The organism is Bacillus sp. FSL K6-1005, from assembly GCF_038000225.1.
In the GTDB taxonomy this organism is placed as follows: domain Bacteria; phylum Bacillota; class Bacilli; order Bacillales; family Bacillaceae; genus Bacillus; species Bacillus mojavensis.
Window position 1 is genome coordinate 2767544 of the sequence record NZ_JBBOBP010000001.1, and the last position, 57671, is coordinate 2825214.

At 45.7% G+C, this 57671-nt stretch carries 30 protein-coding genes (2 of these 30 running past the window's edge); 3 read left to right on the forward strand and 27 right to left on the reverse strand.

From position 1 onward, the window contains the following. The 18 genes from NST16_RS14510 to NST16_RS14595 form a co-directional block, all read right to left on the reverse strand. Positions 1 to 3010, reverse strand: the 5' portion of a protein-coding gene (locus tag NST16_RS14510) for an HAD-IIIC family phosphatase (RefSeq protein ID WP_340887276.1). The gene continues 3410 nt to the left of window position 1, outside the view; only the first 3010 of its 6420 coding nucleotides appear in the window; the start codon lies at positions 3008 to 3010; its stop codon lies off the left edge, out of view. Then, positions 3011 to 10573, reverse strand: a complete 7563-nt coding sequence (locus NST16_RS14515) for a beta-ketoacyl synthase N-terminal-like domain-containing protein (protein ID WP_340887278.1) — start codon at positions 10571 to 10573, stop codon at positions 3011 to 3013. It lies immediately after the preceding gene. 17 nt (positions 10574 to 10590) lie between these two features. Continuing rightward, positions 10591 to 15114: a type I polyketide synthase gene (locus NST16_RS14520; protein ID WP_340887279.1), complete on the reverse strand. Its 4524-nt coding sequence runs from the start codon at positions 15112 to 15114 to the stop codon at positions 10591 to 10593. Then, on the reverse strand, positions 15107 to 17779 hold the full coding sequence (locus NST16_RS14525; RefSeq protein WP_340887280.1) for a non-ribosomal peptide synthetase: 2673 nt from the start codon (positions 17777 to 17779) through the stop codon (positions 15107 to 15109). Before NST16_RS14525 ends, NST16_RS14520 begins: the two co-directional genes overlap by 8 nt. 20 nt (positions 17780 to 17799) lie before the next feature. Next, complete coding sequence (locus NST16_RS14530; protein WP_340887282.1) at positions 17800 to 26898, reverse strand: non-ribosomal peptide synthetase/type I polyketide synthase; 9099 nt, start codon at positions 26896 to 26898, stop codon at positions 17800 to 17802. A 19-nt stretch (positions 26899 to 26917) separates the two neighbouring features. Beyond that, positions 26918 to 28060 (reverse strand): acyl-CoA dehydrogenase family protein, encoded by a 1143-nt coding sequence (locus tag NST16_RS14535; RefSeq protein WP_340887283.1) that lies wholly within the window; start codon positions 28058 to 28060, stop codon positions 26918 to 26920. Next, positions 28047 to 28316 carry an acyl carrier protein gene (locus tag NST16_RS14540; RefSeq protein ID WP_229148756.1) on the reverse strand — a complete coding sequence of 90 codons (270 nt, stop codon included), beginning with the start codon at positions 28314 to 28316 and terminating at the stop codon, positions 28047 to 28049. Before NST16_RS14540 ends, NST16_RS14535 begins: the two co-directional genes overlap by 14 nt. Before the next feature lie 25 nt (positions 28317 to 28341). Then, positions 28342 to 29403, reverse strand: a complete 1062-nt coding sequence (locus tag NST16_RS14545) for an HAD-IIIC family phosphatase (RefSeq protein WP_340887285.1) — start codon at positions 29401 to 29403, stop codon at positions 28342 to 28344. 14 nt (positions 29404 to 29417) lie between these two features. Further along, positions 29418 to 30272, reverse strand: coding sequence for a 3-hydroxyacyl-CoA dehydrogenase family protein (locus NST16_RS14550; protein ID WP_229148753.1), 855 nt, complete (start codon positions 30270 to 30272; stop codon positions 29418 to 29420). A 1-nt stretch (position 30273) separates the two neighbouring features. Continuing rightward, the gene (locus NST16_RS14555) at positions 30274 to 30975 is read right to left on the reverse strand and encodes a thioesterase II family protein (RefSeq protein ID WP_340887287.1); all 702 of its coding nucleotides are present in this window, start codon (positions 30973 to 30975) and stop codon (positions 30274 to 30276) included. Further along, on the reverse strand, positions 30972 to 31955 hold the full coding sequence (locus NST16_RS14560) for a C39 family peptidase (protein ID WP_340887288.1): 984 nt from the start codon (positions 31953 to 31955) through the stop codon (positions 30972 to 30974). Before NST16_RS14560 ends, NST16_RS14555 begins: the two co-directional genes overlap by 4 nt. Beyond that, positions 31945 to 33450 (reverse strand): serine hydrolase domain-containing protein, encoded by a 1506-nt coding sequence (locus tag NST16_RS14565; RefSeq protein ID WP_340887289.1) that lies wholly within the window; start codon positions 33448 to 33450, stop codon positions 31945 to 31947. Before NST16_RS14565 ends, NST16_RS14560 begins: the two co-directional genes overlap by 11 nt. Further along, positions 33447 to 37937 carry an amino acid adenylation domain-containing protein gene (locus NST16_RS14570; RefSeq protein WP_340887291.1) on the reverse strand — a complete coding sequence of 1497 codons (4491 nt, stop codon included), beginning with the start codon at positions 37935 to 37937 and terminating at the stop codon, positions 33447 to 33449. The genes NST16_RS14565 and NST16_RS14570 overlap by 4 nt, the downstream gene beginning before the upstream one ends. A gap of 84 nt (positions 37938 to 38021) precedes the next feature. After that, positions 38022 to 39215, reverse strand: coding sequence for an MFS transporter (locus tag NST16_RS14575; protein ID WP_229148745.1), 1194 nt, complete (start codon positions 39213 to 39215; stop codon positions 38022 to 38024). Positions 39216 to 39340: 125 nt separating this feature from the next. After that, the gene (locus tag NST16_RS14580) at positions 39341 to 40531 is read right to left on the reverse strand and encodes a CamS family sex pheromone protein (RefSeq protein WP_229148743.1); all 1191 of its coding nucleotides are present in this window, start codon (positions 40529 to 40531) and stop codon (positions 39341 to 39343) included. Between the two features lie 15 nt (positions 40532 to 40546). Continuing rightward, positions 40547 to 42553, reverse strand: a complete 2007-nt coding sequence (ligA, locus tag NST16_RS14585; RefSeq protein ID WP_010333262.1) for an NAD-dependent DNA ligase LigA — start codon at positions 42551 to 42553, stop codon at positions 40547 to 40549. Positions 42554 to 42576: 23 nt separating this feature from the next. After that, a complete protein-coding gene (pcrA, locus tag NST16_RS14590; protein WP_326196880.1) occupies positions 42577 to 44796 on the reverse strand; it encodes a DNA helicase PcrA in 2220 nt (739 codons plus the stop codon). Positions 44797 to 44855: 59 nt separating this feature from the next. Further along, complete coding sequence (locus tag NST16_RS14595) at positions 44856 to 45542, reverse strand: heptaprenylglyceryl phosphate synthase (protein ID WP_268505806.1); 687 nt, start codon at positions 45540 to 45542, stop codon at positions 44856 to 44858. Positions 45543 to 45780: 238 nt separating this feature from the next. Between NST16_RS14595 and NST16_RS14600 the strand changes: the two genes are divergently transcribed. Then, a complete protein-coding gene (locus NST16_RS14600; protein ID WP_168747105.1) occupies positions 45781 to 47358 on the forward strand; it encodes an FMN-binding glutamate synthase family protein in 1578 nt (525 codons plus the stop codon). A gap of 36 nt (positions 47359 to 47394) precedes the next feature. On the opposite strand, the gene NST16_RS14605 is transcribed toward NST16_RS14600, so the two are convergent. The 3 genes from NST16_RS14605 to NST16_RS14615 are packed head-to-tail and all read right to left on the reverse strand — an operon-like array spanning position 47395 to position 50476. Continuing rightward, complete coding sequence (locus NST16_RS14605; RefSeq protein WP_003219429.1) at positions 47395 to 47709, reverse strand: YerC/YecD family TrpR-related protein; 315 nt, start codon at positions 47707 to 47709, stop codon at positions 47395 to 47397. A 2-nt stretch (positions 47710 to 47711) separates the two neighbouring features. Next, positions 47712 to 48707 (reverse strand): DUF3048 domain-containing protein, encoded by a 996-nt coding sequence (locus NST16_RS14610; protein WP_229148738.1) that lies wholly within the window; start codon positions 48705 to 48707, stop codon positions 47712 to 47714. A 26-nt stretch (positions 48708 to 48733) separates the two neighbouring features. Next, positions 48734 to 50476 (reverse strand): adenine deaminase, encoded by a 1743-nt coding sequence (locus NST16_RS14615; RefSeq protein ID WP_340887292.1) that lies wholly within the window; start codon positions 50474 to 50476, stop codon positions 48734 to 48736. Between the two features lie 127 nt (positions 50477 to 50603). On the opposite strand from NST16_RS14615, the gene NST16_RS14620 reads away from it, so the two are divergent. Next, complete coding sequence (locus tag NST16_RS14620; protein ID WP_029441181.1) at positions 50604 to 50837, forward strand: YgaP family membrane protein; 234 nt, start codon at positions 50604 to 50606, stop codon at positions 50835 to 50837. Between the two features lie 13 nt (positions 50838 to 50850). On the opposite strand, the gene NST16_RS14625 is transcribed toward NST16_RS14620, so the two are convergent. Further along, on the reverse strand, positions 50851 to 52125 hold the full coding sequence (locus NST16_RS14625) for an APC family permease (protein WP_340888376.1): 1275 nt from the start codon (positions 52123 to 52125) through the stop codon (positions 50851 to 50853). Between the two features lie 144 nt (positions 52126 to 52269). On the opposite strand from NST16_RS14625, the gene NST16_RS14630 reads away from it, so the two are divergent. Next, positions 52270 to 52692 (forward strand): Lrp/AsnC family transcriptional regulator, encoded by a 423-nt coding sequence (locus NST16_RS14630; protein WP_024120450.1) that lies wholly within the window; start codon positions 52270 to 52272, stop codon positions 52690 to 52692. A gap of 39 nt (positions 52693 to 52731) precedes the next feature. Here the strand turns inward: NST16_RS14630 and purD are convergent, their stop codons facing one another. The 5 genes from purD to purF all read right to left on the reverse strand — a co-directional run. After that, complete coding sequence (purD, locus tag NST16_RS14635) at positions 52732 to 54000, reverse strand: phosphoribosylamine--glycine ligase (protein WP_095714335.1); 1269 nt, start codon at positions 53998 to 54000, stop codon at positions 52732 to 52734. 15 nt (positions 54001 to 54015) lie between these two features. Then, on the reverse strand, positions 54016 to 55554 hold the full coding sequence (gene purH, locus NST16_RS14640) for a bifunctional phosphoribosylaminoimidazolecarboxamide formyltransferase/IMP cyclohydrolase (RefSeq protein ID WP_326332216.1): 1539 nt from the start codon (positions 55552 to 55554) through the stop codon (positions 54016 to 54018). Continuing rightward, positions 55551 to 56138 (reverse strand): phosphoribosylglycinamide formyltransferase, encoded by a 588-nt coding sequence (gene purN, locus NST16_RS14645; protein ID WP_326330285.1) that lies wholly within the window; start codon positions 56136 to 56138, stop codon positions 55551 to 55553. The genes purH and purN overlap by 4 nt, the downstream gene beginning before the upstream one ends. Beyond that, a complete protein-coding gene (gene purM / locus NST16_RS14650; protein WP_340887294.1) occupies positions 56135 to 57175 on the reverse strand; it encodes a phosphoribosylformylglycinamidine cyclo-ligase in 1041 nt (346 codons plus the stop codon). The genes purN and purM overlap by 4 nt, the downstream gene beginning before the upstream one ends. Positions 57176 to 57275: 100 nt before the next feature. Further along, a protein-coding gene (gene purF, locus NST16_RS14655) for an amidophosphoribosyltransferase (protein WP_010333249.1) crosses the window boundary here: on the reverse strand, positions 57276 to 57671 show its 3' end. Its footprint extends 1035 nt past the window's final position; 396 of the gene's 1431 nt are visible here — the last part of the coding sequence; the start codon falls outside the window, past its right edge; its stop codon occupies positions 57276 to 57278.

The following is a 57671-nucleotide window of genomic DNA, read 5'->3' on the forward strand; positions in this document are numbered from 1 at the left end:
CCGCAGGCTGAATAGCTGTATATTGATTTCGGTCAGAGCGCTCGATAAGCGCGGCAAGCGTACGGATTGTCGGATGCTGAAACACGTCGCTTAACGTAAGGTCCGCCCCAAATTCCTTGTGTATGCGGGAAATGAGACCGGTGGCATTTAATGAATGCCCGCCTGTTTCAAAAAAGTGAGCATCCAAGGTGACACGTTGGACTCCAAGTATGTCCTTCCACATGACGGCCAAAGCCGCTTCTGTCTCAGTAAATGGAACATCAGATCCAGTATCATCAGTCTGTCCGTCATTTGTTTGCTCTGGCACCAAAAGCTGAAAGTCTTCCGCTGAGCGTGCTCCCGGCTGTTCTTTTACCCGATCAATCCAGTAGCGCTCTCTTTCAAAAGGATACGTCGGAAGCGGAATAAGGCGGCATTGTTCCTGATCATAAAAAGCTTTCCAATCGATTGGAACCCCGTGCAGCCACACATCTCCCAGCCTGCTCAGCAAATAACGGTAATCGGTGGCTGACTCCTTCGGATGCCTCAACAGCTGGATTGCGATTTGCGACTGATCCTCCGCCTGATACAGCTTGCTGACAAACGAACGTAAAGCATTTCCTGGACCGACCTCTATAAAAATCGGATTCAATTCTTCTTTTAAACGTTTTGCGCAGTCCATAAATCTGACGGTCCCCCGCAAATGATGAGCCCAATATGTCGGGTCTCCGGCTTCTTCGTCTGTGATCCAGTCCCCTGTTACATTTGAGACAAACGGAATCTTTTGATTTTTAAATTGATAGGCTGAGAGTTTATGTTTCATGTCCTCTAAAACCGATTCCATCATATGTGAATGGAAAGCATGAGATGTATGGAGCTTTCTGCAGCTGTGCCCCTCGGCGCTCAACTTCCTTTCCAATGCCTCAATCGCGTCTGATTCCCCTGATACAACACATGAATCCGGTGCATTCACAGCAGCGATTGAAACCGTTCCGTCTGTATACCGTTTGATCTCAGCTTCGCTTATAGAAACGCTGAGCATGGAACCGGACGGCAGTTTTTGCAGTGCAGCTCCTCGAAAACTCACGATTTCAAGAGCATCTTCCAAAGAGAGCACACCTGAAATTGCTGCAGCTGTATACTCCCCAATACTGTGTCCTGCCATTGCTTTTGGCTTAATTCCCCAGTGGATCAGCATTTTTGCAAGTGAATATTCGATACAGAATAGAAGAGGCTGCGTATATTCAGTTTGATTAATCAATCCTGCATCATGCTGATTATCATTTGAGAAAAGCACCGTGCGCGGATCTGTATCCATGTGACTTTTTAATATGTCAAAACAGTCATCGAGCTCTGCCCTGAAAACCGGTACGGTATCGTAGAGCCCTTTAGCCATATCAACATACTGCGCTCCCTGTCCTGGGAAAAGAAAGACGACAGGCCGGCTTGCAGTTTGGGAGCTTCCGGTTTTAACAGACTCATGGCGGTTTTCATGAATAGCTTGAAGAAGCTCAGACACATCCGAGGCCACAATAGCTCTTTTATAAGGGAACGAATGTCTCCCCGTTTTAAGCGTGTATGCTGCATCAGCCAGATTGACCTGCTGATTTTTCATAAAATAGTCTGATAGCCGATCTGTCATGTTATCTAACGCTGCCGGCGTTTTGGCTGACAGCACGAAGAGTTCCGCATCATGTCTTTGACCTGTCCCGTGCTCTGCCGGCGCTTCTTCCAATATAACATGGGCGTTTGTTCCCCCTATGCCGAATGAGCTAACACCCGCCCTGCGCGGGAATGCATTTTCTTCCCAAGGGGTGAGTTCCGTATTGACGACAAATGGTGATTGTGCAAAATCGATTTTGGCGTTTGGTTTTTCAAAATTCAGAGTCGGCGGGATCACCTTATGCTTTAAGCTGAGTACAGCCTTCATAAATCCAGCCACACCTGACGCATCATTTAAATGACCGATGTTGGACTTGACAGACCCTATTCTGCAGTAACCGCGGCGGTCTGTTTGATAGGCTTGCTTTAAAGCCTCAATCTCTATGGGATCACCAAGTGTCGTGCCCGTGCCGTGAGCCTCAACATACGTAATGGTTTCAGGATCAACCTCGGCTATGTGCAAGGCTGTTTTGATGGCTGTTACCTGACCTTTTGTGCTTGGCGCCGTATATCCCACCTTACGGCTGCCGTCATTATTGACCGCCGTTCCTTTTATCACAGCGTAAATATGGTCTCCGTCTGCTTCCGCATCCTCAAGCGTTTTTAAAATTACAGCTCCGGCCCCATCTCCAAAAACTGTACCTGCCGCCTCATTGTCAAAGACGCGGCAATGTCCGTCTGGAGAATGAATCATGCCTTCTTGATAGAGATATCCAGATTTTTGCGGAAGGCGAATGGAGACACCACCTGCGACCGCCATATGGCAGTCACCATTTAATAAAGCCTGAACGGCAAGGTGAATAGAGACCATCGAGGTCGAGCAAGCGGTTTGCACCATCATGCTCGGCCCTTTTAGATTGAGCTTATAGGAAATAAGTGTCGCCATGTAATCCCTCATATTCAAAACAGCTGTTTCAAGCGTCTTCGAGTCTTCTCCCGATTTAGCACCCTGAAGAGCCCTCAGAACCCATTCTGCATTGAGGCCGGCTCCGGTATAAAGACCGATCTGTCCTTTATAAGTGAAAGGATCATAACCGGCATCTTCCAACGCAGTCCACACGCATTCATGAAAGATGCGAAACTGCGGATCCATCATGGCCGCTTCCTTCGGCGTATAGTCAAAGAAGCCGGCGTCAAACAAGTCTACGTCCTCCACAATTCCTTTTGCTTTTACAAATCGCGAATCATTCAGCAGCTCTTCATCGACGCCCTCTTCTTTCAGTTCCTCATCAGTGAAAAAAGAAATTGTCTCTTTCGCATTTATCAAATTGCTCCAAAACTCCTGCATGTTTTTCGCTCCCGGAAATCGTCCTGCCATTCCGATAACAGCAATTTCAGCTCCGTGATTCGAATTGTTAGAATTACTCATCTATTCGCCGCCTCTCAATCTTTTATCTCGCTGATTGCGCATCCGCGTTTTTCTCCGTCCGCTGGATACAGCCGCCAATTCCTCTTTCTCCTCATCACTTTCTTCTTGATCAGGACTAATAAATTGCGCTAAAGCAGCCACAGATGGGTATGTGAATAAAGTCACCACCGCCTCATTTGTTCCCAGTTCTTTATTTAGACGGTTTGTCACTTGTACAATATCTAAAGAGCTGGCCCCAAGATCAAAAAAGTTATCATGTATGCCGACCTGCTCCAAACCCATAAAATCCTGCCAGATGCCGCAAATGATCTGTTCTGTTTTGTTGCGCGGGGCGACATATGGATTATTCAATTCAGGTCTGGTGTTTACGGCGGCTGCCTTTTTCTTCTCACCCGCTCTGCTTTCTGTATTCATGGATACCCATTGCCTGATTCTGTGATCCAAATCACCTGTTGAGACCAATAAATGGCGATTACGGACATCAGACAGCACATATTGAAAAAGCTCGCCCCCTTCTTCGGGCAAAATCGCAAGATCAGCAATTGATTCTCCAATTGTAGATTCAAGCTGTCCCCAAAAGTTCCAGGCATCCCAATTGACGCATATCCAAGGAGTCTCGCTGCGCTGATTCATCTTCACGGAAAAGGCATCCATATAAATATTCGCTGCGGAGTAAGCGGAAAAACCGAGACCGCCGAGTAAAGCACTGATCGATGAAAACAAGAAGCAGAAATCTATTTTTTCGTTTTTCAATAACGATTCAAGCACTTCCAGGCCTCTTACTTTAGACTTGAATTGATCTTCTCCGCCTTCAATTGCTGCAGGTATATCCTTAATGGCCCGGAATGATGAACTGCCCGGGAGACCAGCGGCGTGAAAGACGCCGTTCAGCTGCCCGAATTCAGCATGGATTTCTCTCATAACAGACTGCATATCTAACAGGCTTCCTGCATCCGCCTGAAAGGCTGTCACCTTTGCGCCCAGCCGTTCCAATTCTTTTATTTTTCCGATTTTCACCGCTATCGGATCATCTTCCTGATGTTCTTTGCACCAGCTTTCCCACTGGCTTCGCGGCGGAAGTTCGCTTCTTCCTGTCAGAACCAGACGGACATTCCCTTCTTGCGCAAGCATCTTAGATAAAACAAAACCGATTCCGCCAAGTCCTCCAGTGATAAGATATACGCCACTCGGGCGGATCATCTCTGGCAAGCCGGATGTTTTATTTAACTGAATAGGCTGATACGTCTGCACCCATCTGCGGCGGCTTCGATATGCGATAATCTGATCTAGATCCGGGGCTTCGGCTTCCTCCATGATCTGGTCAATCAGCTCCTCTTCTTTCCATGTCAAAATGTCCGGTAAAGGAGGGATATCGATGTTCCAGCACTTCATATGGTTGTATTCTTGCGGTATAACTTTCACCGGCCCTAAAATCGGGGACTTTTCTGCATCGATTTGTTCTTCTCCCGTCACCTCATGAATGCCGCTTGTCAGCACAAACATGTCACATTGATTCATTTGTTTTTGATTGGCTGCTGCCTGTGCAGTAAAAATCAAACTGTAATAGCCGCTTTCACTGTAAACACTGAATGATTGCTGAGCTTCTCCTTGTTCAGAAACGCTCCATAGATGCATTATGCGGTTTGGAAGAAGTCCGTCTGAAGCAAGTGACGAAAACAAACGCTCATAATGCGTGCTGTCGGCCGGATTAATGACATATAATCTGCTGTTCACCTTTTCAAATTGCCGGCCCCTTGTAACAACTGCCGCTTCATGCTCATGACGGCGTATCGTTTGCACCAGCCGGTCTCCAAAGGCTGTTCCTTCATGAAAGACAAGCGTTTTCCCGCTTTCAGCTGGCTGCTCTTGCTTTCGACTGTTTACGGACTGAATCTTTCTTTCCCATGATGGAAGGTAGAACCATTGATCCATCGTCTTCTTTCGATTTGGCTCATCAGCTGCGGCGAAAGCAGCCGTATTATCAGCCGCATCTATCCAATAGCGTTTTTTCTCAAAAGGATAAGGCGGCAGTGATATGAGACGCTTAGACTTATCACCGCAATACTGGTTCCAGTCAATCTCATATCCGCATACCCAAATCCGGCCTAATTTCTTCAAGAAATAAGCATGGTCATTAGCCGTTTCTTGAGCATGCCGGACTGTATGAACGATGTCATGCCGGCTTGTTCGCTTCTTATGCCTTTTGGCAAATGTACTGAGTGTGCTGCCGGGACCGACTTCGATCAACAGCACGTTTTCATCACTTAGAATTTGCTCTAATCCTTCTTGGAAACGCACTGTGCCTCTCAAGTGCTGAGACCAATAAGTCGGATCTGCTGCTTGTTCCGGCAGTATCCATGTTCCTGTTACGTTGGAGACAAAAGGAATACTTGGGGGATGAATATCCATTTGCTTTACAAGCGCTTCAAATTCCGCAAGAATCGGCTCCATCATATAGGAATGAAAAGCATGAGAAGTATGCAGCTGCCGCCCGGCAATGCCCTTCTCTTCAAGGAGAACCGCTAACGCCTCAATCTCCTCACTTTTTCCGGATACTACGCATAAATCATGAGCATTGACAGCCGCAAGCGATAGACCGTTGGCAAGCAGCGGCTGCAGCTCATCCTCGGATAGCTGGACACTCATCATCGCCCCGGACTCCAATTTCTGCATCAATCGTCCCCGCTCCATGACCAGCATTAAGGCTGTGTCTAACGAAAACACGCCTGACAGGCACGCTGCGGTATACTCGCCAATACTGTGCCCGATCATATAATCCGGTGAAATGCCTGCGCTTTGCAGCAGCTTTGCGAGCGCGTATTCAAAGATAAACAGCAACGGCTGCACAACAGCAGTATCCGTCAGTCGCACCCCGTCTTTTGAATCTGGAAAGACGGTCGCCTTCAAATCCATCTGATGTGTTTTTTCAGCCAAGGCAAAGCAGCGGTTTGCTTCTTTCTGAAACACTGGTTCTGCTTCATATAAATCTTTCATCATATCAATATACTGAGAGCCTTGGCCTGAAAACATAAAGGCAGCCGGGCGCCCGCTGTTTCTTTGAAAGCCTGTGAGTTCTGCGCCGCTATCCCATTCCGCTGATTTTGACAGCACGACAGATTTCCTGTATGGAAATTGTTTTCTGCCGGTTTGTAAGGTATATGCCACATCCTCTAACGGAACGTCCGGATGCGTCTGGAGAAATTCCTTCAAACGATGGGTCATCCGGTCTAAAGCTGTGTCAGTTTTAGCTGACAAAACAAGCAGATGTCTTTGTCTTTCAGAAGAAGCTTCTTTGCCTGACAGCGGCTCTTCTTCCAGTACGACATGTGCGTTTGTCCCGCCGATTCCGAAGGAGCTGACACCAGCCCGCCTAGGATAACTGGATTCCTTCCAGTATTTTGCCTCAGTATTGACATAAAACGGCGTCCGGTCAAATTGAATATGCGGATTAGGCGATTTATAGTTCAAACTTGGCAGAATTGTTTTATGTTTTAGCGATAAGACGGCCTTAAAGAGGCCGGCAATACCTGCAGCACTGTTTAAATGCCCGACATTGCTTTTAACTGACCCGATTGGAACTGTCATCGTTTTATCACTTTTAAAGACCTGGCTCAGCGCTTCTATTTCGATTGGGTCGCCCATTTTTGTACCGGTTCCGTGAGCTTCGATATACCCCACTGTTTCCGGATCGACACCGGCATTCTCGTACGCATTCTTTAATACTTCTGCCTGACCTTCTACACTCGGAGCGGTAAAACCGACTTTTCGGCTTCCATCATTATTCATCCCTACCCCTTTTATGACCGCGTGAATGGTATGCCCCTCTTTAACAGCGTCCTCATACCTTTTTAAAACAATGATTCCGGCACCATCACCAAAGACTGTACCGCCTGCATCATGATCAAAAGGTCGGCAATGCCCGTCCGGTGACTGAATCATACCGTCCTGATACACATACCCTGATCGCAAAGGCGTGCTGACGGTTACGCCTCCCGCAAGCGCCGCGTCACATGCCCCGCTTTGCAGCGCCTGACATGCCGCTCCGATATTCACTAAAGAAGTGGAGCAGGCTGTCTGCATCGTGATGCTTGGTCCGTGCAGGTTTAATTTATAAGCAAGCTGGGTACTGAAGAATTCTCTGTCATTTAACAGCATGGAACTGAACTGCTCGGCCCCATCCAGCTTCCCTGCAAAACGGGTAATCCATTCAAGATTCGGACTCGTCCCGGCATACACGCCAATTTTACCTGTTGTTCGTTCCGGATCGCAGCCCGCATCCTCTAACGCTTCCCATGCACATTCATGCAAAAGCCTGAATTGCGGGTCCATCAGTTCTGCTTCTCTTGAGGAATATTGGAAAAAGTCAGCATCAAACATATCGGAATCCTCGATGATACCCTTCGCTTTTACATAACCGGGATGCTGCAAGAGCTGATCATCAACGCCTGACGCTTTTAATTCTTCAACCGTAAAGAAACTGACAGATTCTTTGGCGTTTACGAGATTATTCCAAAACTCATCCAAATTGCCGGCTCCCGGAAAACGTCCTGCCATGCCGATGATCGCAATATCAGATCCCCGGCCGTTCGGAAGGCTTTGCGGCACCTTTTGATGCTGCGTCTTTTGCGGCTGCCCGGTCATCGTTTGAACCTGTTGATGAAGATGCTTCGCCAAGCTGCGAACTGTGGCAAATTGATAAAGCATAACCGGATCTACTTTCCATTTCAGGTAATCCGTGAATTTTGCCGCCAATTGAGAGATATCAAGTGACGTAGCCCCTAGCTCAAAAAACGGCATCTCATCGTCCAGTTCATGGTATCCAAAATGCTTTATGACAATTTCACTGATTGCCTTTTCAACAGCTGATAACGTCAAGACCGATAATTCGGGATGCAGATCCGCCTGTTGCTGAGGCGCACCTTCCTCCCTATCCTGTGCTAAGCTGTCAGGCAGCGGGAAATGCTGCTTTGTAAAAGGGTAAGTCGGCAGTGCTAATCTTTTATTATACTGAGGTTCATGCAGGGCGCTGAAATCAATCTCGGCGCCAAGACTCCACAACGCTCCGTATATATGTAACTTTAAAACGTCTGTGTATCCTCGCGTGCCAAGTTCACCCGTCAAGCCAACTGATCGGCGCTCTGTAAATACTGATGCACCCTGAGTCAAACGTAGATCTATGCAAACAGCAGGTTCCTCCCGCAAGCAAGACGAGATGTGTTCAAAGAATCGAATCGGCTTGCAAATTTGGCCGGCCCAATAGCTGGCATCTGCTGCTTCGTCATTTGTAAGAACTTTTCCAGTGACGGATGAAACGACTGGAATGTCTGGTGATCTTATTTCCATCGTACCAAGGAAGCGCATGAATTCTTCCGCTGCGTCAGCCAGCAGATCCGATTGATACGCGGTATTTCCATCAAATAACTCAGCAGCTATTCCTTCTTGTTCAAGCCGTGCCTTCAGCTGATACACGTCCTCTGGCAAACCGGAGACAGCACAATACCGCTCATCAATCAGTGCAAGAGATAATGATTTTTCTAAGTATTGAATGATATCCGATTCTGATAGACTGACACCGAGCATTTTTCCTGCTGGGGACACGCTGATTAACTCTCCACGTTTATATGCAGCAATGGCACCTTCTTCAAAGGAAAACATCCCTGCCGCACAGGCCGCCGTAAACTCTCCGAATCCCCGCCCGATAAAGCGTTCTGGCGTAATGCCGATGTGCTGTAAAAAACGGGCTGCGGCGAATTCCATGATGAACGACAACGCATGGACCAATCCCAGCTCTTTCTCTTCTCGGTATGTTTTTGGGGCAGAAATGCACGCTTTTAAGAAGCTGAGGACATCCTGCTGAAAAATGTTTTGCACCTGTTCAAGACAAGCATCAACTTCTTTTTTGAACAGGTTCTCTGTGCAGTACAGGTGCGCATATCGGCCAAAGCCCTCTTGAACGTCTCCCGCAAATACAAACATGGTACTGCTTGGAACAGCTGTCGATTCGCTGATTCGTTTCTCACACCGATGATCAGAAAGCTGATCAAGCAAATCCTTTTGATGTGAAGCAACAAATGAGATTCTGTACTGAAATTGTTTTCTGCCAAGCTGTAATGTACGAGCTATGGCTGGCAACGGCGCTTCGGGATTCCGGCGAAGAAAATCAGCCATTTGATCCATAGAGCGGTCAAGCTCTTGCCTTGTTCTCGCAGAAAGAACAACAAGCTCAGGACTGCCGGCTGGCATTTCATCAGTAAGAAATGGAGGCTCTTCAAGGACAACGTGCGCATTAGCCCCGCCGATTCCAAAGGCGCTCACTCCGGCTCTTCTCGGTCCTTGCAGAGATTCCCACTCGGTCAGTTCTGTATTGACGAAAAACGGCGTGTTCTCAAACTTGATGCGCGGGTTCGATTTTTGATAGTGAAAAGCGGGCGGTAACTTTTTATAATGAAGCATCATAACGGTTTTGATAAATCCTGCTATCCCAGATGCGGCGTCCAGATGCCCGATGTTCGCTTTAACAGAACCAATGCGGCAATATGCTTTTTTATCTGTATTGAAAGCACGGATAAGCGCCTCTATTTCGATCGGATCTCCGACTGGCGTTCCTGTCCCGTGGGCCTCAACATAACCAATGGTTTCCGGGTCCGTTTCCGCCATTTCCATAGCTGTGGCAATGACATTTGCCTGGCCTTCCATACTTGGAGCCGTATACCCGGCTTTATTATTTCCATCATTATTAATTGCAGAGCCCTTGATAACCGCATAAATCACATCGCCGTCAGCTTGGGCATCTTTCAATCGCTTTAATACAACCACTCCGGCTCCTTCACCAAAAATGGTTCCGTTCGCCTTTTCATCAAATGGTCGGCAATGACCGTCTGATGAATAGATCATTCCTTCCTGATAAAGGTACCCAGATATATGCGGCAGGCTCAGGGTCACACCTCCAGCTAATGCAAGGTCACATTCTCCTCCAATCAAGCCCTGGCATGCCATATGAATCGCGACAAGAGAAGTCGAGCAAGCGGTTTGAACGGATACACTCGGACCTTTCAAATTAAGTTTATAAGCGATTCGTGACGCGAACGACGAATCATTTAAGTGCATGATTTGAAAAGCGTCTTCATTCTTATGAAGAGAAGACATATGTCGGCCCATCCAGGACAAATTGCTGGAAGCACCAGCATACAGCCCGATCAGCCCGTTAAATCGTTCAGCATCACAGCCCGCATGCTCCAGCGCTTCCCAGGTACATTCATGCATGAGTCTGATTTGAGGATCCATCAAAGCAGCTTCTCTGGGTGAGTAGCCGAAAAACTCTGCATCAAAGTCAGAAACTTGATCAATGATCGGCTTTGCTTTTACATACTCCTCTTGATGAAGCAGCGACTCATCCACTCCGGCTTCTTTTAATTCTTCATCGGTAAATTGAGTGACCGATTCTATTCCTTTTAAAATGTTGCTCCAATACTCATCAATATTTGCCGCGCCTGGAAACTTGCCTGCCATACCGACTACCGCTATTTCCAGTCCTGTTTCTGTCCATTGTTTATCGTCAGCCATGGAAATCAGCCTCCCATCTATTTTCGTCTCATTCGCTGTTTTCGCCGGTTTTTCCCTTCATTTATGACTTTTTGGCGATCTGGCTCTATTCCTTTTTTGTGCAATTCATCACCGCTTTGCTGAGATTTGACGGCTTGGGTTAGCGCTGCAACCGTCGGGTGGCTGTACATCATCACAACCGGGATATCTACGCCAAGTTCAGCTTTGATCCTGCCGCTTACTTGAAGAAGATCAAGTGAAGAAGCCCCTAATTCAAAGAAATTTATATTTAAATCAGTCTCGGAATGAAAATAATCTTTGAAGATATCCATCAGCCTTTCTTCAAGAGTGTCCAAGCGCTCTTTCGCCAGTACAGGCTCTGCGTTTTGTCCATCCTTTTTCACATAGCTGTCTTCTATTCGTTTGTGTACGTCCTGCAGTGAAATCAGCACTTGCGGATAGTTCAGCTGCAAAGCTTTCCTAAATGCATTTGCGCCTAGAGCCGGCAGGATTCCTTTGTTTTGCTCATATGTGTTCACTATTTTCGAAAGGATGGCTGCCGTTTCCGATTCATGCGACATCCCTACTTGTTCCCAGCGGTCCCAGTTGACCGCTATCATGTTTTCGCCTTCTTTTCTGCATGCATGTGCAAAACTGTCCAAAAATGCATTTGCTGCTGCATAGCCGACCTGGCCTCCTGCTCCTAAAAACGAAACCAAAGAGGAACAAAGCAGAAAGAAGTCCGGATGTTTGTCTCTAAATGCTTTTCTTAACAGAGCAGTTCCTGCGATTTTGGCTTTTGCCATATGCCACTCATCGTCTGGTGTCCTTGCTTGAATCACTTTACCATCGGGAACGCCCGCTGCATGAATAACACCATGAATGTCTTGCCCGAACCGGTATTCTGCCTTTTGCAAAGCGTTTTGAAGCTCTGCCTCGTCTGAAACGTCCGCCTGCAATACCAGCACCTCAGATCCCAGCTTCTCAAGCTCAGCCACTGCTTTGAGTTTTCTGGATTCAGCCGTGCCGTTTTCGGCTTCTTCCATATCTTGCAGGCTTGTTCGGCTTAGTAGCACCAGTTTTGCTTGAACCTTTTCGGCTAAATATGATGCAAGCGATAATCCGATCCCGCCGAGGCCTCCTGTAATGAAATAAACACCTTTGTACCTGAGAGTGTCCGTCATATCCATCTCATCTTGTTTGACCGCCTGCTTCGCCCGCCGAATCCACCTGCTGTTTCCTCGATAAGCCACCACTGGCTGATCATCTTCTTTAGTCAGTTCATAAGAAATGATTTCAGCCCAGCCTGATTGACCGTGCCGCGGATTCGGACAAAGATCGACGGTTTTGCAGCTGATTTGCTTATACTCTTGAGGAATGGTCAGACAGACTCCTGTGAGTGCGGCCTGGTGGGGCTGAAGCTCTTCCATTCCCGTCACATCATGCGCCTGATTTGTCACAGCGGTGATGTTCATTCTTTTATTACTCTCTGCCAGCAACCGGACAAGATCAAGAAGAGGAAGATAACCGGCTAATGTGTGTTCCGCGATGTCCGCATCACAGTGATCAGAATCCTGCATCCACATGCAGAGGATTTCATCAGGGACAAATCCCCTTATTTTCAGCTCATCCAGAAGTTTTTGCAGATGAGAGGTTTCACGATGATTTACTGTAAACGTGTTTCTGTCTATTTCTGCAAAGCGATCACCCGGCAGGACAGACACTGCTTCCGCTTGCTGTTTTAAGAGATATTGGCTGACATTACTGTTTTGTTCAAAAATGAGTATCTGCTTTCCTTTGTGGGTTCTTGACTTGATAGCCGGTTCTGTTCTTTCCCAGATTGGGATGGAAAACCATTTATCAAAAGGAAGCTGCTGTTCATCCGATGTAGCACTTAGTTTTAATTCTTTTTTGATCTTTTCCTCCATACTGCCTTGAGACGGTTGCGGATCGGGAAATATTTGATGCTCAAAAGGATACGTCGGAAGCGGTACTCTTTCGTATGAGTCATCTTGGCGAAAATGCTCCCAGCTGAAGCTTGTACCATGCGCCCAAATCTTACCGATGCTATTTAACAGATATGTCCGGTCAGACGATGCTTCCTTCGGATGCCTGATGATGTTTACAGCGGCATGCCGATCAGTGAAGCTCTTATGCTTTCTTACAAATTGCGTTAATGTATTCCCCGGTCCGATTTCGACAAATACAACGTTGTCCATTTGCAGCAGTGTATTCAGCCCTGAATCAAAGTCAACCTTTTTCATAATATGAGAGGCCCAATAATGCGGATCTGCCGCCTGCTCCCCTTTTATCCAATCACCTGTCACATTCGAAATAAAGGGGATGCCGTTTGCTTGTAATTCCATATCTTGAAGACAATCAACAAAACGGGATGCCGCCGGCTCCATCATGCTTGAATGGAACGCATGAGACGTTTTTAAATGCTGAATCGCCACTCCTTTTTTCTGCAGGCTGGCGGCAAGGGCATTAATCGGCTCTCTTCGCCCCGATACAACCGATAAACCCGAGCTGTTTGAAGCCGACAGCTCAACTCCCGCCGTCAATTCCATCTCTGTCTCTCTGCAAGGCAGGGCGACACTTAGCATTTCTCCCTCGGGCATATCCTGCATCAGCCGGCCTCTCACCGCCACCATATGGAGGGCGTCTTCTAATGAACAAACGCCGGACAGGCAGGCTGCCGCTATTTCCCCTATACTGTGGCCGATCATGTACTGCGGCTTAAGCCCCTTTTTGATTAAGAGGGACGCCAGCGCATATTCAAAAGAAAACAGAATCGGCTGCGTATACGATGTTTGATGGATAAGCCTTTCAGCTTCTGCGCTTTCTGCTTCATCAGCTGGAAACATCACGCTGCTTATATTGATTCCTTCCTCTGATTGGAGAATGGTAAAACAGCGTTGCAACTCCTCATAAAATATATGCTCCGTATCAAACAGCTGTTTCCCCATATTGACATATTGGGAGCCTTGTCCGGAAAACATAAAAACGACAGCCGGCTTCTCCAGCGCCAGAGAAGGCTTTGACATTCCGCTTGTTATCCCTAAAGGACCTGCCGTAAAAGCCTGGCGGTACTGAAAATGCTGGCGGCCCTCCTGCAGTGTGTATGAAATGTCCTGAAGGGGCACCTCTTTGTTCTCTTTTATAAATTGCTTCACCTGATCGACAGCCTTCACCGCGGCTTTTTGAGATCGGGCAGATACAAGCATGAGTGACTCTTCCTGATCTTTATAACATCGTTCCTTTAGCGGCGGCTCCTCCATAACGACATGAACATTCGTGCCGCCGATACCGAAGGAACTGACCCCCGCCCGGAGTACCTGGGCAGATGTTGTCCATTTTTTTGCTGATGCGCTGACATAAAAAGGGCTGTTTTCAAAATCAATTTTCGGATTTGGCTTTTGATAATGAAGGCTTGGCGGCAGGGTTCTCGCTTTGAGACTAAGCGCCGTTTTAATCAACCCCGCAATTCCAGCGGCTGAATCCAAGTGACCGATATTTGTTTTAACTGACCCTATTGCGCAGTACTGTTTTTTATCGGTTTGAAACGCTTGTTTGAGCGCCTCTATTTCAACAGGGTCCCCAAGAGAGGTGCCCGTGCCGTGTGCTTCGATATAAGAAATGCTTTCAGGCTCTACTCGGCTGATATTCAGCGCTTTTTTAATGACATCCGCCTGCCCTTCGATACTCGGGGCGGTAAAGCCAACTTTCCGGCTGCCGTCATTATTATAGGCTGATCCTTTAATGACAGCGTAAATATGATCTTGATCCTTCAGCGCCTGCTTTAAGGTTTTCAACACGACGACACCGCAGCCTTCACCGCCGACCGTCCCTTTTGCTTCTGCGTCAAAGGTACGGCAGTGGCCGTCCGGCGACATAATCATCCCTTCTTGATACATATAGCCTTTTTTGTGGGGACAAGTCACCGTCACTCCGCCGGCGAGCGCCATTTTACAGTCGCCAGTAAGCAAAGCCCTGGATGCGAGATGCACAGCGGTGAGAGAGGAAGAACAGGCTGTATCCACTGCGATGCTCGGTCCTTTTAAATTTAATTTGTAGGAAACTTGCGTATTCATAAAATCCTTATCCGTCAACTGGACTGCTGCAAACTGCTCAGAAGAACTGCTGCTTCTCAACAGCATTGAGCTTGCCTGCCAGTACAAATTTGCAGAAGCCGCGCCGAATAAGCCGATAGGCTGCGAATAGTTTTCCGGATTGTAGCCCGCGTTTTCAAGCGATTCCCATGCGACTTCATGAAACATTCGCACTTGCGGGTCCATCACCTCAGCCTCCCGCTGCGAGTAGCCGAAAAACGCCGCATCGAAATGGTCATGCCTGTCCACTTTTCCTTTGGCTCTGACGTAATCCTTATGGTCCAGTTGTTCTTCAGGAACACCAGCTTCCATCAGTTCTTCTTTTGAGAAAAACGTAATCGACTCCGTGCCTGTTTTGAGGTTCTCCCAAAACTCCTCAATATTTCTGGCACCTGGGAAACGGCACGCCATTCCAATAATAGCTATTTCTAAGCCTGTTGTTTTACTCATCAGAGTTCCCGCCTAACAGTTGTACGACATTTTCTAAATCTTCCGCTGCCTCTTCCGCCCCCTCAGCATCTGCTGCAGAATTCTCAGGCTCCACTTGCCGGCTGAGCTGGGCTGCTATTGCCGATACGGAAGTGTATTGGAACAGTTGAATAACTGATAACTCCTGCCCGAACTGCTCTTTCATTTTGTTCGATAGTTCAACGATATGAAATGAGTTTCCGCCGATATCAAAAAAGTTATCCTCCATGCTGATATCAGATTCAGGGATATTCAAAATCTCGGCAAAAATTGAAACTAATTTTTTCTCGGTTTCATTGTGCGGTTTTATGACTTTCTCGAGCGATTCAGGCTCTTCCGTTGGATCAGGGAGCGCCTGAAGATCGAGCTTTCCCGACAGGTTCATCGGAAATGATTCCACCCGAATGAACCGTCTCGGGATCATATAACCGGGCAGCTTTGATGCTAAAAACCCTCTCATTTTTCGAGTTTTCAGCTTTTGATCGGAAATCAGATACGCCACAAGAAACTGATCATTTGATTCCTTCCGAACTGGAATGACCACAGCATCATGAATGATTTGTCCGGACTCGCGGTAATCTAGCAGTGTCTGCCTAATCTCATCAAGTTCCACTCTGAATCCTCTGATTTTCACTTGATCATCGTATCTGCCGAAAAATTCGATCAATCCGTCAGAACGCCATCTCGCTAAGTCACCGGTACGATAAAGCTTGCTGGCAGGAATATATTGCGGTACTGTAAACTTTTTAGCCGTCAGCTCAGGCTGGTTGATATATCCTCTAGCCACCCCGTCGCCTGCAATGCATAATTCTCCGTACACGCCGATCGGCACAGGCTGGCCGCAGTGATCTAAAATAAAAATCTGCTCATTCGGCATCGGCCTGCCGATCGGCACAGCTGCTTCCTTCCAAGACTCGGGAATGATAAAAGCGGCTGACTGTACCGCGCATTCCGTCGGTCCGTAATTATTTGTCATCACTGGCTTGTCAGCTCGAAACGTTTGTAAAAATTGCTGAACCAATTGGGGCGGAAGGACTTCACCACCTGCCAATATTAACTTCAGCTCTTCAACGTGATGCGGCTCATTTTCATCAGCCGCTTTGATCATAAGGCGTAAATGGGATGGCGTTGCGTCTGAAATATGAATGTGATTCTCTTCATAAAATGACCACAGCCCTTTCCCATCCATCCTCGCATGATCCGGTGCAATATATAAGGTGTGCCCGAGAAGCAGCGCGGGAAACAGCGTTTGCACCGAAGCATCAAAAATATGTGACGCAAGCATTCCTATGCGGAGGTGCACTTGTGAAAGCGGCTGAAAATGAATGCCGTCCAGGCCAGACACCAAATTGACGACTTGACGGTGCTCAACCATCACGCCTTTCGGTTTGCCAGTTGTCCCGGATGTATACAGCACATAAGCGAGGTCTTCAGGAAACGGCTGACGCTCCTGCTCCGCTGCCTGATCGAATTTCAGCATCTCCTCTATAAACAATCTGTTTTGCCGGTCAGCAGAATTGGCAGTGTCTTCATTCGTGATCACTAAAAGCGAACCGCTGTTTTTCAGCATATATTCCATCCGCTCAGACGGAAGATTTACATCTAGAGGCAGATAGGGACAGCCAGCTTTCAAAATGCCCAATATGCCAATCACCATTTCAGCCGAGCGATCGACCATCAGCCCCACAGGCTCCTCATGGCGAACACCTTCTTTTATCAAAAAAGCCGCGATTCGGTCTGACAATTCATCTGCCTCACGGTATGTGAAGCTGACATCTTCATAAACAATCGCAGGCTGATCCGGCTTGCGATCGGCCTGTTCTTTGAAAAGGTCGACAATAGATTTATTTTTCGGATATGGCTGATCTGTTTGATTAAAAGCGGTGGTGATTTGCTCTCTCTCTTCTTGAGAAAGAAATTGCAGCTCAGAGATGAGTGTCTCTGGTGCTGACATTGCCTGCTCTGTCAGCGTGCAAAAATGTCCCGCTATCCGTTCAGCAGTTTCAAATGTGTAATGCTTCAAATTCCAGCTCACCTTACCAGTCAATATCCCTTCATCACGCTGGATGGAAATCAATAAATCGGTGTCCATCTCTTTCAATGACGCAGGCTGCTGAAGGCCAGCCACTGCAAGGGAAATCCCGAAGCGGGGCTCCCCCTTTTTATGCAAAGGATGAAGCTCATCCAACAGGATTTTCACAGGATAATTTTGATGGGCATGCGCTTGTTGAAAAGCCTGTTTCACCCGCTCAAGGCAGTCTCTGAAACTCATAGAAGGATCTGTTTTCACCAGCAGCGGAAGAAGATCATTGATTATCGGCTGCGTTTCCCGCTGCTTCAGTACAGGAGCCGCCGTTATGATATCCGTCCTTCCGGTGTACCGATGCAGCAGTGTGACCACTGTAGTCATAAAAATGATAAACAGACGCAAATCCGATGCTCCGGCTGCCTTTAAGATGGCCTTTTCCAGCTGAGGCGGAAATGTGAAAGTTAATGAAGCTTCTTCATCTTTTTGGTCAAGGTGCTGTGAATGATAAGGAAAACGGCAGTCCGTCGGGATATGAGATAATGCAGCCGTCCAATATTGCCGCTCCTTCACTTTTTCAAGAGCTGCAGTTTTCAATTGAAAGACATCGGTTTGATTCATTCTATATTCACCTATTTCTGCTAGATTTTCAGATCGTCTAGTTCCAGCAACGATACTTCTTCTAAATCATTGATGCCTGAAGCCAGTTCTATATCTCTGAGAGCGGTTTGCTTACACGCGCTTACGGCTGACAGCACCTCTTTAATCCCTTTCGCAATGCTTTCGATGGTTTCTCTTGTAAACAGTTCGGTGCTGTATTCAATGACAGAAGATAAACCGTTTTTGTCTTCTGATGCGATCCACAGCAAGTCAAAGCGAGAGACCGCTGTTTCATACTCATAATCGGTCAATGTGATCCCATCTACCTCTAAAGCAGGCTGACTTAAATTCTGGAGGGCAAAAACGGTATCAAAAATGTGATTCCGGTTTAGCTTCCTATCTAACTTCAAGTCTTGAACCATATGTTCATACTGATAATCCTGATGGTCAAAATCATCAATGACCAGCTGCTTGACATGTTGCAGGAATTGAGTGAACGTCATTTCTTTTTCGGGATAAAACCGAAGCGGCAGCATATTTACAAATATACCGATGATCCGCTGCAGTTCCTCCTGCCTTCTCCCTGCAACAGGAACTCCTACCACAATGTCAGACTGTCCGGTGAGCTTGTGCAGCAGGACTTGATAGATTGCTAAAAGTCCCATAAACAGCGTGGCGTCTTCATCAGCCATTATCGCTTTAAACGCCTCAAGCTCTTCTCCGCTGATATGAAATCGGTAATGAGCGCCTGCAAAGCTTTTAACATCAGGTCTTTGATAATCAGCCGGCAGCTGAAGCTCACGAAAACCGTCAAGCCGCTTCAGCCAATATGTTTTCACTTCATTCAAATCATCAGACTGAAGCATCTGATTCTGCCATTCTGAGAAATCTTTATACTGCAGCTCCAGCGGCGCAAGCTCCTTACCGTCATACAGATCCATAAACTCGCTGACTAAGATATCCTGAGATAAACCGTCAGAAATAATATGGTGCATATCAAGCATCAGAATATACTCATTATCGTTATTCTTAATAACCCCCGCTCTCATAAGCGGAGCCTGATCAAGCTGGAACGGCTTTAAGAAGCCGCTGATGACTTCTTGTTCTTTTTGCTTCCGCACTTCCTCATCTGCCGTATGTGATAAGTCAAAAAAGTCTGCATGGAATTCCGCATGCTCAGCTATGCACTGCATTGGAACGCCGTCTACCGCTTCAAAGGATGTTCTTAAACTCTCGTGCCGCAAGATCAATTGCCTGAATGCATGCTCAAGCTTTTTCATCTCAAGCTTTCCTGCAATCCGGCCCGCTGTGAACTCATTGTAGCCAGTACTTGTTTTATCAAACTGCTGAACTAGATAAAGCCGCTTTTGCGCTGAAGACAGGGAATAATAACCCCGTTTTGCAGCTTTTTCTATCTTTTTGTACATTTTCTTTTCGGCTCGGCTGATAAAATCGGCCATTTGCCTAATCGTCGGAATCTTAAAGAAATCCGGCAGTGCAATTTCGACATGAAACGCTTGATGAATAACAGAAATGAAAGTAATCGCTTTTAACGAATCCCCGCCCATTTCAAAGAAATCATCGTCTATGCCGATTTGATCAATCTTGAAAAACGACTGCCAATGAACAAGAAGTTTTTTCTCGATATCAGTCACCGGCTCAGCATATTCAGCGGTAAGTTCTGGCCGGCCGTACAGCGAAACGTCCTCTTGCTCTTCACCGTTAGGCTGCTGCAGACGATTTACATATTTTTGTATCCTTTCCTGCAGATCCGTGGCAGACACCACAATCTGATCCGTGTGCTCAAACGTGAAAATTCTTTCGAAGACCTCTCGACCTTCTTGTGCGCGGATCAGCGTATTCTCTAAATCCCCTCCAATAGGTATATCCGGCTTTTTGCCGTCTTCAAATTCCCAGCCGTCCAAATTTAGAGCTGTCCACTGAACCGGATGCCGTGAATTATGATCATATACAAAGGCATCGACAAACTGGTTTACTGCAGTATAGGCGGTAAATCCAAGTCCTCCCAATATCGGCGATAAAGATGAAATCAAAAAACAGAAATCAAGCGGACGATGTGCCAGAGCTTTTTCCAAAACTGCAACACCCGTCATTTTTGCTTGAAAATGAGCATTTGAGAAACTTTTATCCGTTTGTTCCATCATCCTGAATGACCGTTCGCCCGTTACACCAGCCGCATAGATGACACCATGGATCGAACCATACTTACGCTCGGCCATTTGAACCAATTCAGTCATATCGGCTTCACAGCTTGCATCCACAGCAGCCACGGTCACTTCTGCACCTGCTTCTTCTATCTCATATACCGACTTTATTTTTTTAACCGTTGGATCATCCTCAGCATACGTGCTAATCAAGGACTCCCATTCACTCCGTGGCGGAAGGCCTGAACGGCTCGTCAAAATGAGTTTTCCTTGGGTTTTCTCAGCAATCGTTTTTGCTGCATTTAAACCGATAAAACCCAGCCCGCCAATCAGCAGGTATACGCCGCCGGGACGAAGGTGTCCCCCTGATAATTCAGAAGGCACGGCTGTTCGAATAAAATTCCGGGTGTATCTCTTGTTATTTCTGTAAACCGTTAAGAGATTCCCAGACTCTGTCATCAGCTCTGATTTGATGAGCTCGAGCAGCTTGTCTTGTTTCCAGGATCCCTCTTTCTGACTGTCTATATCAATCACTCTATAGCGAAGGAACGGTGTTTCCTGAGATATGACCATACTAGGCCCTAGATGTATGGCTTTCTCTGGATACAGCGTATCTTCTCCGCCAAGCTGATACGTAAGAGATGATAGTGCAAAGATTGAAATTTCCTGCTCTGTTCCTTTCTTTTTCAATGCCTGGCCCAAGTAAAGCAGGGAATAATAGGAATAAGTTTGCATTTGCTCATTCCACTCGGAAGTGTCTGCGGATTCATCCTTCTCCGCAAGCCCCCAAAGATGCAAAATCCGGCTGTATCGGATGTTATCCTTCTCAAACGCTTCAAAGAGACGGCTGTAATCTTCCGCTGAATCAGGGCGAAGCGTGTAAACGCCTTTTCCAACCTGCTGGTATTGATGCCCTTTTTGAATGATGACACAAGAGTCATAGGATGATTGGAGATCGCGAATAAGCTTATGGCAAAAATCACTGTCCTCCATAAAAACTAGCAAAGTTTCTTCCACCGCTTCGATCTCGGGAGAAATTGCCAGGATTTCTTTCTCCCATTGCGGCAGATAGAACCACTCCTGAAGCGGAAGCTTGCCCCCTGAATGCTGTTTGCCTTTCTGAGCGGCGATATGACTCCGTTTATACCAATACGATTCCTTTTCAAAAGGATAGTGAGGCATAGAGATCTTCCGAGGATTTCGGCCCTCGTGAAGACTGTGCCACTCAATGTCCGCGCCATACATCCACATCGTTCCGATTCTGCTGAGTAAAAACTGAACATCCGACATACTCTGCTTGCTGTTCTTCAGCACATTGCAAGCATGCTGACGGAGCTCATCCTTAATCGATCTTTTTACCAGCACACTTAAATCCTGCCCCGGGCCGATTTCGATAAAGATGGCATTTTCCTGCTTCGATAACACGGCAATTCCTTCGGCAAAGCGCACGGTCTCAGTCATGTGCCTCTTCCAATATTCATAATCCGCTGCTTCCTCATCCGCAATCCAATCCCCGGTTAAGTTCGAAAAGAAAGGTATACCAGGCTTTTCGTAAGCAATGTGCTTAGCCGTTTGCCCAAATCGTTCAGCAGCGGATTTCATAACCTGCGAATGAGCAGCTATTGATCCTTTTACTCTCATGCAAAGCACTTTTTTGGCTTTCAATTGTTCTTCAAATACAGCAATGTCTTGCTCAAGCCCCGACACAATGCAGGAAGCGTCATTCACAACAGCCAATGAAATATGATCAGGCAGAATGGCCTTCAGTTCTTCCTCCGGCAGTGGCACACTCAGCATTGTGCCTGCAGGCGCCTCTTGCATCACATGTCCCCGTAAGCTGATCAGCTTGATGGCATCACTTAGTGTAAATACTCCGGATACTGCGGCAGCAGTTAGTTCACCGAAGCTGTAGCCAATCATTGCCCATGGACGGAGTCCCCACTTCATAAGCAGAAGTGACAGCGCATATTCCAGCGCAAAAATAGCCGGCTGGGCATACTTCGTCTCTTGAAGTTTTTTCACGGCAGAGTCTTCATGCTCCTGATCGGGATAAAGAAAATCTTCAAGCCTTTCTCCGGTCGTTTCATAAAATTCATGAAAACAGCGATCCATCGTTTCTTTGAAAAACGGCTCCTCCCTGTACAGATCCCGGCCCATGTTGACATATTGACTGCCCTGCCCTGTAAACATAAAGATTAATTTTTTATCCTGCTTTTCCTGAATCCGTGACATTCGGCTGAGTCCCCTGTCCTTCTTCTCAGAAAGCAAACGGATGACATCATGTCTGTCCTTTGCCACAAACATTTGCCGATAATCAAAGTGCTGTCTTCCGGCCTGCAGCGTATAAGCGGCGTCAGCGGCATTAAGCTCCGGATTCCTTTCCATCTGCTCGAGCAGATGGTCTTTTGTTTTTTCAAGAGCATTCATCGTTTTGGCCGAAAGAGGAAACAGCTGATATGCACGCGGATGTTCTTCACGTTCACTGACAGGCGCTTCTTCCAAAATCACATGGGCGTTGGTGCCTCCCATACCAAACGAACTCACTCCGGCGCGTCTTGGGGTATTTGCCTTCTCCCACATTTGGAGCTTGTCATTCACCAGGAAAGGACTGTTTTTAAAATTAATATTCGGATTAGCCTCTTTAAAATGAAGGCTCGGAACAAGTTGATGATGCTTTAGAGACAGAACTGTTTTGATGAGACCCGCTGCACCGGCTGCCGCATCAAGATGGCCTATATTTGTTTTTACCGATCCAATCCGGCAAAAGGCTGTCTTATTCGTTTGAAATGCTTTAGTCAAAGCTTCAATTTCAATTGGGTCTCCGAGAGCTGTTCCCGTCCCGTGGGTTTCTATATAACTGATCGTTTCCGGCTCAATGCCAGCGTCAGCAATCGCATCTCTTATCACCTGTGTCTGGCCTTCCACACTCGGTGCATTGAATCCTACCTTTTGATCACCGTCATTGTTGACCGCAGATCCTTTTACCACCGCATAAATGCGGTCCCCCTCGGCTAAAGCGCGGCTCAATGATTTCACTGCGACAAATCCGACGCCATCGCCGCCTACGGTGCCTTTGGCGTCTTTATCAAAGGCGCGACAATGGCCATCCGGCGATTTCACCATATTCTCTTGGTAGATATATCCGGAAGTAACCGGATGAAGAATAGACACACCTCCTGCCAGCGCAACATCTGATTCACCATTCAGCACAGACTTGCAGGCCAAATGCAGCGCAACCAAGGAAGTTGAGCATGCTGTCTGAAGCGTGATAGCAGGACCTTTTAAATTGAGCTTATGAGCAACCCTTGTGCTGATCGTATAGGTATCATTTAAAGAACCAATTTCAAATAGCTCTGACATCTGGCCATCCAGTGAATCTGCGAAATGCTGAAGCCATTGAAAATTTGAAGTTGTCCCTGTAAACAAACCAATTTTCCCTTCATAATCAGCGGAAACACAGCCTGCATCCTCCAGCGTCTTCCACGCGTATTCATGAAGAAGGCGGATTTGCGGGTCCATAACCTCCGCCTGTCCCGGTGAATAGCCGAAGAAAGATGCATCAAATAAATCGGGGCCTTCAATGATTCCTTTCGCTCTTACATAATCAGTTCTGGTAAATGTTTGTTCATCAATGCCTGCCGCAAGCAGTTCTTCATCACTGAAAAAGGAGATGGATTCCTTGCCGTTTTGCAGGTTGCGCCAAAACTCATCTATGTTTTCGGCTCCAGGAAAACGGCCGGCCATGCCGATGATGGCGATGCTTTCATCTGATGGAGCACTTTTCTTTGATATTATTGGTGTTTTGTTTTCTCGCTGCTTTTCATCAGGAGCTGACAAAAAATCTGCAAGAGACTGAACTGTAGGACGCCGGAACATCTCAACCATCGGAATACTTCTTCCCGTTTTCTTAGAAAGCTGCTGATTGACCTGAATCAGATGCAGAGAAGTGCCGCCAATTTCAAAAAACTTGTCCTGTATATTGATACTGTCTTTACCAAGCACATGCCGCCAAATCTCCAGTACCATCTTTTCTGTTTCAGAAGCAGATGATGGCGCAATCGCCTTCCGTTCTGTCTCTTTTGTAAGTTCAGGCAATGCTTTTTTATCCAGTTTTCCGTTTGCTGTAAGCGGCATCTCACTCATCACAATAAAGTGAGATGGAATCATATATTCAGGTAAATGCTGGCGTAAGAAAGCGCGCAGCTGTTTTTCATCAATCGTCTCGTCAGTAAAAAGATAGGCAGCCAGGCACGGTGTCTGGGACGCGTCCTTTTTTACAACGGCCGATGCCGCTTTTACCCGTCCGTACCGGCAAAGCCAGTGCTCAATTTCACCGCTCTCAATCCGATACCCCCTAAGCTTGATCTGGTCATCGTTTCTGCCTAAGAACTGAATCGTTCCATCCGGCAAAAAACGGGCGGCATCTCCTGTTTTATATAAGGTTTCACCCGGTTTAAAGGGATGTACCACAAAGCGCTCAGCAGTCAGTTCCTCCCGCCCCAAGTAGCCTGCTGCTACTCCTTTTCCACCGATATATAATTCGCCTTCCGCCCCTTGCGGCAGCAGATTCAAGTTTGAATCAAGAATGTATATATCGGTGTGTGCGGCAGGACGTCCAATCGGCACATATAGATCTTTATCCCGAACAGAGGTGTAACGGTGAATCATGCAGCCCACCACCGTTTCCGTTGGACCGTATTCATTAAAGATCTCAATTTGTCCATTGAAGTTTTCTTCAATTTTTGCAGCCAAGGACGTTTCTAATTGCTCTCCCCCCAGTATCAGGCATTTCATCGCACTGTTTTGAAACGGCAGCTCGGAAATGAAATGCAGATGGGAAGGGGTCAATTTCATGACGTGGGCGCGATTATCCTTCAAAATCTGCTCCACAAGAAGCTGCTTGTTTTTATCCTGATACACAATAATTGCGTTTCCGGTCGCAAGCGGGGTAAAGATAGAGGTCACCGTTAAATCAAACGACAAAGATGTATAAAGGGCGAAATCTCTTTTTTCCCCTCTTACATATTGTTCGGCGGCCCAGGAAATATAATTTTCAAGACCTAGATGCTTAACAAGCACCCCTTTTGGCCTGCCTGTTGTTCCAGAGGTATATATACAATACGCAATGTCCTTCGAGCTGTAATGCTTCACCAGATTGCTGTCGTTCCCCTGATAAAGCTTTTGGTCGGTAATATCTACTTTTATACCATCGTACGAGTAAACCAGGCCCTCAATATCTTGTGTTAACAGCAGTTTTACTCCGCTGTCCTGAAGAAGATATTCAATTCTTTCCGCAGGATAATCGGGATCAATCGGAACATAAGCGCCGCCTGCTTTTAAAACAGATAGACAAGCGATCACCATTTCAATTGAATGTTCTGTTATAATACCGACTCTTTGTGCAGGTTTGACACCCTGCTTTTCTAAAAAGCGGGCGAGCTGATTCACTTTTTTATTCAATTGATTATAAGTCAGGCCTTCTGAGCGAAACGTCACAGCCAGAGCGTCAGGCGTCTTTTCCGCCTGCTGCTCAAACAAATCTATAACAGTTGGTTGGTCGTTTTCGGTCATGCCTTTATAGTTACAAAATTCTTCTAGCTGATAATGTATTTCATCTTTTGAAAGCATATTGAGGCGATGGATGGATCTTTCCGCCGGATGCTCAATGACTTCCCATAACAGATTGATAAAATGCTGCCCCAGCCTATTCATTTGAGCAGCCGACATGACATCGGGATGATATATAAATGAGAAATGAATATGTTCATCAAAAGCCTGTACACTCAATGTCAAATCAAATTCAGTCTGTTCGAACATATCATATTGTTCGATTGTCAGAGGATGGTCGCGTGACTTAAGCATTTGATCAAGCGGATAGTTTTCAATTACAACAATCGAGTCGAACAATGATTGTTCAGCAGTCAGCCCCGCATATGTTTTTAAATCAGACAGTGGCGTATGCTCATATTCACTTCTCCTAGCAGTCTGTTCATGTGCCAGCTGAATCACATCTAAAGGTGTGGATTGAGGCATAAAGCGAAGACGCAGCGGGAGCGTGTTGATAAACAGTCCTGTCATCTGTTGAATCCCCGGCACATCAGCATTTCTTCCTGAAACAGTTGTCCCGAAGACCACTTCTTCTTGATCAGAATACTTCATCAGAAGCAGTCCCCATACAGTGTATATAATTGAAGCAAGCGTAACTTGCTGTTCAGAAGCAAATGCCCGCAGAGCCTTTCCTTCTGAAGCCGGGAGCTTGATCTCGTGTTTGGAAAACATGGCGTTTCGGTTGCCCGGCCTTTCTGTATTCGGCAACAGTTGCACGGGCTCCCAGCCTTTCAATAATTCTTTCCAAAATGCTGCCTGGCTGTCTTTCGTTTTATGCTGCTGTGCCTGCTGCCATTTCACAAAAGCTTGATAGGATGGTTTTTGCGAAATAACAGGTGACTGTCCCTTTGATAACGCTTGATATGCTTCCAGCCACTCTTTGAGGACAATTCCCATGCTCCAGCCATCCATCAAGATATGATGAAAGCTGATCATCATCCAACTGGAATCCTCTCCTGTTTGATACAACGTGACGCGGAATGGCACTTCTTGAAGCTGAAACGGCTCTTTTCGGTCATGCGCCGCAAGCTCCTCCTTCAGCTTCTCTTGGGAAATACCTTGCTTGAATAGGAGGTTCTGGTACCGAATATCTATTTTATGATGCTTTAATACAATTTGAATCGGCTTCGATGTTTCCTTCCATCTGAACACCGTCCGAAGCATTTCATTTTGCTGAACCGTTTGCTGCCATGCCTTTTCAAAAAGAGTATGCTCCGGTTCGCTTTCCATTTTTATGAGCATTTGTTCAAAATAGGCGTTTCCTTCCGGCTCCATTAAATGGTGAAAAAGCATCCCTTCCTGAATGGCTGTCAGCCCGAGTATGTTGGCTATATTTTTTTTATCTATTTTTTTCATTTGCTCACTCACAGAATCCTCTCCATCCCGCCTATATATGTTTAACAAAATATCGTCTCAATCCATAATTCGCGATCACCTGCTGTTGAATTTGAGATGTTCCTTCAATGATCTCCAATACTTTGGCTTCTCTGTACAGCCGGGCAGCTGAATGGTCTTTGCTGAAGCCTCTTCCCCCGTGGATCTGCACGTTCGAGTTGGTAACGTCAACAGCGATCTTTGAAGTGAAATATTTTGCGATAGACGTTTCCGTCACGGCCTCTGGATCTTGTTTCATCCTCATTTCGCCGGCTTTCATACATAAAGCGCGTGCTGCATGCAACTGCGTTACAGCATCACCGATCATGCCTTTAATCATTTGATGTTTGTAGAGCTTCTCTCCGAATTGGGTTCTCTTTCGCGAGTACGTGACTAACGAATCAACGGCTTCCTGTGCAATCGCCAAGCCGGCCCATGCAACACTGTATCTACCGTGATCCAAAGCCAAGTTAACGATATAATTAAAACCGCCTCCTGCTGGTCCTAATATTTGTTCATCAGAAACCTCGACGCCGTCAAACTCTATTTCTGCAAGATAAGAAGCTCTATTGGCCATCATGCCTTCCATTTTTTTTACCGTTACTCCGCTCTGACGGCTGTCTACAATAAAGGCGGTCACTTCTTCTCCATCACGGGCGATAACGAGAAAAAAGTCAGCAATGGCACCAAAGGAAATCCATTTTTTTCTGCCGTGGATGATATAGCGGCTGCCGCTTTTTGTATACGATGTTTCAATGTGGTTCGCGTCTGAACCAATGTTCGGTTCAGACAATGCAAACGCTCCGATCTTCTCTCCTTTTCCGATTGGTACAAGCCATTCTTCTTTTTGGCGTTCTGTGCCGTACCGCAGTAGAGATTCACCGACTAACGAATTCACAGTCAGCAGGGTTCGAATATTACAGCACGCTTTACCTGCTTGTTCAGTAAACAAACCGTACTCAATTGGGTTCAATCCCAAACCGTGATAGGTTTCCGGAATACCCGCGGCAAAATAAGATTTGCTCCCTAAATCTTTTATCAATTCTTCCGGGATGCACTCCTTCTCATCAAATTCTCCCGCAAACGGTCTAATTTTTTCGTTGCAGTAAACCCGGAATTCTTGAATGATGTCGGCTTTTTTCTCAGCTGTTTTCATTTGCAACGGCTCCCGACTGTTTCTTTTCAATCAGACTGACGATCCGATTTACAGTGCTGAAGTTCGCAATATCTAAATCTTCGTTATCAAGCTGAAACCTAAAATTTTGCTCCAGAAATGTCACAAGCTTCATCGCAAATAAAGAATTCACAAACCCCATTTCAAAGATGTGGTCATCATTTGATAACTCGATTTCATCATCAAAAACTACCAGATTTTGTTCAATATATTCTCTTATTTGTTCATGAAGATTCATTAATTTGCTCTCCCCGCTATTTAGATTAATTGCTGCTTTCCGCAACAGGCGATTGGCTGAATTCAGTTTTGACCTCAACATATGCAGGATATGGCTGAATCTGGCTCAGGTCATTTTCAAATAAGATGAAGCCGTCTGGACCCTTTGTATGCTCTTTGAAATTGGCAAACTTATATGTGATATACATCACTCTGTTCCGATCTGTTTGTTTAAAATCTGCAAACAGCTTTTTGCTTTGCTTTTTCGCTTCATTTAAGATAGCTGTGAGCAAAATCGTACCGACGCCGCGAGACATGACCCGGCATGACATTAAAAGAAGTTTAATGTGCCATTCATCCTCTTTATTTTCGATTAAAGAGAGTCCGATTTTGCCATACGAGCCGTACTTATCCTCAAGCTCGCAGACTAAAAGCATATGAGAATCCGACTTTCGAAAATAATCCAATTCCTCATAATCGTATGTTTTTCCGCTTGCATTCAGCTGATTCGTACGCACCGTAAGCTCTTCAGCCCGCTGCAGGTCGCTTTCTTGCGCATAGCTGATTGTAAACTTCATATTCAGACTGGCAAGAAATTGCTCGGATGGTCCTTCAAACTGCTCTTCTGCCTCTCTTCTGTGATCATCCTCCACATACATCTGTCGGCGCCTTTTTGCATCCTCTGTTATAAATGCCGGCTTCAGGAGAGGATCGTTGATGAGATCCTTATAGTGGGCAGCATCCCAGCACGAAATGTCCGGATGGGCATTTTGCACTTCCTCTCTTTCAAACACTTGGTCGTCAATAAAAAGCAGCGTATCCTTATGGATATTGAGATTTTGGCTAATCTTTTCCAAAGAAGACGACTTTGCATTCCAGCCGATTTCCGGATATAAAAAGAAATGGTCTATTCCGAATTCCTTTAATTTCTCCATAACAGACGCTTCGTCATTTCTGCTTGCAATAGACAGCAGTATGCCGCGTTCATCAAGCTCGGTCAAAATTTCTTTTATACCGTCCTTCAGCTTTACATCATCGGATTCAAGCAGAATCCCATCCCATAAGGTATGATCTAAATCCCAGACAACACACTTAACTCCCTTTTTCAATGGGCGTTCCTCCTTTAACTGTATTGGAAAAATCCCTGGCCTGACTTTCTTCCCAGCTTTCCTGCATCCACCATTTTCACAAGCAGCGGACATGGCCTGAATTTTGAATCTTTGTAGCTTTCATACAGAACCAGCAGGGAGTTAAGGATCGTATCAAGACCAATTAAATCCGCAGTCGCAAGCGGTCCCATTTTATGCCCGAATCCGCCGCGGAAAATTTTATCAACATTTGCCGGTGTCGCCACCTGATCTTGAACTGTCCAAATGCTTTCATTAATGGTCAGCATTAACACGCGATTTGATACAAAGCCAGGAAAATCGTTCACGACAACAGGTTTTTTGTCAAAAGATTTCAAAAACTGTACGGTTGCATCGACGGTCTCATCAGAAGTGGCATCACCCCGAATCACTTCTACGAGTTCTTTCAAAGGAACAGGGTTCATAAAATGCGCTCCAATCACCTTTTCCGGGCGATGCATCAGTGAACCTACCTTCGTAATTGAGATGCAGCTTGTATTTACAAGGTAGATGGTTTCTGTATGGCAGATATCACGTAATTGCGTATATACCTGCCGTTTGATATTCCAATCTTCCGTTACATTTTCGATGATGATATCAGCAGGTTTCAAATTGCTCGGCTCAGTCGTAAACTGAATGTTCTCAAGCACATCATCCAGTGACATGCTGAATTTATCTTTTCGCATAAGCTGAACAAGCCGGAACGTCTTTCTTATATTTTCTTCAGCGGCTTTCAGTTTCTCGTCGCTGACATCCAGTAAAATCACATGATACCCATTCGCAGACAAATCAAGAGCCATATCGGCCCCCATGACGCCCCCTCCGATAACACCGGCGTTTCTGAAATCCATTTCACACCACTCCTGTCTGATTCAAAATATGATTGATTTTTGCTGTCACTTCTTCTGTCCTTTGATTAATAAAAAAGTGGTCGCCCTCAAATTCGTAAAAACTGCATGTCTGATCGGTGTACTGATTCCAGTCCGATAAATCAAACAGCACAGACGGCAGATCACGTTTTCCGTAAAAAATCGAGATATCGCAGGAGAGAGGTTGAACGCTTGTATTCTTGTAGGTCTCTAGGAGCTGAAAATCAGCTCTTAAAATAGGAAGGAAAAAATCAAGCACCTGCTCATTTTTGTTGAACTCTTCGGGCACACCTCCCATCTCAATGATCGCTTGTTTTAAAGCGGAATCTGAAAGCTGATGAAGCACTTTCTTTTCCGGGATATGAGGAGGAAACCGCCCGGAAAAAAACATATGGATCGGCTGTTTATTTTCAGCGGTTAATTTCTTTTGCAGCTCATATGCAAGCAACGATCCCATGCTGTGTCCAAAAATGGCATAATCGGAATCGCCCAAATGGGATGTTGCTTGCTCAAAAAGGTCTTCTGCCACAGATTCTGCATGATTCAGCAAGGGCTCAGACATTCTTGTTCCATGTCCGGGAAGCTCCAAGGTCACCAGTTCAACTGACGCATCAAGAAACCTTTTCCATCCGCTAAAGATGGTGCTCGAACTCCCGGCATATGGCAGACAGAATAATTTGATCATTTGACCCTCTCCTCTTTACCAATATCCTTCAAACATTCAATATGTGCTGCTTCAAGCTCCAGCACTTTTTTCAGTGAATCTTTAATCCGGTCTTCATAACCGAAAGATGATCCTCCCGAAAAATAAAGCTTTGCCGCAAGATGCCGCGCCGTTTCCCATTCCTTAATAATGTCGGCTGTCACAGCTGTAAGCTGGTCAAACGCCGGAAGAAGGGAGAGGCGGTATTGCTCAATTTTTTTTATATTTAAAATCTCATTAAATGAGTGAAGGAGCTTTTCGCTGTCTCTTATGCTATGAAATTGATCGATAAACCGGCTGAAACTCGTCAAACCGGATAACATTCGTTCTAGATACTTGGTGACATTTTGAACAAAATAAGCACTAGCATCCTTGAAGATGCTATGCCCTGAGCAGTCCTTATCTGGATCATAAGAAAAAGAGGCATACGAATGAAAAGCGGCAGGCGGCTGAAAATAGTCATGATAAGCTTGATAGGCTTTGACCAGATGATGATTTGAGATGTTTCTGGTCTCATATGACAAGTTATCCGGATAACGGTTTTCAATGGCAAGAACGGTCTGTTCAGCGTCATGAAAGCCGTAAATCAACATACAGTTGCGGTTATGTTTAGACATATATTCCTGCCTGTAAGGCTGGGCGTATGTGTCCAGCCATATGATGACGGGTTTGTTTTCAAGAATGTCCTGTTTTATATCAGTTATGAGATTGCCGCTCATTGATTGCTTATCCGCGTAAATCCCCTGCAAATTCATGACATGCTCGGGATCATGGACTTCTGTCCGTTCAATTAACGGATAACCTTCTTCATCCTTTTGATAAGAATAAATATCATTTAAAAGATAAGGATACATCTCTTGCTGAAACGAGCGAACGACGGAAAAATAACAGTTAAAAAAACAGCTGCGATAAAATAGTTCGTTAAACGGCTGAATACCAGGGATATATGCTTCACATTTCATGCGTTTCACTCCTTCTTGCGGCACGTTGATTGAATAAGCATGCGGTTAAACCGTATATACAGGAGGCAAATAGTAGCATATAGTAAACCGCTGCCAAATATAGAAGAGAAACAGGGCCCCAGATGAATATCATGCTCCATGGCAAACCATTAAAGGCAAAAACAGAAATAAGCTTCGGCACCAGCATGCCTACTGCCAGTAATAGCCCCCAAAGCAATGCCTTTATCCTTGTCCGCTGTTGAACGGGAAGGCTTTTCGCTTTTGCTCTTCTCAGCCAAATATAGATACGGCACAGAAGAACGATAAATAATATACTGAATAAACCCAGCATGCTGGCAGCTGCTTTATCAATAAATTGAAAGGGATCAGTTACAGCATTGTCCTCTATTTGGTTTTGGCCGGAAATCGTTTGTAAAACAGAACGAGCAATTTTCTCAGGGTACGCACTGTTCATATTGGCCAGAACACCTACAGCCGCATTATCATCGGAGCTGACGATAATAAACGAAGAAAAATTAGGATTGGAGCCGGCATGAAACACTTCCTTGACTCTGCCCTTTTTTTCAAAAACTGACCATCCCGCACCGTAATATACGCCCGGCTCGACTGCTTTTACACTTTTATCCGGCAGGTGACTCTGTTCAATCAGCCGGTCTATATCAGCGTCACTGTGTTTCAGTTGAAATTGAAGCCATTTGGATAAATCCTCTCCGTTTGTGAAAATATATCCGGCAGGCGTGTTCCCCCTATACTCAGGCGCCTTATAGGCTCTGGCCTTTACAAATCCAATTTTAAAACCTGCTGATACATCACCTGCATGACCAGCGGTCCTCCCGGCATACGTGTTTGACATATCTAATTGCTTAAAAACATGCTCAGCCATATATCGCTCATATGGCTGTCCTGATGCCTGTTCGATGATATATCCCAGCACATCATAATTAATTGTGGCATATTCAAATGCAGTTCCCGGCTTATGACTAAGTTTAACTCCCTGTAACCCTTTTGCTGTTTGCTCCAAGGCGTCTTTTCTTGAATCAGCTTTAATATCCGCTATCGACAAAAATGGGATTCCGCTTGTATGATGCAGCAGCTGACTGATCGTGATATCTTCTCTCTTTCCTTTGTAAACTGCATAAAATCCGCTGACATACCGGCTGACAGGATCATTCAGACTGATTGTCCCCAAGCGGGCAAGCCTAAGCACGCCGAGAGCAGTAAACGCCTTAGAGGTTGAGCCCATCTCAAACAATGTCGAGCTGGTCACAGGGCGGTTATGCCCCTCATCGGCATAACCGAATCCCTTTTTGTACACCACCTCATTACCTTTTACAGCAATCACTGAAATCCCAGGTATTCGGCTTTCCTTCATCTGCTTTTCTATTAGAACGTCAATACGCTTATCAACTGGCGTCTGAGCGCTTGCCTGTCCCCCATTCAACGTTTGAACTGACAGAATACAAAGACATAAAACCAGCCATACATTTCTCATCATTTGAACAAGGAATCCAATTCTTCCATAGATAATGAGGCAGTCTCAAAATCTGATGGCGTATATTCGACAGACTCTTGCTTACAACAATGTTCAGCTAGCTCCGTCAGCTGTACAGAAAATTCATCTAGAAGCTGTTCCATGTCTTCTGTTTGATAAAGGCCGCTGCAGCTTAAATCCACCGTAAGCTGTCCGTCATAAATTCCCGTTGTTAAATCTAGGCTGGCTGTCAGATCATTTTCAGGTGATGACTCGGCTCCTGAATTTAAATAAGTCATGCTGTATTCAGGTTTATCCGCTAAAAAACGGTCAACTTCCCCTAAATAATTAAAGCGCAGCTCGGGTTTTATATGGTCCGGCATTCGCTTACTCAAGTAGGTGAGGGCGCCGTAGCCGATACCTTTATTAGGGATGCTCCGTATGTTTTCTTTCACCGAACGGATTTGGGCCGGCAGATCGGCCTCAGTCTGAAACACGGCAGGATACATGGCTGTAAACCACCCGAACGTTCTCGAAAAGTCTAAGTATTCCTTCAGCGGCTCTCTTCCGTGGCCTTCTAATTCTAAAGAAATAACGTCTTTGCCAGTACATTGACGGCAAGCACGGATTAACGCAGTGAGCAGCAAATCATTCGTTTGTGTTTGATACGCCTCATTTGCTTCACTCAGCAGTTTTTGAGTCAATTGACGGCTCAAAACCCGTTTCAGTTTTTTGCTGTCTTTTACTTTCGAACCCTCAGCATGGAGCCCGTAGAGCGGCTCAATCTTCCTCACTTTTTCTGCCCAGTAGCTGTATTCTTCTTCCGCCTCACGGGAATCGGCATACTCATTTATCGAAACTGAGAATTCCTGGTAAGAATGTGTCTTTAAAGGCAGTCCCTTCCCTTCCTGCTTGTTCATTGAATGTAAAAGAGAAAGAAAATCATCAATCAAAATTTGCCATGATACTCCGTCCGCAATCAGGTGGTGCGCTGTAAATAACAGATGCGTTTTTTCTTTCGCTTTGATTACACCTGTTTTAAAAAGCACATCGTTGTATACGTCCGTCTTTTCTCTCATTTTCTGTCCGATCACTGCTATTTGCTTGGTTTGCTCCCCCTCAGGAAGACTCGATACATCCCCATATTCGATATGAGGCTCAATATCTTCATTGTGATAAACCAAGGTCATTGATTCTTTTTCAACAGTCATTCTTAAAGCATCGTGATGGCTGATCAAAACAGACAGAATCGCCTTTACATTTTCCAGGCTGATCTCTTTTTTAGCAGTGAGCATGACCGATTGATGCCAGAAATGCTCGCACTTTAAATTCAAGGACCAAAACCATTTTGTTATCGGTGTGTCCATGACCCTGCCTTCAGCTTTTTGCTGCGGAATGGAGGGAGCTTGTTTACTCGTCACGACACTGACAAGCTCTCTGAATACGGGATATGTCAAAATATCCTGGGTCCTTATAAAAAGCCCTTTTTCTTTCATTTTTGAAACAAATTGAATGGCTTTAATGGAATCTCCGCCAAGTTGATAAAAATGATCTTCCGGGCGAATATCAGTCTGGCCGAGAATCTCTTTCGCGGTTTCCAGAAGAACCGCCTCTGCGCCTTTCTGCTTTTCGTCTAAACTGCAGTACGTTTGCTCTTGAGACAGTAAAGGGTCAGGGAGCGCTTCTCTGTCTGTTTTTCCATTTTGCGTAAGCGGAATCCGATCCATATGAATAAAGTAGGCCGGAACCATAAAAACGGGCAGTTTGTCAGAAAGCTTTTTCCGGAGCTCCAGCGCTGTCGTTTTGGTTGAGCTGACAACATATGCCGCCAGTTGTTTTCTGCCCTGTGAATCAGCAAAATCAATGACAACGGCCTCATCTATGTCTTCTAGCGAAAGCAGGGCTAACTCAATTTCTCCCAGTTCAATACGGTAGCCTTTTAATTTGATTTGATGATCTTTCCGCCCTGCATATTCAAGTAATCCGCTGCTGGATCTTTTCGCCAGATCGCCTGTCTTGTACATTTTTCTGCCCTTTATAAAAGGGTTATCCAGAAAACGTTCTTTTTGGAGATTTGGGCGCTTCCAATAGCCCCTGGCGACATTATCGCCTGATATGTACAGTTCGCCTTGGGATCCAGGCAGAACCGGCTGCAGCTGTTCATCTAATAAATAAAGTTCAGTGTTCTGCAGCGGAATCCCGATTGGGACCGAAGCTTGCTTATCCTGTTTTGGATTATATTTGTGGATCATACATCCCACTGTCGCTTCTGTCGGTCCGTATTCATTAAAAATCTCAATGCAGTGATCTGATAATTCTGTTACCTGACGTGCTAATGAAACAGGCAGCTGCTCCCCGCCGACGATCATTCTTTTTATAGAGGAGTCTGACAAATTTTCATCTTTCAATAACGCTAAATGCGCTGGCGTCAGCTTGATAACAGCCGTTTTCTTTTCCTTTATGATTCGATGAAGTATAAACTCCGATATATCTTCTTGTCTGTAAATGATGATTTTATTTCCTGTCACTAATGGGGTATAAATGGATGTAACGGTTAAATCAAAAGCTATGGATGAGTAGAGCGCAAAGCTATCACTTTGGGAAGAAGTATAATTCTGAGAGGCTGATATGATGTAGTTTACAAGGCTTTGATGTTCAATCATCACGCCTTTCGGCTGCCCTGTTGATCCTGAAGTATAAATCATATATGCGATGTCGGAAGGATCGTTCTTGATGTCTAACTGTCCCGTGTCTAAATCATGAAACATGGCGCAGTCAAAGCTGATTTTTTTCACGTGGCTTGGCAAACGGCAGTCTATCTCAAAAAGCGGATCTGTGATAAAAAACGCCGCTTCACTGTTTTCTAAAATATATTGAATGCGTTCGGCTGGATACTCGGGATCAATCGGCACATAGGCGCCGCCTGCTTTTAAAATCCCCAGCAACACAGCGATCAAATCCGGTGAATGTTTCATGCTCACGGCAGCAAAATGACCGCGGCTTATTCCTTTATGTATAAGGTAACGGGCAATCTGGTTGGAGTGTTTATCCAATTCTTGATAGGAAACCTGTTTGCTTCCATCCTCAATCGCTGTATGGAACGGATGCTGTGCGGCTTTCCCTTGAAATAATTGATCAATTGTCTGATCTTTCGGATAATCGGCCCGTGTCTGATTCCACTTCACGATTTCGTCTCTTTTTTCTTGTTCAGTTAATAGAGACAAATTTCTTAATTTCATTTCTGGATTCTCGATAACTAATAAAATCAAGCGCTGTAAACGGTCATTCAATAGCTGAATGTCCGATTCGCTGTAATCGGATACCTTGTAGTCGAACTGCAATTCGATCGCTCCGCCTTCATCCCATTCTTTAACGGCGATCTGCAGGGAATAAGGCTGCGACCCGTTATATAATTCATCATATTCGACATGACATCCGCTTATATCAGAAGCTAGGTCAGTGTTATATGAATTAATATAAATTTGGAAAAGCTGGTCGTATCCCTGTTTTGAGAGCTGCAGTTCCTTCACCAGTTCGTCATAGGGATATCGTTGATGGAGAAAATATTTCATATAATCGGAATTGACTTCTTGCAAAAAGTCTGAAAAACATATTTCATGCTCTGTTTTCTTTCTGAACGGCATCGTACTGACAGTCATCCCTGCAGTGCTTTTTTCCTTCTTACCTGATCTGTTTAATACTGGCGTCCCTATAATGAAATCATTCTCTCCGGTTATTTTGCTTAAATACCAAAACAACGATGCAGTAAACAAAGCGTTTAACGAAGAGCCTTGCTGTTGAATAAATTCATAAACTGCGCTCGAATGCTCCTGCTCCATCTTAAACCGTTTGCGTTTTCCGGCAATGTGCGCAGAACTTTTTGAGAGGAAGCTGTCCGGCAAATGAGAAAATTCATCTTTCCAAAACGCGGCATCTTTATGATATCGAGATGAAGAAAGGTATTTTTTCTCTTTTTCTATGAGTATCGAATAATTGTCAGCGCCTTCTGTAAGCAATTCATCGGCTGTGAGCTGCATGTACAGATTTTTAATCTTATCAATGATAATTTTCATAGACCAGCCATCAGCAACAATATGATGGCATTTGATTAAATATCCGCATGTCGCTTCATCTGTTTGAAATACATAAAATTGAGCAAGCGCGCTATCATATAAAGAGAATGGTATTTTAAATTCCCTTTCCGCCCAATCTAGCATTCTTTCAAAAGGATGATCGGTTTGAGTAAAATCGGCAGACGGCACATGGACATGGGCTTTTTTTTCTATGTATTGAAGAACTGATTCTTCCTGCTTCACGAGCCTTATTCTAAGGGATTCTGTCTGACTGATACAAAGCTGAATGGCTTTTTGTAATGTCTCAAGATGAAGTTTTCCATTGATTTGTACAAGTCCGCCAATATGATTAATAGCTGTATCAGGATATAAATTTTCAATATTTAAAATTCTTTTTTGGTGATGAGAAAGAGGAAATAAGTTAAAGTGACCGTCCAAAAATTCCACCTCTTTACAAAAATTATTTAATAACACCAATTTAAACACACAAAAATATTTTTGTAAATATTTATAATATATTGTCTATATTTGTTCATTTTTTAGTTTTAATGATAGAAGCGCTGAAACAGTAAAAATGATAAAATTCAAGAAAAAGACATATTGCACACCAAGCCAATCAGTTAGGCTGCTCATAATCAAGATAGAAGCTCCGTATACAAATGTGCTTATTGTATGCTGAGCAGACAGGATTTTTGGAAGCAATGTTTCGTTTATGTTCTCCTGCACATAAGTTCTGATCGCAATCCCCCTGAGCTGAAATGAGGGTCCCAGAATAAAGACAAGAAGCAAGGATGCCAACGCATACTTGTTTAGCGCAAGACATAATGTAGAAGCGCCGATAGCAATTGAAGTCCATAAAATCATTGAGAACAGCTTTCCGTTGATGCTTTTCGAAAATTTCCATACGATTAAACCGCCTGTAATGGTACCCGCGAAATAACTGGCATTAATAAACCCCCACCATGTTTCGTTTTTATGAAGCACTTCATCGACATATACAAGAATGATAGCCCCCGTCCAAATGCTTCTGCCGAACATGGATAAAAGCTCAAGAACAGTCAGCATTCTGATAACAGGCATCTGATAAATCGCTTTCCAGCCAGCTGCGATTTTATCAATAAAAGATTCGTTTTCTTCCTGTTCGCCATCTCCTTTACCCGCATCCTTGACAAAAAATAAAGACACTGTTGAAGTGCCATAAAGCACAAAAGTCAGCATTAATAGCAATTGGGGCCCGAGCCATTTGATCAAAAGGCCGCCGAGCAGCCAACCGAGCAAGAGCACGATCTGATCAGAGGTCAGCACAAGACTGTTTGCTTTCAATAGCATGGGTTTTGGAACAAAACGGGGAATCATAGAATTTCTGACCGGGATGGTTCCTCCATCTAACAGTGACATGAAAAATACAATCAAGAAAAAGATTACAATAGATTTAAAATCTATAATAAATATGAGGAGCAGCAAAGATAAAAGTATGGTTTGCGTCAGCTGTAAAAAGATCAAAATCTGCTTGAGCCTGTATTTATTGATAAAAACAGGTATAAAAACTGCGCTTAATGATTGGCCGACAAATTGCATCATGGCCACAAGCGATGCCAAAAAAGCCGAGTCTGTGACTTGATAGGTAAACAGGGTCAGAACCAGCACATATAGAGAATCTCCTAAATTGGCAATCGACTGCCCCGCCCATATGAAATAAAAGGATTTATTTTTCATATTTTCAACCCTTTTCTATTTTTTGAACATCATAACATAAATGCATACCCTATCCAACGATCCCCAAATTCAATATAAACGCAAAATAACCCCAGCGCCGCTGCGGCGCAAGGGGTTAACTTATTTTAGTCATAAATGTGAACAGTCGGCTCTTTATCGCCAGCATCACGGAGAATGACCGCTTCCTGCCCGTCTGAGGATGTAATATCCACTTCGAGATCTAGTGAGCTCTTTGAGTAATAGTCCATGACTTCCCCCGTTAAGAACTGGGTAAACGCGACGACTTCACTCTTTCCGTAGAATTGCATTGGAATTTCGATTTTCATTTTCTTCATTTCATCGTTTTCATACAGGGCCGTTCCGACAACACCTGTGTAGTTCGGGAAGTAGTTGTCAATTGAGTTTTTGAATCGTTTAAAGACTTCAGAATCATCCGGATATTTCTCTGCAGTGCTCGTATCGGCCGGATAGAAGACGTATTTTTCATTTACATCGTCCCAGTTTGAAATATCAGAGGAGCCTGCTTTGACTTCTGTTTTGGCGATAAAATTGCCGGGAACGATGGATGTTTTAGACGCCTGTTTGTAAAGCGCAATCGTAATCGGCACATTCTTCAGGTTGTCTTTTTTGCGAAGGCGGTTAATGACCTCCTGCGCGATTTTTTCTCCCTGTTTACGGAGTGTGCTGTTATCAATTTCCACTTCTTTTTGAGGGTCGCCTGTTTTCTCGCGGTAGTAATACACTGAATTTAACGCCAACCCGATCATAACGCCGCCAAGCTGGATGGAATTCTTGTCTTTTCTGACTAAGTAATCATGTTCCAGCATAGAAGCTAAATAAACCGGACTGCTTTCGTTTTTCTCTTCTGTTGAGCCAGAGCTAGGGAGCGCTGGGTTCAGACCTTCGTTTTTAAAGTTTTTATCTTCTTTTTGGGCTTTTTTCAGATCAGAGCCTGTTTTTTTCCGAGCCAGCCAGCTTAATACTGTATCTTCATCTAAGTATTGTCCTTCTTGGAACAGATAATCGTCTGTCGAGAAAGAGTCCTGGGCAAGGCGCATCAGCCCCGTTTCAAACTCATCAATATCAAGTCTTGTATTCAGCTGTTCCGTTGTCAGGCCGCGTGCTTTCCCCGCCTTAAACGGAAGCACCATTTTGTAATAGGAGTCAGAGATATTGTATTTCGGGATAATCGCTTTTTCTGACGATTTCGCCGTTTTTTGCGTAATCTCTTCCTCCTTCTTCCCCCCAAAACCTGACGAACAGGCAGACAGCATTAACACTGCCGCCGTTGCCGCCATTACCAACGTCTTTTTCAATAGAAAACACTCCTCTTATTTCTTTAGCTCTCCCATTAGCTGTTGTTCATTCCACACTTCAATGTTCAGCTCTTGCGCTTTTGTCAGCTTGCTTCCCGCCGCTTCTCCGGCGATGACCAAGTCTGTGTTTTTACTGACGCTTCCAGTCATCTTTCCGCCGAGCGCTTCAATTTGCGCTTTCGCTTCGTTTCTTGACAGCTCTTCCAGCTTTCCTGTCAGAACGATGGTTTTGCCTGCAAAATAGGAATCGCTGTCCTCTGCTTTTACTTTTTTCGGACCTTTATAAAGTGTGTTTACGCCAAGCTCCTCAAGTTCGGCCAAAAGCTCGAGCATTTCTTCTTTATGGAAATAGGTGATGACTGCGTCAGCCATTTTTTCACCGATTTCATCTATTGCGAGAAGTTCCTCTATGGTAGCTTTTTTCAGATTGTCCAAGCTTTCAAAGTGCATGGCGAGCGTCTTTGCAGCCTTCGAGCCGATAAAGCGGATGCCGAGGCCGAATAACAGGCGCTCTAATGAGTTTTCCTTTGATTTTTGTATAGAGCTGATTAGGTTTTCAGTTGATTTTTCGCCCATGCGTTCGAGCTGAATCACCTGTTCCTTCGTCAGCTTATACAGATCTGCCACATTACGGACGAGATTCTCCTGAAACAGCTGTGTGATCACTCGTTCGCCAAGCCCGTCAATGTTCATGGCATTGCGGGAGACAAAATGAATCAGCCCTTCTCTGATTTGTGCAGGGCATTCAGGATTGATGCAGCGAAGCGCCACTTCACCTTCAATGCGGACGAGTTCACTGCCGCATTCAGGGCATTCTGTCGGCATGCTGAATTCCTTTTCTTCCCCCGTGCGCTGTTCAACGAGAACGTTCACGACTTCAGGTATAATATCGCCCGCTTTTTTGACGACTACCTTATCCAAAATCCGGATATCCTTCTCTTTAATTAAATCTTCGTTATGAAGGGATGCTCTTGAGACCGTTGTCCCGGCAACTTTTACCGGCTCAAGAATCGCGGTCGGCGTAATCACACCCGTTCTTCCGACATTTAATTCGATATCGAGAAGCTTGGTCACGACCTCTTCTGCAGGAAACTTATACGCAATGGCCCAGCGCGGGCTTTTCGCCGTATAGCCGAGCTCCTCCTGCTGATCGAGAGAATCCACTTTGATGACGATGCCGTCAATTTCATACGGGAGATCGGCGCGTTTCGCTTGAAGCTCATCGATCATCGCAATGACTTCTTCTATGCTGCCGCATTTTTTCCGTTCCTGGTTCGTTTTAAAGCCGATGTCGTCGAGAAAATCAAGCCCTTGGCTTTGTGTCTCCACACCCATTTCGTCAAGCTCCGCTATACTGTAGACGAAGATATCAAGATTTCGTTTCGCCGCAATTTTAGGATCAAGCTGTCTGAGTGATCCCGCAGCGGCATTGCGCGGATTTGCGAACGGTTCTTCCTCGTTTTTGATCCGTTCTTCATTGAGCGCTTCAAATGAGCGTTTCGGCATATATGCCTCGCCGCGCACTTCAATTGAAAGGCTGCGGTTCATTTTGAGCGGAATAGTGCGGATCGTCTTCAGATTTTCCGTAATATCCTCTCCCGTTGTTCCGTCGCCTCTTGTGGCGCCTCTGACAAAATAGCCGTCTTCATAACGGAGAGAAACAGCAAGACCGTCTATTTTCAGCTCCACATTATACGCCACATCATCACCCACGGCCTGGCGCACACGGCGGTCAAAGTCGCGGAGATCGTCAGCATTAAACGCGTTGCCGAGACTGAGCATGGGCGTGCCGTGAGTGACTTTTTGAAATGCTTCAAGCACAGCGCCGCCGACACGCTGTGTAGGAGAATCAGGCGTTCTGAGGTCTGGATGCTCCTCCTCAATCGCAATCAGCTCCTGCATCAATCTGTCGTATTCAGCATCTGGGACGCTCGGTTCATCTAAGGTGTAATATTCATAGCTATACTTGTTGATGGTGCGGCGCAGTTCTTCTGCCCGCTGCTTCGCTGTTTCTTTGTCCATCTGCTTCTTCCTTTCCTGTTCAATTACTGCTTTTCAATTGGCGCGAATGCCGCTAACAGGCGCTTCACACCGATCGGGCTCGGGAAGGCAATATCGAGTTCGGTCCCTTCTCCTTCGCCTTTTACGCTGACAACGGTTCCTGTGCCCCATTTTTTATGTCCGGCTTTATCTCCGACAGCCCAGTTGAGGGTATCACCGCCTGTTTTGCTTGCGTAGGATACCGGACGGGAAACAGGGCCGCGTCTCGGCTGCATTTTTCTTGCAGACGGCGCTCTCGTTTCTTTTTTCTCATTTAGGTTTTCCAATAAATCATCAGGAATTTCACCGATAAAGCGTGATTCCGGGTTCATGTTTGTTCTGCCAAACAACGTGCGCATTTTTGCGTTGGTCAGATAAAGCTCCTGCTCCGCTCTTGTAATGCCCACATAAGCGAGACGGCGTTCTTCTTCCATCTCTGCTTCTTCCATCAGTGAACGGCTGTGCGGGAAGACGCCTTCCTCAAGCCCCATAAGGAAAACAACCGGGAATTCCAGTCCTTTTGCGGCGTGCAGCGTCATCAGCGTGATCGCATCCGTGCCGCCGGATTCCTCTTCTTTCTGGTCGAGCTGATCGATATCAGCGATCAGTGCCAAATCTGTCAGGAACGCAACGAGTGTTTTGTCTTCGCTTTTCTGTTCAAAGTTTTTCGTTACGGACAGGAACTCGTCGATGTTTTCTAAACGGCTTTGGGCTTCAATTGATTTTTCTGCCTTCAGCATTTCTCTGTATTCGGTTTTATCGAGAATTTCTTCGGTCAGCTCGGTAATTGATAAATAGTCCTGCATGTTTGTCAGGTTCTCAATCATCTGTCTGAAGCTGTCGAGCGCGTTGGCAGCCTTGGCGCTGACGCCGATGAAATCAACCTGCTGAATCGCTTGGAATAGTGACAAGCCGTTCATCGCGGCATATGAAGCGATTTTTTCAAGTGATGTGGCGCCGACTCCGCGCTTCGGCACATTGACAATACGCGTAAAGCTGATGTCATCATCCGGATTGGATACGAGACGCAGGTACGCGAGAATGTCTTTGATTTCTTTTCTGTCATAGAACTTTGTGCCGCCGACAATGTTATAGTTCAGGCCCGCTTTGAGAAGCGTTTCCTCAATCACACGGGACTGGGCGTTTGTCCGGTACAAGATGGCGATATCCGACAGCTTCCGTTTGCCGGAGTGATGAAGCTCATAAATTTTCCCGGCAACAAATTGTCCTTCACCGAATTCATTGTCTCCACGGTAGTAGGAAATTTTAATTCCTTCATCGTTTTCCGTCCATAGATTTTTCGGCTTGCGGTTTGTGTTGTTTTGGATCACTTCGTTGGCCGCGCGCAAAATCCGTTTTGTTGAACGGTAGTTTTGTTCAAGCAAAATAACGCTGGCATTCGGATAATCCTTTTCAAAGGAAAGAATGTTGGCGATGTCCGCCCCGCGCCATCTGTAAATGGACTGGTCGGAGTCGCCGACAACGCAAAGGTTCTGGAAACGCTCCGCCAGCTGCTTCACGAGCATGTATTGCGCTCTGTTCGTATCCTGATACTCATCGACGTGGATGTATTGGAATTTGCGCTGATAAAATTCAAGCACTTCCGGAATACGGTCAAACAGTTTAATGGTCGTCATAATTAAGTCGTCGAAATCAAGAGACTGGTTTTTCAGCAGTTTTTTCTGATAATCAGTGTATACATCGCTGACGACCTGATCATAATAGCCACCGGCAACCTTAGAAAATTCCTCCGGTTCGGTCAATTCGTTTTTCGCACTGCTGATCGTACCGAGGATACTTCTCGGATCAAATTTTTTCGGATCAAGGTTGCGTTCCTTCAATATCCCTTTGATGACTGAAAGCTGGTCAGCCGTATCAAGGATTGAGAAATTACGGTTGATCCCGATGCGGTCGATATCTCGGCGCAAAATTCGCACACACATGCTGTGGAACGTGGAAATCCAGATATCGTCCGCGCCAGGCCCGAGAATGCTCTCCACACGTTCTTTCATTTCTCTGGCCGCTTTATTTGTAAATGTGATCGCCAGAATATTCCACGGCGCCACATGCTTTTCCGCCATTAAGTAAGCGATTCTGTGCGTCAGGACACGCGTCTTTCCGCTTCCCGCTCCCGCCATCAGCAAGAGAGGCCCGTCCGTTGTTTTGACAGCTTCCTGCTGAACGGGGTTTAATCCGCTTAATAGTTGATTGCTAATGTAATTCAAAATTCGTCACCCGCCTATACAAACATATGTTCTATCATAAACCAAATCCGTACATTTCGCTACTCGCCTTTGACAGCTGCTACTGTCTTCAGCGCTTCATCAAAATCCTCATATACAGCGTTGCCCACCACAATGACATCCGCGTGCTCGGCATACTGTTTCGCCGTCTCCGCATCTTTGATGCCGCCTCCGTAAAACAGGGTGGACGATTGCAATACAGCCTTCGTTTTCTTCACGGCTTCTATGTCCCCAAGAGCGCCGCTGTATTCCAGATAGAAAATCGGAAGCTGCAGCAGCTCAGACACGCGCGCATAGGCGATGATATCGTCATGATTCAGATTGGTGTCCGCCTCCGTTAAAGCCGCGGCTTTGCAATCAGGATTTACGATACAATAGCCTTCCGCCACAATTTCTTCCATCGACATCAGTTCTCCATATTCCTTCATGGCCTTCTGATGCATTCCGACAATCCAATCCGGATTTTTGCTGTTTAATACACTTGGAATAAAATATAAGTCAAAGCCGGGGACAATCGCTTCAATCGCTGACACCTCAAGTACACACGGCACCAAAAACCGTCTCACCTGAGATAGCATCCGCAGGACATTATCCTCCGTTACACCATCGCTTCCTCCGATAATGACCGCATCAGTCCCTGACTCACAAAGAATCTCCAGCTGTTCATCAGGCAAATCTTTATTTGGATCGAGTTTAAAGACATGCTTCCACTCCGTTACATCGTACACGTCATCCGTTCCTCCATTCGTTTCTTACCATTTAAACATTATAACAAATTCACATAGCGCGGAAAAACGGAAAAAGCCGTCATTCTCGTTATTCACTGAAAAAGGTGTTTTGATTCTATTTCCGCAGAAAAAAAGCGGCTGTTCCGCTCTCTTTTTATAGTAAAAACACAGTAATATTTTCTATTGTTTGGAAACGCCCCAACAGTGGAAATGGTTACATAAAAAGGGAGGCTAACAGATGGAATACATGATCATTGCACTTATTGCATTTATCATCGGGATTATCGTTATCCCCATCGCATTGTTTGTCTGGATCTACATAAAGGACGAAAAACAGCAGGAGCATTCGATCCTCCGCAATTATCCTGTCATTGGAAGGTTTCGCTATATTTTTGAGAAAATCGGTCCGGAGCTGCGGCAGTATTTATTTAGCAATGACAATGAGGAACAGCCTTTTTCACGAAAAGAATATGAGCAAACTGTCATTTCCGGAAAATATAAAAGCAGAATGATGGGTTTCGGCTCGGTAAGAGATTTTGATCAACCGGGCTATTATATCCGAAACGCCCTTTTCCCAAAACAAAAAGAAGAATTGCGTGTGAGCCAGTCTCCGAAAATTGAAACCCACATCTATAAAATCGATTCGGACAATCTGTTCAGACGCAGCGAACATGCCGAACGTATTAAGGCTGATCCGTATTATCTCCATCCAGATGATGTTCAAGTCATCGGCGGGAGTACATGCGAAAAGCCTTTCTATGTGAAGGGATTAGTCGGGCAATCCGCCATGAGCTACGGTTCACTTGGGGAGCGCGCCATTACAGCGCTGTCAAAAGGGCTGCACCAGGCGGGCGGCACTTGGATGAATACCGGTGAAGGCGGATTGTCTGAGTATCACTTAAAGGGAGGTGCTGATATCATCTGCCAAATCGGTCCCGGTCTTTTTGGTGTGCGCAATAGAAAAGGGGAATTTTCGTGGGAGGAATTCAAAAAGAAAAGCCGGCTTGACCAAATTAAAGCGTTTGAGCTGAAGCTCGCACAAGGAGCAAAAACCCGCGGCGGACATGTGGATGGCGCTAAAGTGTCAGAGGAAGTGGCGGAAATCCGGAATGTCGAACCCGGAAAATCAATCGACAGCCCAAACCGCTTTCATGAATTTTCAAGCACACCTGAAATGCTGGATTTTATTGAAAAGCTGCGAGACGTCGGTCAAAAGCCGGTCGGCATTAAAATTGTTGCAGGCCAGCCTGATGACTTGCATGAGCTTTTTTCTTATATGCAGAAAAGCGGAAAACATCCTGATTTTATAACAATAGACGGGAGTGAAGGCGGTACCGGTGCTTCCTTTTATGAGCTTGCCGACACAGTCGGCCTCCCGATTATGACCGCGCTCCCTATCGTTGATACACTGCTCAGACAATACGGCTTGCGTGACCGTATGAAACTTTTTGCTTCCGGAAAGCTGCTGACCCCTGACAAAATCGCGGTGGCTTTAGCTCTGGGCGCTGACTTTGTCAACATTGCACGCGGTATGATGTTTTCAGTCGGATGCATCCGCGCCCTCGTATGCCACACCAACACATGCCCGGCAGGCGTTGCGACAACAGATCCGAAGCTGCAAAAAGCGCTGAGCGTTGAGGAAAAGCAGCACCGTGTCTGCAACTACGTCATTTCGCTGCGTGAGGGGCTGTTTAATCTGGCAGCAGCAGCCGGGATCGATTCGCCGATTCATTTTTCCCAGAAGCATGTTGTCTATCGTAAAGAGGATGGCAGCACAATTGACATCAACAAACTGATTGAGAAAATTGTTTCATAAAAAAAACCGCCCCTAGCCAAACGGCAGGGCGGTTTTTTATTTGGAAGAAGACTCTGTTTCAGTCTCCTTCACACGGTCAAGCGCCATCTCATAGGCGTCATTTCCATAATTCAAGCAGCGCTTCACACGGGAAATTGTCGCAGTAGATGCGCCTGTTTCTGTTTCAATTTTATGATACGTGTTTCCTTCGCGGAGCATGCGCGCCACTTCAAGGCGCTGAGCCAGCGATTGAATTTCATTAATTGTGCAAAGATCATCGAAGAACCGGTAACATTCCTCCAGGTCTTTCAGCGATAAGATAGAGTTAAATAGCTGGTCCAGCTCTTTGCCGCGTAATTTATCGATTTGCATCGTTACACACCTTCTCCTTTACTAATGGAAGCCGCATCGAGATCAGGCACGATATTTATCCATGTCTTTCCTGGTACAAACGGCAGCCATTTGCCTTCTTTCACCGGCACAATTCTCCCGTTTACATATTTCCAGTCTGCTTCAATGACGTTTCCGTGCTGAAACAGCAGACCTTTACCCCCTGATTCTATGTCGATGTCACGCCTTCCATCTTGGTCAATAGTATGATGGCTGGCTTCAACAATGAAAATATTTTGCATTGCAACCGGCTTTCCGGTCTCCCGGTCTGTAGTCATGACACCATCAGAGCTTCTCGTATAAGCTTCAGCTTTTTTATCATAGTTGTATTCGACAAGATTTGTAACGTTTTTTGTTCCATAATCTACCCGAACATTATAAGATTCATTTACAGGTTTTGCATCTGATGTTTGAAACAGCATTGGATCTGTTTCCTGCTTCAGCTCATATCCCTTTTGTTCCGCCGCCTTTTTTATGTACTCATAAGACGTGTAGGAATTGTGGGGCGGTTCACTGAAATCAGCTCTCCAAAATAAGCTTCCGTCAAAATCCAATCCGTTAATATAATCGGCAGCTCCGGATTCCAGCTGCTCCTTGGCGCCGGGACTCCAGCCGTGATGGACAAATATGCTGTCAAAACCGTTGCTGAGAGTGACGAAATATTCCCGCGCACTCCGCACAGGTCCTACAGTTTCAGGCATCTGGCTTTGAAAAATGGCCAAAAACCTTGTAATTTGGCCTTCGGCAAGCGCTTCTATGACAATGTCGGCTTTAGACAGTCCTGATTGCGGCCGCGCCTTCGGGTGATTGTTCACCACGACAGCAACAGGCCTGCGTTCAGCTGCCTTCTGCTCAGTCTCCAATCCCGTCAAAGGGGCTTTCAGCTTCTTTGTGTGATCAGGGACAGCGTCCTTCTGCTGGCAAGATACTAGCATGAAAAACGCGAAACACAGCACGCAAACTGTCATCCATTTTTTCATATGTCGGCTCCCCGCTCTTTTATATTTTAACGCATTATCGATGGAAAGAGTACAGTTTTTTTCATCACGTCGAAGATTCCTCTTGGCGTAATGCGTATATATGGGAGGTGCGTGCTTTGCAAAAAGAGCAGCGTATAAACCGGATCACAATACTCATAGCCTCTTTCAGTCAATAGATCTCTCAGCTTCTGTTCCTTTTCCAGCACGATGTCATACGATTCCGAAGAAGCGCATCCGCACAGTGAAAGCGGAATTTCGTGAAGAATTTTTCCGTCTTCCGCAAGCACAATTCCCCCACCGATTTCTTTCATGCGGGAGAAAGCAAGCAGCATATCCGCTTTGTTTTTTCCGATCGCAACAATATCACCCGTCGTCGTAAAGGAGCTCACAAATCCCTGCACACTTGAGGCAAATCCTTTTATCATCGTATTCACGCGCCATTTCCCATGTCTGTCAAGCATCGTTAAATAACTTTCATCATGTTCAAATGAAAGCTGTTCGACCGAGTTGTCGATCTCAATCATATACGGCTCCATAATCACCGCATTCCGCATTTTTACGCCCATCGGCATGGAAAACTGCAAATCATCCATCGTCATATCATATGAAAGCTCAAGCGGGACAAGACCGCCTTTGTTCCAGTTCGTATGTGGAAACGCATTCACATCACGGCCGTCTTCACGCAAAATCTTGCCTTTTGACAGAACAGTTACCGGATTCGGCTGCAACGGGTCCTCAAGGATATTCAGTGATGCAAGTCTTCCCGGCCCGACAATGCCTAAATAATCATCCATTTGGTAATACTTCGCGATATTAAATGATGCCATATTGTACGCATCGATTGCCGGAACCCCTTCTTCCAGGGCAATCCGGATGAGCTCGTTTGTCATGCCGCCTTTATAAAAATTAGGCGTAGCGCCGTCTGTTGTGTAAAAAAAGTGGTCATAGTAGCGGAAGCCCTTTTCATGAAGCTCCTGCAATATGTTTCTTAAATCAGGGCGAATGGACGAATTGCGAAGTGATACATAATAGCCCAGCTCCAGCCTTCTCATCACTTCCTCACCTGTCATGGCTTCATGATCACAATCCGCTCCGAACAGCTTCATTTTTGTAAGCGTTTTATCTGAAGCGCCGGGAAAATGCCCTTCTATGCGTTTCCGCTGTTTTTTTGTGGCCTGCATACAATGAAGCATTAAATCATCGCCATCTACAAGACGCGGCCAGCCGGTCATTTCTCCGCCTTGTATGACATCCGGGTGTTCAATCCACTGCTTTCTGACGTCAAATGGAAGAACGTGATCCTCGTTCAGAACCTCGGTCTGCAGGTCATACCGTGACCACCAAAAATACTGAACCGGAAGCTTTTTGAGTTCATTCAAAATAGTAAGCGCTTTCTTTTTTCCGCTTTGCAAAAGCAAAAATAAGTTATCATTTACGAATGTCGTTGTACCGTACTGAGACACATATTCCGCCAGCGTTTGGGGATTATATATTTGAAAAGGATGTGCGTGCGGTTCGATATAGCCAGGCACAATGTATTTTCCTTCACAATCAATCGTATGAATTTCTTCGGTTCTATCCGGAAGTTCATGACCAACATAAACAATACGGTCCTGATAAATCCAAATGTTTTTTTTCAGCCATTGTTTTACATATGGATTTAAGACGAGAGCATTCCGTAAAAGGAGCGTTGGAAGCAGCTTAGAGTCTACAACATCAACCTGTGCCCTGATGTCTTTATTTTTCCAGTTAAAGGTGCGTTCGGACATTCACATACTCTCCTTTACATGTATTAGACTCATGGTATCACATCCTTCTCCATCACGCACGATAAAAACGTTACAAATTTTTGAAGGTTCGATTAAAAAACTTTTTAAAGTAAAAGGAGCGGATTTCATGAAACCAAACATCAGTCTCATCAATGCCGTCTTCCGTATCGCCTGCGGACTGACAATTATGTCAGCTGCGAGTGCCAAGTATACGAAAAAACCTTGGTGCAAAATGCATCTGTTCTGCATCTTTATAGGCGCCATGAAGGCAGGTTCAGGCATACTGCGTTTCTGTCCCGTAACCTATATGTTTCAAAACACCATTGATGAAAACCATGGACAGGATCATCAAGAATCGTAAGAAAAAAGCTTGATCATAAAATGTGATCAAGCTTTTTTTCAGAATATCCCTTTGTCTTCATATAGAAAAAACCAACAGCCACAAACGCAGCCGGATACAAGAGCGCCCAGCCGCTAAATAAGTAGATCACTGCACAAAGAAGAAGCGCCCCCAAAGCCATCCACCAGCCTGAATCCTTCCAGTTCAGCAGTTTCAGCGCTGCTGCCATTGTACATATGTAAGATGCAATAAATGCCGAGCTTGGTCCTTTCAGCAGCGTTGTCAGATCAATTTGAAATATGCCGTTCGCCATAAGAGCGAAACCAAACACGATAGCCAGCGCTGTTAATACACGGACAGGTGTATGTTTTGTATGACTGAGTTTCCCGAAGTACCCGGGAATATGACCTTCTCTCGCCAACGCATAGACCATTCTTGAAAACCCTGCGATGTTGGCATGAATGGTGGCGAATGTAATAAAAAGAGCTAAACAAGTCGTTACATATACCCCAATATCCCCCGCTCCTTTTGATATGAGCATCGTCAGAGATGCGATTTCTCCCTTTTCTCCATATGCATGGGTGCCCACAGTGACAAACGACAGCATAATATACAGCACCGCCACACAAGCTGCCGCTAAGAATAAACTGATTGGTACATCCTTTTCGGGATGTGTAAACTCTTCAGCTAATGGAGTAATCATTTCCCAGCCTACGAAAGAAAAAAAGATGATGACAGAAACAGAACCCGCGGCAAACCAGCCATGCGGCAGAAAGGGCTTAAATTCAGCTGCTTTTACGTGAGGCAATGAAACAGCAACAGAAATGACGAGCAGCAACAAAATGACACAGATGACGAGTATGCTGATGTTTGCTGATAATTGAATGCCCCTGATATGAAGCAAAATAGAGATCGCCAGCATACTTGCTGCAATGAAAGCAATCTGCCAATCCGAAGCCTTTGTGACGTAGCTGACATAATGTGCGCCAGTCAAAGCGATCACTGGCACACCGATCGGAACCGATCCCAGCATAATCCAGCCCAAAATGGCTCCGGCTTTTGGCCGAAAAGCAAGCTGTACATAAGCCGTGATTCCTCCTGCGCTTGGCGCCATTCTGACAAGGCGCGCCAGTGTGCCGACGAGCAGAAAAGATAAGAAAGACATAAATCCCCAAACCAATAAAGAAGCGGGACCAGCGGTGTCAGCCGTGACAGACGGAAGAATTAAGATCCCGCAGCCTAATACGGCCCCGATCGTTAATGCCGCTCCTTGAACCCAAGTAATCGAACGCTGTAATTCCGGCAAAATGATTGCCTCCTTTCATGTTAATGGCTTTATTATAGAAAAAAACAAACGGCACCCATATGCTACAATTAAGCTAAATCAACAACATTTCCTCATAATAAAAGGAATTCTCACCAATTCACCTAAACATATAAAGGAGCAATACCAATGGACGATACAGACCTTCAAATTCTTTCGCATTTGCAGCAAAATGCGAGATTAACGATGGTTGAATTAGGAAAGCTTGTCGGACTCAGTTCTCCAAGTGCGGCGGAACGTGTCAGAAAGCTTGAGGACAAAGGGGTCATTACCGGGTACAGCGCTGATATCTGTTATGAAAAGCTAAACAAACATGTCACTGCTTTTATCCTGATGGAGCCGAAAAGCTGCAAACACTACGCCGCCTTTGCCGCAGCTCACCCCGATGTGGCAGAGAACCACCGGATTACAGGTATGTACAGCTATGTGACAAAAGTGGTGACGGAATCTGTGCATAGTCTAGAAGATTTTATAGACGCTTCAATGGCCCACGGAAAACCGACCACGCTTGTTGTGCTTTCTTCTTCCGCTTTCCGGCATGCTTTTGTATAACAAAAAACCCGCAGCACAATCTGCGGGTTTTTCTTCACTTTATTTTTGGGCAGCCTTCAGAGCTCGTGCTCCGATATCTTTTCTGAAAAACAGGCCGGGTTTGATGATCTCATCAACGGCTTTGTACACTCTGTCTCGTGCCGCTTCAAACGTTTCATCAAAAGCGGTCACATTGGCGACACGGCCGCCGTTTGTGACGAACTCTTCACCTTCTGCTTTCGTTCCGGCATGGAAGACGACAACTTGATCAGCATTTGCTGTCAGGCTGCCAATCGGCGTGCCTTTTGCATAGCTTTCAGGATAGCCTTCTGAAGCAAGCACGACACTGACTGCCGCCGTATCCTTCCATCTCAAGTCAACTTCCTTATCATCTAAAAGATCTAGAAGCACTTGTACCAGATCAGAATCCATACGAGGCAGCACAACCTGCGTTTCCGGGTCGCCGAAGCGGGCATTAAATTCAATGACCTTCGATCCATTCGCAGTGAGCATCAGCCCCGCATACAAAACGCCTGTGAAGGAGCGACCTTCTTGAACCATTGCTTTTGCGGCTGGCTTGACGATCGTTTCTACAGCATGACGCACGGTGTCTTCCGAAATTTGCGGAACAGGAGAGTAAGCGCCCATTCCTCCTGTATTCGGCCCTTTGTCTCCATCAAAAGCACGCTTATGATCCTGGGCAATGACCATCGGATATACCTTTTCTCCTTTGACAAACGCCATGAGGGAAAACTCTTCGCCAGAAAGAAATTCTTCAATTACGACAGATGCGCTCGCATCACCGAATTTTTCATCCTCAAGAAAATCATGCAGACACGCGATGGCTTCTTCTTCCGTCATCGCAACAGTTACGCCTTTTCCAGCCGCAAGTCCGTCCGCTTTAATGACAATCGGAGCGCCTTTTTCCTGCACATAAGCCTTCGCTTCTTCAAAGGATGTAAACGTGTCGTATTCTGCGGTCGGTATGTCGTATTTCTTCATTAAATCCTTTGCGAACTGTTTGCTTCCTTCGATGATTGCGGCGGCTTTTGACGGACCGAACACACGAAGACCGGCTTTTTCGAACTCGTCAACAAGGCCTTCAATTAAAGGAACCTCAGGCCCGACAATGGTCAGCCCGACCTGATTTTCTTTTGCAAATGAGACAAGCCCGGCGTGGTCGCTTTCCTCAATGTTTACAAGCTGTGCAGAAGATGCCATGCCGTCATTTCCCGGAGCGGCAAATACCGTATCAACAAGGCTGCTTTGCGCCACCTTCCATGCCAGCGTATGCTCTCTTCCGCCTTTACCGATAATTAATACATTCACGTCGTTTTCATCCCCTTAATGTTTGAAGTGTCTGATGCCGGTGAATACCATGGCAATGCCGTACTCGTCCGCTTTTTTAATGGAATCCTCGTCACGGATAGATCCGCCTGGCTGGATGATAGCTGTAACGCCCGCTTTTGCCGCTTCTTCGACTGTATCAGGCATTGGGAAATATGCATCTGATCCGAGTGCGCTGCCTTTCGCTTTTTCTCCGGCCTGCTCGATTGCGATTTTCGCTGATCCGACGCGGTTCATTTGTCCCGCTCCTACACCTACTGTCATGTTATCTTTTGCGAGAACGATCGCATTGGATTTCACATGTTTCACGACTTTCCAAGCAAGCTTCAAATCTTCCCACTCTTGCTCGTTCGGCTCTCTTTTTGTCGGAATGCTGATCTCAGCATCATTAAAGCCGTGCATATCTAAATCTTGAATCAACAATCCGCCTTGTACAGATGTCAGCTGTTTTTCTTTTTGGACGGCAGCTGTCACATCAAGTGTCAGCAGACGGAGATTTTTCTTCGCTGTCAGGATATCAAGCGCTTCCTGGCTGAATGAAGGCGCAATGATGATTTCTAAGAAAATATGATGAAGCGCTTCGGCTGTTGCCTTGTCCACTTCACGGTTCAACGCGATAATGCCGCCGAAGATCGATGTTTTATCTGCTTCGAACGCTCTGTCAAACGCTTCTGCGATCGTTTCGCCAGTTCCCACCCCGCACGGATTCATATGCTTCACTGCGACCGCAGCAGGCTCAGTGAATTCACGAACAATTTGAACAGCTGCGTCCGCATCTTTAATGTTGTTGTAAGAAAGCTCTTTGCCGTGCAGCTGTTCTGCTTGTGCAATAGAACCTTTGACAGGAAGCGCGCTTTGATAGAATGTTGCTTCCTGATGCGGGTTTTCTCCGTAGCGAAGCGATTGTTTTTTCTCAAATGTAACGGTGAATTGTTCTGGTTCTTTTTCACCGACAACATGTGTCAGATAGTCAGCGATCAGCGCGTCATATGCCGCAGTGTGACGGAATACTTTTGCCGCCAGCTCGCGTTTTTTCTGAAGCGAAACATCGCCTTCTTCTTTGATTTGATTCAGAACAGGGCTGTAATCCGCTGGATCAACGATAACCGTCACATCCTGATGGTTTTTCGATGCCGCTCGCAGCATGCCAGGTCCGCCGATATCAATGTTTTCAATAGCTTCTTCGTACGTCACATTCTCTTTAGAAATCGTTTCTTTAAATGGATAGAGGTTGACGACAACCAGGTCAATTGGCGCAATGCCGTGTTCATTGATCTGCGCCATATGCTCTTCGTTGCCGCGAACTGCAAGAAGACCGCCGTGAATATTCGGATGAAGCGTTTTTAAGCGCCCGTCCATAATTTCCGGAAAACCTGTCACTTCAGAAATTCCGATAACTTCAACACCGTTTTCTTGAAGAAGCTTTTTTGTGCCGCCGGTTGAAATAACCTCAACGCCAAGCTCTGTCAGTTCTTTTACGAAAGGAACAAGATTTGTTTTATCTGAAACACTGATTAGTGCGCGTTTAATGGTCATGCCTTTTCACCTCTGTTATTTAATCCTAATAGCTGTTTAATCACACTTGGATACCATTTATGCTCAAGCTTGTGAATCCGCTGTTCGATTGTTTCCAATGTATCATGTTGATTAATTTCAATTGCCTTTTGAGCGATGATCGGACCTGTATCCATTCCTTCATCGACGTAATGAACGGTAATCCCGGCCACCTTCACACCCGCGCGGTATGCCTGTCCGACTGCGTCTATTCCAGGAAAAGCGGGAAGAAGGGACGGATGGATGTTGATGATTTTTCCTCCGTATGCCTGGAGCAGCGTATCACCGATCAGTCTCATATAGCCGGCGAGAACGATCAATTCTACTTCATGAAGATGAAGTTGTTCAATAATGGCCCGTTCAAATGCGGCCTTGTTTTCATAAGACTTCGGCTCAAAAGCAAAGGATGGAATCTGGAATCTTTCCGCCCGCTCGATGACTTTCGCCTGCGGTTTGTCGCAAACGAGGAGTGATACGGACGCATCCCAGTTCTCCTCTTTCAAGCGTGTGACGATGGCTTCGAAGTTTGAGCCATTTCCGGATGCAAATACCGCAAACTTTTTCATGAAAGTGCAGCACCGCCGAATGTAACGCCTTCACCTTGTTTCACTCGCCCGATTAAATAGGCTTTTTCGCCATGGCTTTCAAGCGTTCCGATAACTTTTGTGAGATGTTCTTCTTTTACCGCGAGAACAAATCCGATGCCCATATTAAAGACGTTAAACATGTCTTCTTCTTTCAGCTTGCCATGCTCCTGCAAGAAAGAGAAGATCGGCGGGATCGGCCAAGAGCCGTGATCGATTTCCGCACTTAAGCCTTCAGGAAGCATACGCGGAAGATTTTCAATAAATCCGCCGCCTGTTACGTGCGCCATACCATCAATGAGTCCGCTTTTCACAGCCGCAAGCACAGGCTTCACGTAAATTCTTGTCGGCTCAAGCAATTCTTCGCCGAGCGGGCGTTCAAACGGCTCATACGTTTCGTCGAGATCAAGCTCTGCATCGTCCAGAAGCACCTTTCTCACAAGGGAAAATCCGTTGCTGTGAAGACCGCTGGAGCTTAGTCCGATTAAAAGGTGGCCTTCCTTGATGTTTTCGCCGGTCACGATTTCATCCTTTTCCGCCACACCAACTGAGAAACCTGCGATATCGTATTCATCAACTGTATATATTCCAGGCATTTCAGCGGTTTCTCCGCCGACCAAGGCTGAACCTGACTGCTCACAGCCATCCGCAACGCCTTGTACGATCTGCTCAATTTTCATGGGATCTGCTTTGCCGACCGCTAAATAGTCGAGGAAAAAGAGCGGCTCCGCACCTTGCGCAAGCACGTCATTGACACACATTGCGACAGCGTCTACACCAATCGTGTCATGTTTATCCATGGAAAAAGCCAGCTTTAATTTTGTACCGACACCGTCTGTTCCCGAAATTAAAACGGGTTTCTGATAAGAAAGCTCCGACAGATCAAACATGCCGCCAAAACCGCCAAGGCTGCCCATAACGCCAAGCCTTTTCGTACGCTCCACATGTTTTTTCATCCGTTTTACAGCTTCATATCCGGCTTCGATGTCAACTCCTGCGTTTTTATATGCTTCAGACATCCTATTCACTCCTTTAAGGCGCTTTTCAAAATATCTCTCCGATCAAGGGCAGAAAGAGAAAGGCAGCCGAACTGCGCTGCCTTTATGTCATTTTCAAGTTTTATTTGGTTAACACCGCTTCTTTTACATGAGGAAGCACAGTGTCCTGATAAATTTCAGTCGGATATTTCCCTGTAAAGCAAGCAAGACATTGCCCGCAATTAGCGTCTTCGTATTTTCTGCCGATTCCTTTCAGCAGCCCTTCGACACTCAAAAATGAGAGAGTGTCGGCTCCGATTTCCTGACGGATTTCTTCAACCGAGTGAGAAGACGCGATCAGTTCTTCATGTGTAGACGTATCAATACCGTAGAAGCACGGATGAGCGATCGGCGGCGAACTGATTTTCACATGCACTTCTGTCGCACCCGCTTCTCTGAGCATCGTTACGATCCGGCGGCTTGTTGTTCCGCGCACGATAGAGTCATCCACCATGACGACGCGTTTTCCTTCTACAAC

Excerpts from the sequence above, each read along its gene's own strand:
- NST16_RS14575 (WP_229148745.1), bottom strand. The coding sequence starts at position 39,215 with ATGAAAAATAAATCCTTTTATTTCATATGGGCGGGGCAGTCGATTGCC.
- NST16_RS14615 (WP_340887292.1), bottom strand. The coding sequence starts at position 50,476 with ATGTCCGAACGCACCTTTAACTGGAAAAATAAAGACATCAGGGCACAG.
- NST16_RS14605 (WP_003219429.1), bottom strand. The coding sequence starts at position 47,709 with ATGCAAATCGATAAATTACGCGGCAAAGAGCTGGACCAGCTATTTAAC.
- NST16_RS14600 (WP_168747105.1), top strand. The coding sequence starts at position 45,781 with ATGGAATACATGATCATTGCACTTATTGCATTTATCATCGGGATTATC.
- purM (WP_340887294.1), bottom strand. The coding sequence starts at position 57,175 with ATGTCTGAAGCATATAAAAACGCAGGAGTTGACATCGAAGCCGGATAT.
- NST16_RS14525 (WP_340887280.1), bottom strand. The coding sequence starts at position 17,779 with ATGAATCAAACCGATGTCTTTCAATTGAAAACTGCAGCTCTTGAAAAA.
- NST16_RS14565 (WP_340887289.1), bottom strand. The coding sequence starts at position 33,450 with ATGATGAGAAATGTATGGCTGGTTTTATGTCTTTGTATTCTGTCAGTT.
- NST16_RS14540 (WP_229148756.1), bottom strand. The coding sequence starts at position 28,316 with ATGAATCTTCATGAACAAATAAGAGAATATATTGAACAAAATCTGGTA.
- NST16_RS14535 (WP_340887283.1), bottom strand. The coding sequence starts at position 28,060 with ATGAAAACAGCTGAGAAAAAAGCCGACATCATTCAAGAATTCCGGGTT.
- purH (WP_326332216.1), bottom strand. The coding sequence starts at position 55,554 with ATGACCATTAAACGCGCACTAATCAGTGTTTCAGATAAAACAAATCTT.
- NST16_RS14610 (WP_229148738.1), bottom strand. The coding sequence starts at position 48,707 with ATGAAAAAATGGATGACAGTTTGCGTGCTGTGTTTCGCGTTTTTCATG.
- NST16_RS14520 (WP_340887279.1), bottom strand. The coding sequence starts at position 15,114 with ATGAGTAAAACAACAGGCTTAGAAATAGCTATTATTGGAATGGCGTGC.
- ligA (WP_010333262.1), bottom strand. The coding sequence starts at position 42,553 with ATGGACAAAGAAACAGCGAAGCAGCGGGCAGAAGAACTGCGCCGCACC.
- NST16_RS14550 (WP_229148753.1), bottom strand. The coding sequence starts at position 30,272 with ATGGATTTCAGAAACGCCGGTGTTATCGGAGGGGGCGTCATGGGGGCC.
- NST16_RS14560 (WP_340887288.1), bottom strand. The coding sequence starts at position 31,955 with ATGAAATGTGAAGCATATATCCCTGGTATTCAGCCGTTTAACGAACTA.
- purN (WP_326330285.1), bottom strand. The coding sequence starts at position 56,138 with ATGAAAAAGTTTGCGGTATTTGCATCCGGAAATGGCTCAAACTTCGAA.
- NST16_RS14515 (WP_340887278.1), bottom strand. The coding sequence starts at position 10,573 with ATGGCTGACGATAAACAATGGACAGAAACAGGACTGGAAATAGCGGTA.
- NST16_RS14620 (WP_029441181.1), top strand. The coding sequence starts at position 50,604 with ATGAAACCAAACATCAGTCTCATCAATGCCGTCTTCCGTATCGCCTGC.
- NST16_RS14555 (WP_340887287.1), bottom strand. The coding sequence starts at position 30,975 with ATGATCAAATTATTCTGTCTGCCATATGCCGGGAGTTCGAGCACCATC.
- NST16_RS14630 (WP_024120450.1), top strand. The coding sequence starts at position 52,270 with ATGGACGATACAGACCTTCAAATTCTTTCGCATTTGCAGCAAAATGCG.